Below are 55,830 nucleotides of genomic sequence, written 5' to 3' on the forward strand. Positions count from 1 at the left end.
GTCGGGCGCGGCGGTGTCGACGACGAAGGAAACCATGGTTCCGTTGTCGGCCATCGCGAAGTTCGGGCCGGGCAACACGCCGCTGTCGGTGAATCACCAGAGCCAGTTCGTCGCCTCGACGATCTCGTTCAACCTGCCGCCGGGCAAGTCTCTGTCCGACGCCACCGCCGCGATCTACGAGACGATGGCCGAGATCGGCGTGCCGCAGACCATCCACGGCAGTTTTCAGGGCACGGCGCAGGCGTTCCAGCAATCGCTCAACGATCAGCCGCTGTTGATTCTCGCGGCGCTGGCGGCTGTTTATATCGTGCTCGGCATCCTGTACGAGAGCTATATCCATCCGATCACGATTCTCTCGACGCTGCCGTCCGCCGGCATCGGCGCGCTGCTCGCGCTGCTGCTGTTCAAGACGGAGTTCAGCATCATCGCGCTGATTGCGGTGATTTTGCTCATCGGCATCGTGAAGAAGAACGCGATCATGATGGTCGACTTCGCGATCGAGGCGACGCGTCATGGCGCGCAGACGCCGCAGGATGCGATTCGCGAAGCTTGCCTGTTGCGCTTTCGGCCGATCATGATGACCACTGCGGCCGCCTTGCTCGGCGCGCTGCCGCTCGCGTTCGGCACCGGCGAAGGGTCGGAGATGCGGGCGCCGCTGGGGATTGCCATCGTTGGCGGACTGATCGTGAGTCAGATGCTGACGCTTTATACGACGCCGGTTGTTTATCTGTATATGGACCGGTTCCGCATTCGTGCGGAAGCGCGGCGGGCGCGGAGACAGGGCCGCGCGCGCCCCGCGAATGCCGCCGAATAAGCGCGGAAAAATGCTGCGGGCGCAAATGCGTCGCGCAGCACGCTGCGCGGAAATAGCCTACTTTGTCGTGTAACGATCCACGGCGAAGGAGCATCGGCCATGACAACGCTGAAGGTTCTGCTGATCGGCGCACACGGCCGCACGGGTCGATTGATCGCGCAGCGGCTGCACGACGAAGCCATGCCCTTCCGCGCGATGCTGCGCAAATCCGCCCACAAGAGCGAATTCACCGCGATGGGCGCAGAAATCGTGCTCGGCGATCTGACCAACGATTTCTGCCACGCCTTCGACGACATCACGCACGTAATCTACGCCGCCGGATCGGCGCAAACGGAGGGCATCCACGAGCAACGCGCGATCGACCGCGACGCCCTCATGCGTACCGCCGACTACGCAAAGCGCCGGCGCGTGCAGCAACTCGTCGTAATCAGCGCCCTCTCGGCGTTCTATCCGGCGCGCAGCGGATTCGCCCTGCGCCACTATTCACGAATGAAGCGCGAAGCCGACGACTACATCGCGCATCGCGGCGTGCCGTATGCGATTCTCCGGCCCGGACCGTTATCGGACGAAGCGGCGCGCGGCGCAATCGCGCTGGCCGATGAACTCACGGAACACAAGCCCGAGGTCTCACGCGCGGACGTCGCGCGCATCGCGGTGCAATGCGTGACGCTCGGCATCGGCAACCGGATGATCGCGTTCGTCGGCGGCGACGAATCCATCGACAGCGTGCTCGATTCGCTCAGGCTCGAACCCGTGCATACCGCCCGTCACGTCGCGCCGACCAGCCTATAGCCGACACCTGTTTCCGTCACGATATGCTCGGGCTGCGCGGGATCGCGCTCGAGCTTCTGGCGCAGATGCGCCATATAGATGCGCAAGTAATGCGGGCTTTCCACATGCGACGGCCCCCACACGTCGAGCAGCAATTGCCGATGCGTGAGCACACGGCCCGCGTGCCGCACGAGCGTCGACAGCAACCGATATTCGATCGGCGTCAGATGCACGTTCTCGCCGTGTTTCGTGACACGGCGCAACGCGAGATCGACGGTGACATCGCCGAATGTCACGACCGGCGTCTCGGACGCCTGCGCCTGATTGCGCCGCCGCAGATGCGCGCGAATCCGCGCCATCAGTTCGGAGACGCCGAACGGCTTCGTGAGGTAATCGTCGGCGCCTGCATCGAGCGCGGCCACTTTCTCTTCTTCCTGCGTGCGCGCCGACAGCACGATGATCGGCAACTCGGTCCAGCCGCGCAGCTCGCGGATCACGTCGATGCCGTCGGTATCGGGCAGGCCGAGATCGACGATCACGAGATCGGGCTTGCGCGTCGCGGCTTCGACGAGCCCTTGCTGGCCCGTTTCCGCTTCGTGGACCGTCATGCCCTGCGCTTCGAGCGACACGCGCACGAAACGTCGAATCTGCTTCTCGTCCTCGATCAGGACGACGGTGAAGGACGGCTCGTTCATGGTTTTAGTGGTCGTTATGGTGACGAACCGCCCTCAGGCGTTGCATCAGGGCAGGAAAATCGTCGAGCCGGTCGTCTTGCGCGCTTCGAGCTCTTCATGCGCGCGCGCCGCATCGGAAAGCGAATAGCGCTGGCGCACGTTCGTCTTCACCTTGCCCGACGACACGACGTCGAACAGCTCCGCCGCCATCGCATCGAGATCGCCGCGTTTGGCGATGTAGCTGAAGAGCGTCGGCCGCGTGAAGTAGAGCGATCCGCGTCCGGCGAGTTCGGACGAATCGAGCGGCGGCAGCGGCCCCGACGAATTGCCGAAGCTCACGAACAAGCCGAGCGGCGCGAGGCAATCGAGCGACGCGATATAGGTGTCCTTGCCGATCGAATCGTAGACCACGGGCACGCCCGCGCCGTTGGTGATTTCGCGCACGCGCTGGGTGAAGTTCTCGCGCGTGTAGACGATCGGATGATCGCAGCCGTGCGCCTTTGCCAGCTCGGCTTTCTCGTCCGAGCCGACGGTGCCGATCACCGTTGCGCCGAGCGCCTTGGCCCACTGGCACGCGAGCAGGCCGACGCCGCCCGCCGCCGCGTGGATCAAGACCGTATCGCCCGCTTTCACGCGATAGGTCCGGCGCAGCAGATACTGCGCGGTCAGGCCCTGCAGCATGATCGATGCGGCGTCCTCATAGCCGATCGAATCGGGCAACCCGACGACGTATTCCGCCGACATCACCCGCTCCTGCGCATACGCGCCCGGCGGACGCGACGCGTACGCGACGCGATCGCCCGGCTTGAACTGCGTGACGCCCTCGCCCACCGCCGTCACCTCGCCCGCCGCTTCCATGCCGAGGCCGAAGGGCAGCGGCATCGGATAGAGGCCGGTGCGGAAGTACACGTCGATGAAATTGAGCCCCACCGCATGATGCTTCACGCGAATTTCGCCCTTGCCCGGCGCGCCCACGTCCACGTCGACCCACTTCATGACTTCGGGGCCGCCTGCCTTGTCGAATCGGATTGCCTTGGTCATCGCTTCATTGTCTCCATCGGTTCGTCAGGCTCGCGCGAAACGCAGGCGCAAGTCGTCGAGAATCATGCGCGCGGTCGCGATGTTGGTCGCGCACGGCACGTTGTGTACGTCGCAGGCGCGCACGAGCGCGTTGATGTCGGGTTCGTGCGGCTGCGGGGTCATCGGGTCGCGCAGAAAAATCACGATGTCGACGCGCCCTTCCGCCAGTTCCGCGCCGATCTGCAAATCGCCGCCGTGCGGGCCGGAAAGCTTGCGCTCGACCTCCAGTCCGTGCGCCGCCGCGATGCGCCCGCCGGTCGTGCCCGTCGCGACGAGGCTGCATTGCGCGAGCGTATCGACGAACTCGCCCGCGAGCCTGACGATGTCGTCCTTCTTCATGTCGTGCGCGATCAGCGCGACGCGTGTGGTCATGTCGGTGTCCTTGGTCCTTGCCTTGATCAGTAAGTACCGGGGTAAGCGCCGCCGTCGATCAGCAGGTTCTGACCGGTGATATAGCCCGCATGCACGCTGCACAGGAACGCACAGGCCTTCCCGAACTCCTCCGACGTGCCGAAACGTCCGGCGGGCAGACTCTGCGCACGGCGCGCGCGCATGTCCTCGACCGAGATGTTCTGCGCCTTCGCCTGCGCTTCCATGGTCACGGCGATGCGGTCGGTGTCGAAGGTGCCCGGCAGCAGATTGTTGATCGTGACGCCGGTGGACGCGACCTTGCGCGCGACGCCCGCGACAAATCCCGTCAGCCCGGACCGCGCGCCGTTGGACAGGCCGAGCACATCGATCGGCGCCTTCACCGACGAACTCGTGATGTTCACCACGCGCCCGAAGCCGCGCTCGATCATGCCGTCGATGGTCGCCTTGATCAGCTCGATCGGCGTCAGCATGTTGCCTTCCAGCGCCTTGATCCACATGTCGTGCGTGAAGGTGCGGAAGTCGCCCGGCGGCGGCCCGCCCGCGTTGTTGACCAGAATGTCCGGCGCCGGGCACGCGGCGAGCGCGGCGGCGTGGCCCTCGGGCGTCGTGATGTCGCCCGCGACGGTCGTCACGGTCACGCCATATTGCGCGCGAATGTGCGCGGCCGTCGCTTCGAGCGTTTCCGCCGTGCGCGCAGTGATGACCAGATTCACGCCTTCTGCGGCGAGCGCTTCGGCGCAGCCGCGTCCGAGACCCTTGCTCGCCGCGCACACGAGCGCCGTGCGCCCCGCGATTCCCATATCCATCGTCATCCTCCCTCGTCGTTTGTCACAGATCGTGATGTCTTCGCAATTCTAGAAGAATCGGGGCGGCAACGTCGGCGGCCGCTCGGGACGACGCGCGCGATTCTTCTTAGGCGCGGGCGGGCTTTTGGGTAAACTGTCGCCACTGTCCGCTCCCCGAGCGTCAGAAGCAGAACATCACACGAGCAGGACGCGCCGCGCGCGCGAAACCCATGAAACAAGACAGCCGCTTTCCCAATCTCTTCATCACCGATCACCCGCTGATCCAGCACAAGCTCACCCACATGCGCGACAAGGACACGTCCACGCGCACGTTCCGCGAGCTGCTGCGGGAAATCACGCTGCTGATGGGCTACGAAATCACGCGCAATCTGCCGCTCACGACCAAACGCGTGGAAACGCCGCTCGTCGAGATCGACGCGCCCGTGATCGCCGGCAAGAAGCTCGCGATCGTGCCGGTGCTGCGCGCGGGCATCGGCATGTCGGACGGCTTGCTGGATCTGGTGCCGTCGGCGCGGGTCGGGCATATCGGCGTGTATCGGGCGGAGGATCATCGCCCGGTCGAGTATCTCGTGCGCCTGCCGCCCGACCTCGAAGAGCGCGTCTTCATCCTGTGCGATCCGATGGTCGCCACGGGCTATTCGGCGGTGCACGCCGTCGACGTGATGAAGCGCCGCAAGGTGCACGCCGACAACATCGTGTTCGTCGCGCTGGTCGCCGCGCCGGAAGGCGTGAAGGTGTTCCAGGACGCGCATCCGGACGTGAAGCTCTACGTCGCGTCGCTCGATTCGCATCTGAACGACCATGCGTATATCGTTCCGGGCCTCGGCGACGCGGGCGACCGCCTGTTCGGCACGAAAAACTGAGCGTTCGCTGAATTCCCGCCATCGACTCCGACCGCCGCGCTGATGCGCGGCGGTTTGCATTTGGGCGTCGCTTGGTACGATTTCGTCCGGATTCGATGGAAATGCGCCCGATTGGCACCGATTTTCCCGCGCCCGAGCGCGCGCAGCGGTACTGAGCGCGCGCGTCGCCATGCTAAAATTTGAGTCTGTTCCTATTCGCGTTGCGCCGGATCGAACGATCCGCGAGCGAAGCCGGCGGCCATTCTGGACGCGTGCCGGACAGACACATTCAGCAGCACAGCAAGCACGACAGAACACTAGGCGCACGGCACGAAGCCCGCGCGCGATGGAGAAAGGTAATGGCGGGTCATTCGAAATGGGCCAACATCAAGCATAAGAAGGCCGCGGCCGACGCGAAGAAGGGCAAGGTCTGGACGCGCCTCATCAAGGAAATCCAGGTCGCGGCGCGCATGGGCGGCGGCGAGGTCGATTCGAACCCGCGCCTGCGTCTGGCCGTCGACAAGGCGTACGACGCCAACATGCCGAAGGACAACGTCAACCGCGCGATCCAGCGCGGCGTGGGCGGCGTCGATGGCGCGAACTACGAAGAAATCCGCTACGAAGGCTACGGCATCGGCGGCGCGGCGGTCATCGTCGACACAATGACGGACAACCGCACCCGCACCGTCGCGGAAGTGCGCCACGCATTCTCGAAGTTCGGCGGCAACATGGGCACGGACGGCTCGGTGTCGTTCATGTTCGATCACGTCGGCCAGTTCCTGTTCGCGCCCGGCACGCCGGAAGACAAGCTGATGGACGCGGCGCTCGAAGCCGGCGCGGACGACGTCGTGACGAACGAGGACGGCAGCATCGAGGTGATCTGCCAGCCGTTCGATTTTCAGAAGGTGAAGGACGCGCTCGAAGCCGCGGGCTTCAAGGCGGAACTCGCCGAAGTGACGATGAAACCGCAGACCGAAGTCGAGTTCACCGGCGACGACGCAGTCAAAATGCAAAAACTGCTCGACGCGCTCGAAAATCTCGACGACGTGCAGGAAGTCCATACCAACGCCGCGATCAACGAAGACTGAGCTTCGTATCGCAATCAGGCACCGGGGGCGCGGTGAAAAAAGTAACCGCCCCGCCCTCGTGTGGAACGTCTTTCGCTTCGGCTCGTGTGCCGGAGCAGCGCCGCACCATCGATGCGGCGTGGCATCGCCCGAGGAAGGCGCGTGACGCAGCCGATGTCAGCGCGAGCCGCCTTCCCGACGCCATGACCGCCGTCATGCGTTCGGCGCGATGTGCCCATCGCTTTTTCTCAAGCCGCTTTTTGTCAGGATTTCGGGGATTCAAATGAAGTTACTCGTCGTCGGTTCCGGCGGCCGCGAACATGCGCTGGCCTGGAAGCTCGCGCAATCGCCGCGCGTGCAGATCGTCTATGTGGCGCCTGGCAACGGCGGCACCGCGCAGGACGAGCGTCTGCGCAACGTCGACATCACGGACGCGGCGGAACTCGCCGATTTCGTCGAGAAGGAGCATGTCGCGTTCACGCTCGTCGGGCCGGAACAGCCGCTTGCCGCGGGCATCGTCAATCTGTTCCGCTCGCGCGGCCTGAAAATCTTCGGGCCGAGCAAGGAAGCCGCGCAACTCGAAAGCTCGAAGGACTTCGCCAAGGCGTTCATGAAGCGCCACAGCATCCCGACCGCCGAGTACGAAACCTTCTCCGACACCGCCGCCGCGCACGCGTACATCGACGCGAAAGGCGCGCCGATCGTCATCAAGGCGGACGGACTGGCGGCCGGCAAGGGCGTGGTCGTCGCGATGACGCTGGAAGAAGCGCACGCCGCCGTCGATTCCATGCTCGCCGACAACAAGCTCGGCGATGCGGGTGCGCGCGTCGTGATCGAGGAATTCCTCGCGGGCGAGGAAGCCAGTTTCATCGTGATGGTGGACGGCAAGCACGTGCTGCCGCTCGCTTCCAGCCAGGACCACAAGCGCCTGCTCGACGGCGACCGCGGCCCGAACACCGGCGGCATGGGCGCGTATTCGCCCGCGCCGATCGTCACGCCGCAACTGCACGCGCGCGTGATGCGCGAGATCATCCTGCCGACGGTGCGCGGCATGGAAAACGAAGGCATCCGCTTCACCGGCTTCCTGTACGCCGGCCTGATGATCGACGCGAACGGCAATCCGAAGACGCTCGAATTCAACTGCCGCATGGGCGACCCCGAGACGCAGCCGATCATGGCGCGCCTGAAGGGCGACTTCTCGAAAGTCGTGGAAATGGCGATCGACGGCAAGCTCGACAGCATCGAACTCGACTGGGACCGGCGCACGGCGCTCGGCGTCGTGCTCGCCGCGCACAACTATCCGGAGACGCCGCGCAAGGGCGACCGGATCAGCGGCATTCCGGCGGAAACCGAGAATTCGGTCACTTTCCACGCAGGCACGACGCTTACCGACGGAAAACTGTCGACTTCGGGCGGGCGCGTGCTGTGCGTCGTCGGTCTGGCGGATTCCGTGCGCGGCGCGCAATCCGTGGTCTACGATACAGTCAACCAGATTTCGTTCGACGGCATGCAGTATCGCCGGGACATCGGCTATCGGGCGGTGAATCGCAAGCAATCCGTGGACAAGCACGGCTGAAGCTGCATCAGAGTCGCATGAGCACACGCGCTGCCGGACCTCGTGTCCGGCAGCGCGCTTTTGAGAGTTTCGAGACGGAGGGTTTACCCCCGCCCATTTCTGGCCGCCCACGGGGCGCACGCAGCAATCGATGAGTGAACCGAACCGCAGCGCGGAACAACGCAAAGAACACGACGCAGCCCACGATATCGGGGCCGTCCGCGACTATCTGACGGGCCTGCAGACGCGCATCGCCGATGCGCTCGGCGCCTTCGACGGCGCCGCCTTCGCCACCGACGCCTGGACCCGCGAGCCCGGCGCGCATCTGCGCGGCGGCGGCGTGACGCGCATCCTGGAAGGCGGCGGTTTTTTCGAGCGCGGCGGCATCGGCTTTTCGGACGTGCAGGGCGACGCGCTGCCGCCTTCCGCGAGCGCGGCGCGCCCGCAGCTCGCCGGACGCGGCTTCGAGGCGCTGGGCGTATCGCTCGTGATGCATCCGCGCAATCCGCACTGCCCGACCGTGCACATGAACGTGCGCATGCTCACCGCGACGAAAGAAGGCGAAGCGCCGGTCTTCTGGTTCGGCGGCGGCATGGATCTCACGCCGATCTACGGCTACGAGGACGATGCGCGGCATTTCCATCGGGTCTGCCGCGACGCGCTCGATCCGTTCGGTGCGGAGCTGTATCCACGCTTCAAGACGTGGTGCGACGAGTATTTCTATCTGAAGCACCGCAACGAGCAGCGGGGCATCGGCGGCATTTTCTTCGACGATTTCTCCGAGCCCGGCTTCGAGCGCTCGTTCGCGATGATGCGCAGTGTCGGCGATGCGTTCCTGAAAGCGTATCTGCCCGTGATCGAACGCCGCCGCGACATGCCGTATTCGGAGCACGAGCGCGAGTTTCAGGCGTACCGGCGCGGGCGCTACGTCGAATTCAATCTCGTGTTCGACCGCGGCACGCATTTCGGCCTGCAAAGCGGCGGACGCACCGAGTCGATTCTGATGTCGATGCCGCCCGTCGCGAACTGGCGCTACGACTGGACGCCCGAGCCCGGCACGCCGGAAGCGCGCCTGTATGAAGATTTCCTGGTGCGGCGCGAATGGCTGTGAACCAGGCCGCACCTTGCGGGAAGCGCGTCGGAATATTCGGCGGCACCTTCGATCCGATCCACAACGGGCATCTCGCGCTGGCGCGGCGTTTCGTCGACCTGCTGCGACTGACCGATCTCGTGCTGCTGCCCGCCGGTCAGCCGTGGCAGAAGGCGGGCGTATCTGCGCCGGAGCATCGGCTGGCGATGACGCGCGCGGCGGCGGCATCGCTCGAACTCGACGGCGTCCGGATCACCGTCGCCACCGATGAAATCGACCGCAAGGGCGACACCTATACCGTCGATACGCTCGCCCGCTGGCGCGAGCGCGAAGGCGCGGACGCATCGATTTCGCTGCTGATGGGAGCGGATCAGCTCGTCAAGCTCCACTCGTGGCATCAATGGATGCGGCTCTTCGACTACGCGCACATCTGCGTGGAAACGCGCCCGGGCTTCGATGTCTCGACGCTGCCCGCGCCGGTCGCCGCCGAAGTCGGAAAGCGCGCCGCATCGCCCGAAACACTGCAAGCGAGCGCGCACGGGCACGTGCTCATCGACGCGACGCTTCTCATCGACGTATCCGCCACGGCGATCCGCGAGGAAGCGCGCACGATGAAAGACGAGTCCAATGCCCGCGCTCAGGTCCCACCCGCAGTTTGGGACTATATTGTTCAACATCACTTGTACCAGACACGGTAACTATGGAACTTCAGAAGCTTCAACGCGCGATCATCGACGGTCTCGAAGACGTCAAGGCGCAAGACATCAAGGTCTTCAACACAACTCACCTGACGTCGCTGTTCGACCGCGTCGTCGTGGCGAGCGGCACGTCGAACCGGCAGACCAAGGCGCTCGCCAACAGCGTGCGCGAGAAGGTCAAGGAAGCGGGTGGCGACATCATCTCGACGGAAGGCGAAGAGATCGGCGAATGGGTGCTGGTCGATTGCGGCGACGCGGTCGTGCACATCCTGCAACCGGCGCTGCGCCAGTACTACAACCTCGAAGAAGTCTGGGGCGACAAGCCCGTGCGCGTGAAGCTGCAGAAGTCGAACATGTTCGGCGGCGCGAGCGTTACGGCTGACGAAGACGAGGACGAGGAAGACGCCGCGCCCGCAGTCAAACGTGTCGCGCGCAAGACCACGCGCAAGCACTGAAGCCGCTTCGTTCGATGAAGCTGGTCATCCTCGCCGTCGGACACAAGATGCCCGACTGGATCACGAATGGCTTCGACGAATACGCGAAGCGCATGCCGCCCGAACTGCGCATCGAGCTGAAAGAGATCAAGCCCGAGCAGCGCTCGTCGGGACGCAACGCCGAGAGCGTGATGGCGGCTGAGAAGCAGCGCATCGAGGCCGCCTTGCCGAAGAACGCGCGCGTCGTCGCACTCGACGAACGCGGCCGCGACTGGACCACGATGCAACTCGCGAACGCCCTGCCCGGCTGGCAGCAGGATGGGCGCGACGTCGCGTTCGTGATCGGCGGCGCGGACGGACTCGATCCGGCCGTGAAGTCGCGCGCCGAACTGATGCTGCGCATATCGAGCCTCACGTTGCCGCACGGCATGGTGCGCGTGCTGCTCGCCGAACAGCTTTACCGCGCGTGGAGCATCACGCAGAATCATCCCTATCATCGCGCGTGAGGCTTTTTCGATGCTGGATCGAATGCCATGCGCGCATTCGACTCCGACTTCAAGATGCCGACTCATCGTTTCGTTTATCTCGCCTCGCAAAGCCCGCGCCGACAAGAGCTGCTCCGTCAGCTCGGCGTGCAGTACGAACTCCTCCTTCCCCGTCCCGATGAAGACGCCGAAGCGCTCGAAGCCGAGTTGCCAGGCGAAGCCGCCGATGCGTATGTCCTGCGCGTGTGCGCGTTGAAGGCGCACGCGGCGCGCGCGCGGCTCGTCGCGGGCGCTCATGCGAGCGCGCCGATACTCGTCGCCGATACGACCGTGACCATCGACGGACTGATTCTCGGCAAGCCGCAGCACGAAGAAGACGCCATCGCGATGCTCGAACGTCTCGCCGGACGCGAGCACGAAGTGCTGACGGCGCTTGCGGTCGTCGACGCCGAAGGCGCGCTGCTCGAACCCGCGCTCTCGCGCTCGACGGTGCGCTTCGCATCGGCCGATCGTGCTGCGTTGCAGCGCTACGCGGCCTCGGGCGAGCCGCTCGGCAAGGCGGGCGCGTACGGCATACAGGGCCGCGCGGCCGAGTTTATCGAGCGAATCGACGGGTCCTATTCGGGTATCATGGGTTTGCCCCTTTGCGAAACCGCAGCCCTCTTGCGCGTGGCGCGCGTCGAATTCTAAACAGGCCATGAACGAAGAAATCCTGATCAACGTCACACCGCAGGAAAGCCGCGTCGCACTGGTTCAGCAAGGCGCCGTTCAGGAACTTCACGTCGAGCGCACGCTGTCGCGCGGGCGCGTCGGCAATGTGTATCTCGGCAAGGTCGTCCGCGTGCTGCCGGGCATGCAGTCCGCCTTCATCGACATCGGTCTCGAACGCGCCGCGTTTCTTCATGTCGCCGATATCTGGCATCCGCGCATCGCGGGCGAGCCGCATTCGTCGGCGCCGCATGTGCCGATCGAGAAGATCGTGTTCGAAGGTCAATCGCTGATGGTGCAGGTCGTGAAGGACCCGATCGGCACCAAGGGCGCGCGGCTCTCGACGCAGGTAAGCATCGCGGGACGCACGCTGGTTTATCTGCCGCAGGAGCCGCATATCGGCATCTCACAGAAGATCGAGAGCGAAGCCGAGCGCGAGGCCGTGCGCGCGCGTCTGACCGCCGTGTTGCCCGCCGACGAGAAAGGCGGCTATATCGTGCGCACCATCGCCGAGGATTCGACGAGCGAGGAACTCGCGGCGGATGTCGCGTATCTGCGCAAGACGTGGGCGACGATCGTCACGCAGGCGCAGCGCGTGCCGCCCACCACGCTGCTCTATCAGGACCTGAACCTCGCGCAACGCGTGCTGCGCGATTTCGTCAACGACGAAACCACGCGCATACAGGTGGATTCGCGCGAGACGTATCAGATGCTCGCGGACTTCGCGGCGGAGTTCACGCCGGCGGTGGCTTCACGCCTGCATCATTACACCGGCGAGCGGCCGCTCTTCGATCTCTACAACATCGAGGCGGAGATTCAGCGGGCGCTGTCGCGGCGCGTCGATCTCAAGTCGGGCGGTTATCTGATGATCGACCAGACCGAAGCGATGACGACCATCGACGTCAATACGGGCGGTTATGTCGGCGCGCGCAATTTCGACGACACCATCTTCAAGACGAACCTCGAAGCGGCCCATACGATCGCGCGGCAACTGCGCCTGAGGAACCTGGGCGGGATCATCATCATCGATTTCATCGACATGGAGAATGTCGAGCATCGCGATCAGGTGCTGGGGGAACTGAAGAAGGCGTTGTCGAAGGATCGCACGCGCGTGACGGTCAATGGGTTCTCGCAGCTCGGGTTGGTCGAGATGACGAGAAAGCGCACGCGCGAATCGCTTGCGCACGTGCTGTGCGAGGCGTGCCCGACGTGTCAGGGCAAGGGGCAGGTGAAAACACCGCGCACGGTGTGTTATGACGTGCTGCGCGAAATCATGCGCGAGTCGCGGCAGTTCAATCCGCGTGAGTTTCGTGTGGTGGCTTCGCAGGAGGTAATCGATCTCTTTCTGGAGGAAGAGTCACAGCATCTGGCGATGCTGATGGACTTCATCGGGAAGCCGGTTTCGTTGCAGGTGGAGAGTAATTTGAGTCAGGAGCAGTATGACATCGTGTTGATGTGAGGATCGTGGGGGCGGTTTCTCTCGGTTTTCGCCGGATCCCGGCGAAGTCCGAACCATCCATCAGGAAAGCATTCCTTAGCGAACGTGCCTGAATCGAAATAGCGTTGATGTGAACGAGCACAGCGCCCCTCGAAGAACAGCTATCTCACAGTCAATCGGAAGCACGCGGCTGAACGATCACGCCGCCTGCTGCTGATACTGAATCCGATGCAAATGCGCGTACAGGCCGCCCTTGCGCAACAACTCCGCGTGGCTGCCCTGCTCCGCGATCTTCCCCGTCTCCATCACGAGAATGCGGTCCGCGCGTTCGATGGTCGACAGACGATGCGCGATGACGAGCGTCGTGCGCCCTTTCATCAGCGTTTCGAGCGCCGCCTGCACGTGACGCTCCGATTCCGAATCGAGCGCCGACGTTGCTTCGTCGAGAATCAGGATCGGCGCGTCCTTGTAGATCGCGCGTGCGATCGCTAGACGCTGACGCTGGCCGCCCGACAGCCGCATGCCATTGCCGCCGATCAGCGTATCGATGCCTTCCGGCAACGTCGCCACCATATCCGACAGATTCGCCGCCGCGAGCGCCGACATCACGCGCTCGCGGTCCGGCGTCTGCCCGTATGCGACGTTCGCCGCGATCGTGTCGTTGAAGAGCACGACGTCCTGGCTGACCATCGCCAGTTGGCCGCGCAGGTCGTGCAGGTTGTAGTCGGTGAGCGGCACGCCGTCGACGAGCACCTGACCGTCGCGCGGATCGAAGAAGCGCGGCAGCAGATTCACGAGCGTGGTCTTGCCGCTGCCCGACGGCCCCGCGAGCGCGACCATCTCGCCCGGCGCGACCTTGAACGAGACGCGATCGAGTGTTGGCCGGTCGATCGAGCCGTAACTGAAGGTGACATCGCGGAATTCGACCTCACCACGCGCGCGCGGCAGACGCCGCCCGCCGCCTTCGGGCTCCGCGGGCTCGTCGATCAGGCCGAAGATCAGCTCCGCCGCCGTCATGCCGCGCTGCAAGGGCTGGTTGATGTCGATCAGATGCTTGAGCGGCGAGATCACGAGCAGCATCGACGTGACGAACGCGACGAAGCCGCCGACCGTCGTCTGATCGTTCGCCGACTGCACGACCGCGATCGTGATCACGATGGCGAGCGCGATCGACGCGAGAAACTGCGTGAGCGGCTGCGCGAGGCCGCCCGACACCTGCATGCGCATCGCGTAGCCGCGCAGGCGATGGCTCATCTCGGTGAAGCGGCCGGTCTCGTACGGTTCGCCGTTGTGCACCTTCACGACCTTGTAGCCGCCAACCGTCTCCTCGACGATATACGACAGCTCGTTGGTCAGGGTCTGATGCTCGCGGTTCAGGCGCCGCAGCCGCCGGTTGATCTTGCTGACGAGCCAGCCGATGGCGGGAAGAATCACCGCGACGATCAGCGTGAGACGCCAGTTGAGGATGAACAGATAGCCGAGCAGAAACACGACCGTGAGCGAGTCGCGCACGAGCGTGACGATGACACTCTGCAGCACGCTCAGGATCTGATTCACCTCGAAGACGATCGCGTTGATGATCGTGCTCGCGGTTTCGCGCTGGAAGAAGCCCGCGCTCGTGTGGATCATGCGATGGAACATCTCGAGCCGCAGTTGCAGCAGGATCTTGTTCGTCACGTAGGAAAGAAAATAGCCCGATGCGTACTGCGCCGAGCCGCGCACGAGCGCGAGCCCGATGACCGCCGCCGGCACGAGCCACTTCGCGTGATCGCTGCTCTTCGAGCCGAAGCCGTGGTCGAGCAGCGGTTTCAGGAGCATCGGAATGCCCGCCTCGGTCGCGGCGACGATGCCCATCGTCAGCAGGCCGAGCAGCACCATGCCCATGAGCGGCCGGATATACGGCCATAGCCGCCTCATGACGGCCATCGGCGAGCTGCTTTCCACGCCGCCGATCGGTTTGCGCAAACTTGCTTGCTTGTTCAAGAGCATATCTCCACTTCGCCCGGCGCCTGACTGACGTGTCGCGCGGCGTTTGTTGCTGTTGTCATCAGCCGGAACGGCCGTTGCGACGATCAGCCGATCGATGCGCGGCCTTTCTTGCCTTGCGGCGGCCGCGCGTCGTGTGTGATGACCGCGAGCAACACGGCCCAGAGGAGCGCGATGAGCGCGGTGCTCATCACCACCGTGAACACGTCGATGCTCAAACCGAAGATGATAACCGACCCCGACACCGCGATCCCGCAATAAGCGGCCGTAGACACATCGCGGTGGGACGATTTCCGATGGCGCACGAAATACACGAGCGGTCCGAAGTAAACCAGCGCGAGACAGACGACGCCCACCGCGCCGAGTTCAGAGATCGTCGAAAAGAACTCGCTGTGCGCGCGCTGATTGACGATGTAAGCCGGCGCCTCGCCCTGGTTCGCCATATCCCTGAGCGACGCCTCCAGATGCCCCTTACCGACGCCCGTCAGCGGATGCGCCTCGAACAGGTGGATCGACGCGCGCCAGAGCTGCAGCCGCGCACCGATGGAACTGTAGGCGGCCGAGCCTTCCGACAGGTGCACGATGTCCGAGCGCGTCGCCATCACGCGCTCGCGGCCGAGCGGCGATGCGAGCAGGGCCGATATGGCCAGCACCGCGACGATCGACGCCGCAAGCCAGTGGCGGCGCTGCCTGATCCAGCCGAAATTCAGCGAGCAGAGCGCGAGAAAGAGCGGAATCGCGAGCCATCCGCCGCGCGTGCCCGACAGATACGATGCATACACGCCGCCCGCGAGGCCCAGCAGCTTGAGCGCGATGCCGAGGCGCTTCAGGAGCGCGTTGGGATAATCGTCCCAGCGAATCGTCATCACGGAGAGAAAACCGAGCAGGAGCGCGGTGTTGCCGTACGGGATCGGATTCGTGTAGTCGTTGCCGAGGCGATTGAGATCGTTGATCGTCGTGTGGAGGTTGGTGTCCACGGCCCAGGCGCCCGCGCCGATCGCACCGAGCGCGCAGCCCCAGCCGAGCGCCTTCAAGTTGCGGATCGGAACGTTCACGAGCAGCAGAAAAATCGGCAGGCTCAGCGCGAGACGCGACAGGCCGTCGAATTCGCGCGGCAGGTAATAGCCGTCGATGGCCTGCTGCAACGGCAAATACACCATGAAGCACAGCATGCCCACGGTGTACCAGGGATAGGCGGTGACGAGCAGACTGACCTTGAGCCGGAACGGCTTGCTGAATCCGGCGAACAGCGCGACGGCGAGCAACACGAAAAAGCAGTAACCGGTTCCGCCCCGTACGACGAGCGTGGTCGCAGGCGCCAGCAAGACCATGCTGGCGATCAAATAACGCAATAATTTTTCCAAATCGATGAACCTGACATGGGTTAGACCGGCCGGTCCGGTCGCGCGCCCCGAAAACCCGCGATATTATAGCTGTTGCCGCCTGGCACGCTCTTCGCTCACGGAACGCTCGACCCGCGGCCGGGAAGGCGCGCCGGGCAATCCACGCGTTGTGAATCCGAGATGCCAGCGACACATCAAACAGGGCCGGACGCACCGCTCGCCAGCCTGATGCTCATCACATTCAACCAGCACGACACCGTCGCCGACGCCATACGTGGCGCGCTGGCGCAGACCTGGCCGTCGCTCGAAATCCTGATTTCGGACGATGCCTCCGCCGACGACACCTTTGCCGTCGCCGAACGCTGCGTGCGCGATTACCACGGTCCGCACACCGTGCGGCTCTATCGCAACGAGAAGAATCTCGGCATCAGCGCGCACCTGAGCGCGCTCGCGGCGCGCGCGTCGGGCGAGATGCTGTTCATCGCGGCGGGCGACGATATCTCCACGCCGCAGCGCGTCGAGCGCGTGATGCGCGACTGGATCGCGAGCGGCAGGCGCTACGACCTCGTCGCATCCGACCTGCAGGACATCGATTCCGAAGGCCAGGCGCATGGCGTGTTGCGCGTAACCGACCTCGACGACTACCACAGCTTCGAGGCCTGGTCCGCCAACCGGCCGCACGTGGTCGGCGCGGCGCACGCCTGGGCGCGGCGTCTGTTCGAGGAATTCGGGCCGATCGCGCCCGGCATCTACGGCGAAGATCAGATCATGACGTTTCGCGCGATCATGAGCCGGGGCGCTCACACGCTGCACGAACCGCTCGTGCAGTACCGGCGCGGCGGCCTGTCGAGAAAGCGGAAATGGCGCACGCCGAAGGATTTCGTCGCGCGCATCAAGCTCGCGAACATCAACGGCACGGGCGAAACGCGCCAGCTCGTGAGCGATGCCGGGAAAGTCGGCGTCGGCGGGCAGATGCGCGCCCTGCTCGCACGCAAGGCCGCGCGCGAAACCTACGTGAGCGAGGTGTTCGGCGAGGCTCCGCTGGGGCGCAAGATCGCGCTCCTCTTCACATCGAAGGACGTGGACTTCGGCTTTCGCGTCAAGATGTTCGTCTATGCGACGTGTCCGTGGCTGCTCTCGCCATTCTTCTTCGTGAAGTGGCATCTGCGCGGATGAGCGCGCCGCGCGTCCGATCCCGCCGATAGAACAACAACGCATCAGCGCCGCTCGAAAGGCTCCATGAACGCTCCGACCCTTGGCATCGCCCTCATCACCCACAACGCGGCCGCGCGGCTCGCGCAATGCCTGCAGGCCGTGTCCTTCGCCGACGAAATCGTCGTCGTCGACGGCGGCAGCACCGACGCGACCGTGGGCATCGCCGAGACGCATCGCGCGCGCGTGATCGAGGCGCGCGACTGGCCGGGCTTCGGCCCGCAGAAAAACCGCGCACTCGATGCGCTCTCGACCGACTGGGTGCTTTCCATCGATGCCGACGAGATCGTGTCGCCGGAACTGGCGGCTGCGATCCGCGCCGCGATCACCGATCCGCAGGCGGACGTGTACGCGATCGACCGTCTGTCGAGTTTCTGCGGCGTGTGGGTGAAGCACAGCGGCTGGTATCCGGACTGGATTCCGCGCCTGTTCCGCCGCGGCACGGCGCGCTTCTCACCTGATCTGGTGCACGAGCGGCTGGTGCTGTCGACCGGCAAACCCGTCGCGCGCCTGTCCGGCAAGCTGATGCACTACTCCTACGAGGATTTCGAAGCGGTGTTGCGCAAACTGGATGCGTATTCGACGGCGGGCGCGCAGCAACGGTACGCGGCCGGCAAGCGCGGCAGCTTCGGCATCGCGCTCACGCGCGGCGCCTGGGCATTCGTGCGGACCTATGTGCTGCGGCGCGGGTTCCTCGACGGCAAGGCCGGCTTCATGATCGCCGTGTTCAACGCGCAGACGGTCTATTACCGCTTCCTGAAGCTCGCGCATCTGAACGACGTGCGCTGAGCGTCTCAGCGTTTCTGATTGATGTCGCTCGCCAGATCGAGCAACGCGCGAACGTGCGAATCGACGCTCGTGTCATAGCGCACGGCATCGCCCGACACGCGCGGCGCGCCACGCCGCGTCTCGATGGCGTCGAGCACCGTGCGGCGCAGATCGTCGGCGTCGCCCGATCTGAAGACGTGCTTCGCGTGATCGGCGATCGCATCGCAGCAGCCGATGCAGGCCGGAAAGATCACCGGCGTGCCGCACATCACCGACTCGATGCCGACCAGCCCGAACGGCTCGTAGCTCGACGCGAGAATCGTGAAATCCGCCGCGCGATACGCGTCTTCGATGTTCTTCGCATAGCCGACATAGCGCACGTTCGCCGCGGGCTTGTCCGGCGCGCGCCCCGCCACCGCGACGACCACGTTCATCCCGGCGAGCGCCTTCTCGATCAGCGGCAAGCCCTTGCGCACATGACTGCTCGACGGAAACAGCAGCACGGTTTCATCGGGTTTGAAGCCGAACTGCTCACGCAGACGCGCGCGTGCAGCGGCATCGACCGGCGAGAAGCGCGCGCCGTCGACGGGCGGATACAGCACGCGGATTTTCCGGACGTCGACGCCGTACAACGCGCGCAGTTCGTCGCTCATCATGTCCGAGTGCGCGACGATCACCTTCGCGCCAGCGTACTGCCGACGCTCCAGCGCGATCTGGCGCGTGTCCGAGCGCTTCTCGCGCCGCCCGGTTGCGCGCAGAAAGCCGATGTGCGTGCCGCCGCAAATGGCGATTTCCGAACCTTCCACGCGATTGCAGCCGATCAGCACATCGACCTTCGCCTTCTTACGCGCGCGCTTGAGCGCCCACGAGAAATACGCGTCGCGCAGCTTGCCCGGCAGAAACGATACCTTGATGCGATGCGGCTCGATCAACCTGCTTTCGGGCAATGACAGATCGATCTTGCGCGCGAAGAACGCGGGCTTTTGCTTGCCGTCGAAGCCCGCGGCGGCGAGGCCGCGCACGAGGTCCATCGCGTAGCGCTCGAGGCCGCCCGAATGCTTCAACGCATTCGCCGAGATGCCGATGCGCATCAGTAGACGATTTCGATCGCACTGCCCGCGAATTCGCCGCGCAGCGCCGTGATGAGGTCGTCGGTGGGCTTGACGCGCCACGCGTCGCCGAGGCGCACTTCGCCTTCGGCGTGCTCGCTGCGATAGACGATGCTCACATTCAGGCCATTCGGAATCGGCGCGGATTGACGCGAGCGGCCGTTCTCGCGCGCCGGAGCCGGCGGCGGCGCTTCCTGCGCGCCCGCCGCATGCGCTTCGAGCACACGGCGCAGACGCACAGAGTCAGCATTGCCGTTCATCTCGACCTTCACGGACTGCGCGTAGCGGCTGCGCGCGCGTTCGAGGTCCATCGCCGTATCGACGGTGAAGCGGATGCCGCCGGTGAACGCGTCGTTGCGCGCCTGCCCCTGCACGACGAGCAACTCGTCTTCCTTGAAGAGCGCCTTGTTCGCTTCGAACTGTTCGTTGAACACGGTGACTTCGCACTGGCCGCTGCCGTCGTCGAGATTGACGATCAGCATCTTGCCGCGCTGGGTCATCTGCGTGCGCATCGCCGAAATCACGCCGGCAACGAGCTTGTCGCGTCCTTCCTTCAGTTCGCCGATCTTCTGGCGCACGAAGCGGCGCACTTCGCCCTTGTAGGCGTCGAACAGATGCCCGGACAGATAGAAGCCGAGCGCGGTCTTCTCTTCCTGCAGACGCTTCTTGTCCGACCACTCGGCTTCGTCGACGTATTCGTGTTTGGCGAGCGGCGCGTCGCCCATGTCGAAGAGGCCGGCCTGCATCGCGTTGGCGGCGGCCTGATCGGCGGCTTCCATCGCGAGCGGCACCGAGGCCAGCAATTGCGCGCGATTCGCATGCAGCGTGTCGAACGCGCCCGAGCGAATCAGCGCCTCCACCGTGCGGCGATTCACGACACGACGGTCGATGCGTTCGCAGAAGTCGAACAGATCGACGAACGGACCGTCCTCGCGTGCGCGCAGGATTTCCTCGATCGCGTTCTGGCCGCTGCCTTTCACCGCGCCGAGGCCATAGCGAATGATCTTTGAGCGCGTGCCGTCGGCTTGCGCGACCGGCTCGAAACGATACGCCGACTGGTTGATGTCCGGCGGCAGCACCTTCATGCCGTTGCCGATGCAGTCCTCGAACAGGATCTTCACCTTGTCGGTGTCGTCCATGGCGAGCGACATGTTGGCCGCCATGAATTCCGCCGGATGATGCGCCTTCAGCCACGCCGTGTGATACGCGAGCAACGCATACGCCGCCGCGTGCGACTTGTTGAAGCCGTAGCCCGCGAACTTCTCCATCAGGTCGAAGGTCTCGTCCGCCTTCGCGCGCGTGAGGCCGTTCCTGGCCGCGCCTTCCGCGAAGATCTCGCGATGCTCGGCCATTTCCTCGGGCTTCTTCTTGCCCATCGCGCGGCGCAGCAAGTCCGCGCCGCCGAGCGAGTAGCCGCCGATGATCTGCGCCATCTGCATCACCTGCTCCTGATAGACCATGATGCCGTAGGTCTCTTTCAGGACGGGCTCGACGCGCGGGTCCGGATACTCGACGATCTCGCGTCCGTGCTTGCGCGCGCAGAAACTCGGGATCAGATCCATCGGGCCCGGACGATACAGCGCCACCAGCGCGATGATGTCTTCGAAGCGGTCCGGCTGCGCGTCCTTCAGCATGCCCTGCATGCCGCGGCTTTCAAGCTGGAACACGGCGACGGTGTTGGCTTTCTTCAGAATCGAGAACGAGGCCGGATCGTCGAGCGGCACCTGCGCGAGATTCCAGTCCTGCTTCGACGGATCGAGGCGGCGGATATAGCGCTCGGCCCAGTCGAGAATCGTGAGCGTGGTCAGCCCCAGAAAGTCGAACTTCACGAGGCCGACGGCTTCGACATCGTCCTTGTCGTACTGGCTGACGACGCCGCCGTCTTCGCCTTGCGAATAGAGCGGGCAGAAATCCGTGAGCTTGCCCGGCGCGATCAGCACGCCGCCCGCGTGCATGCCGACGTTACGCGTCAGCCCTTCCACGCGTTGCGCGAGTTCGAGCAGCTGATGCACTTCGTCTTCGGCATCGAAGCGCTCCTGCAGCGTCGGCTCTTCCTTCATCGCGTCCGCGATGGTCACGTGCTTGCCCGGCTTGAACGGAATCAGCTTCGCGACGCCGTCCGTGAACATGTAGCCGAGATCGAGCACGCGGCCGATGTCGCGCACCGCGGCCTTCGCGGCCATCGTGCCGAAGGTCGCGATCTGCGAGACCGCGTCCGCGCCGTACTTGCCCTTCACATACTGGATGACGCGATCGCGCCCTTCCTGACAGAAGTCGATGTCGAAGTCGGGCATCGACACGCGTTCCGGATTCAGGAAGCGTTCGAACAGGAGGTTGTAGCGCAGCGGGTCGAGGTCCGTGATGCCGAGCGCGTAAGCGACGAGCGAGCCCGCGCCCGAACCGCGGCCCGGACCGACCGGCACGCCGTTGTTCTTCGCCCACATGATGAAGTCGGCGACGATCAGGAAGTAGCCCGGAAAGCCCATCTTGATGATGGTGCCGCACTCGAAGTCGAGACGCGTGTAGTACGTTTCGCGCTGCGCTGCGCGTTCGGTCTCATCGGGATAGAGCTGCTGCAGGCGAACTTCGAGCCCTTCCTTCGATAACTGGATGAGATAGTCGTCGAGCGACATGCCATCGGGCGTGGGGAAAAGCGGCAGCTTCGGCTTGCCGAGTTCGAGCGTCAGATTGCAGCGCTTCGCAATTTCCACGGTGTTCGCGAGCGCCGACGGAATGTCCGCGAAGAGCGCGCACATCTCGTCCTGCGTGCGGAAATACTGATCCGTCGTGAAGCGCTTCTGACGGCGCGGATTCGCGAGGATATCGCCTTCGGAAATGCACACGCGCGCTTCGTGCGCGGTGTAGTCGTCCGCCGTCATGAACTGCAGCGGATGCGTGGCGACGACGGGCAGCTTCAGTTTCGCCGCGAGCGCCACGGCTTCCTGAATGTAGCCCTGCTCGCCCGGCTGACCCGCGCGCTGCAACTCGATATAGAACGCGTTCGGAAAGAGCCTGGCCCAGCGTTCGGCATTGCGTTGCGCACTGGCCGCGTTGCCCGCCGCCAGCGCCATGCCGATATCGCCCGTCTGCGCGCCCGAAAGCGCGAGCAGGCCTTCGGCCAGACCGCCTTCGAGCCATTCGACCAACACCTCGGCGCGGCCGCGATACTGGTTCGTCAGCCACGCCCGGCTCAGCAGTTCGCACAGGTTGAGATAACCCTGTTTGTCGCGCACGAGCAGGAGCAGGCGCGAAGGCTTGTCGCGATCGTCGGGATTGGTGATCCAGACATCGCAGCCGGCGATGGGTTTCACGCCCTTGCCGCGCGCTTCCTTGTAGAAGCGCACGAGACCGAATGCGTTGCCGAGATCGGTCAGCGCGAGTGCGCCTTGCCCGTCTTTTGCGGCAGCCTTGACGACGTCGTCCAGTCGCACGATGCCGTCGGCGATCGAGAATTCGGAGTGGACGCGGAGATGAACGAAGCGGGGATCTGACATGGCGGTATTGTACATGCGGGCTACCCGCGAAAACGCCGGCGGCGCTCGCGCTGGCCGAACGGATAAGGCCCCCGCGCGCTGCCGAAATTGCGCCCGCGCAAGGGCTGGCGACGCGCCGCCGCGAATCGGGCGAGGATGCGTGCCGTTTGCGGGATAATACGTGTTTTGTGCCGGATGTTTATCCGCACTTTTTACCCGTTACAGCGTCAAGCGCATCGTCCGATCATGAGCATTCTGAACCTCTCCGCCTACAAATTCGTCACCATCGAAGACGGCCCCGCGTGGCGGCCGCTCGTCACCGAACGCTGCAACGCGCTCGGGCTGAAGGGCACGATTCTGCTGGCGCCGGAGGGCATCAATCTTTTCATCGCTGGGCCGGTTGTCGAAGTCCGCGAATTCATCGACTACCTTCGTTCGGACGCGCTCTTCGGCGGCCGCTTCGCCGATCTGCAATTCAAGGAAAGCCTCTCCGCGAAGCAGCCGTTTCGCCGCATGCTGGTGAAACTGAAGCGCGAAATCATCACGATGAAAAAGCCCGCGATCAGGCCGGAACTCGGCCGTGCGCCGTCCGTCGATGCCCCCACGCTCAAGGCCTGGCTCGACCGCGGCCACGACGACGAAGGCCGTCCGGTCGTGATGCTCGACACGCGCAATGCGTTCGAAGTCGATGTCGGCACGTTCGAGAACGCGCTCGATTACCGCATCACGAAATTCAGCGAGTTTCCGCAGGTGATCGAGCAGAATCGCGCGGACATGGAAGGCAAGACCGTCGTGTCGTTCTGCACGGGCGGGATTCGCTGTGAAAAAGCCGCGATTCACATGAAGGAAGTGGGCATCGAGCACGTTTATCAGCTCGAAGGCGGCATTCTGAAGTATTTCGAGGCAGTGGGCGGCGCGCACTACAACGGCGAGTGCTTCGTGTTCGATTACCGCACGTCGCTCGATCCGAACCTGCAGCCGACCGCGACCGCCCAATGCTTCGGCTGCCGCGCGGTGGTCAGCATGGAAGATCAGCAGTCGCCGTTCTACAAGCCGGGCGAGACGTGTCCGGCGTGCCATCCGAACGCCATCGGTCAGGCGGCGTAACCGTATTCGATGACCTATCGCGGCCGCTTCGCGCCCTCGCCCACCGGACCGCTGCACGCAGGCTCGCTCGTCAGCGCGCTCGCGAGTTTTCTCGATGCGCGCGCGCACGGCGGAAGCTGGATCGTGCGGATCGAAGACGTCGATACGCCGCGCACCGTGCCCGGCGCCGCCGATGACATCCTCGCGACGCTCGCGCACTTCGGCATGCATTCCGACGAACCGCCGGTCTGGCAAAGCGAGCGCGGCGCGGCCTACGCGGCGGCGTTCGAGCGTCTCCAGCAAACGGGCCTGATCTATCCGTGCGGCTGCACGCGGCGGGAAATCGCCGATTCGCTCATCCACACGCATGCGCGTCATGCGACGCTCGCGTATCCAGGCACGTGCCGCGATGGCCTGCACGGCAAGCCCGCGCGCGCATGGCGTCTGCGCGTACCGGATGGAGACGCGGCGCGGATCGGTTTCGTCGATCGCTGGCAGGGACCGCAGACGCAGGATCTCGCGACCGAAGTCGGCGATTTCGCGCTGAAGCGTGCGGACGGACTGTGGGCTTATCAACTCGCGGTGGTCGTCGATGACGCCGACGCCGCGATCACGCATGTCGTGCGCGGCGCCGATCTGCTCGATTCGACCGCGCGGCAGATCTATCTCCAGCAGTGTCTCGGCGTGCCAACGCCGGCTTATCTGCACGTGCCCGTCGTGAACAATGCCAGCGGCGAGAAATTGAGCAAGCAGACGGGCGCCGCGCCGCTCGACCGCAACGCGCCGCTCGATGCACTCGTCGAGGCGGCGCGGCATCTCGACATCGACGTAGCGGCGCATTCGATCGATGCGTTCTACAGCGCCACGACAGCCGAATGGGCGAAGCGTTTCGGGCGCTGAATCCGCTTTTCGGGACACAAAAAAAGGCAGCCACACGGGCTGCCTTTCTCACATCGGCACGTTGCAGATCAGGACGATTTGCGCGGCATGCCCAAGCCGCCGAGCAAGGCGGCGAGCGGCTGCTTCGGCCCGCTCTTGCGTTCCGGTTCGACCGTTTCCTCGTGACGCTTCATCGCCGACGGCGACGGCTCGTAAGGCTTCAGGAAAAACTCGTCGACGGGCTGCTGACGGCCGCGCGGACGATCGTGCGGGCCCGTCGCACGGCGCCGCGAACCCACTTCCTCGCGCGGCGCATGGCGATGCTCGCCGCGCTCCGGACGGCCGAAGCGCTCGTCGCGGCGCGGCGGCGCCGCGCCGTCGCGGTGCACGCGGGTCGCGACGACGACGAGCTGCTCGACTTCGAGCGGACGCTTGATGAGCTTTTCGATATCGGCAAGCTGCTTGCGCTCGTTCGCGCTGCACAGCGACAGCGCGTCGCCGGATGCGCCCGCGCGTCCCGTGCGGCCGATGCGGTGCACGTAATCTTCCGCGTTGAACGGCAGATCGAAGTTGATGACCGCCGGCAATTCGGCGATATCGAGACCGCGCGCGGCCACGTCCGTCGCGACGAGCGCCTCGACCTCGCCGCGCTTGAACGCGTCGAGCGCCTGCATGCGTTCGCTCTGCGAGCGGTCGCCGTGAATCGCCGTCGCGATGATGCCATCGCGCTCCAGCACGCGCGCGAGCCGGCTCGCGCCGATCTTGCTGTTGCAGAACACGATCACCTGCTTCAGTTGGCGCTCGCGAATCAGTTGCGCGACCGCGCCGGACTTGTCGCTCTCGTGCACCTCGAAAACGATCTGGCGCACGTTGGTGGCGGTCGAATTGCTGCGCGCGACTTCGATCGTCTGCGGATCGCGCAAGTAGGTGGCCGCGAGCTTCTTGATTTCGGGCGAAAAAGTAGCCGAGAACAGCAGCGTCTGGCGCTCCTTCGGCAGCAGATTCAGGATGCGCTGCAAGTCGGGCAGAAAGCCCATGTCCAGCATGCGGTCGGCTTCGTCGAGCACGAGCATCTGCACCTGGCCGAGATTGACCGTCTTCTGCTGGACGTGATCGAGCAGGCGCCCGGGCGTCGCGATCAGGATTTCGACGCCACGGCGCAGCGCGTCGGACTGCGGATTCATGTCGACGCCGCCGAACACGACCGTGCTGCGCAGCGGCGTGTGCTTCGAGTAGGTCTGCACGTTGGCGGCGACCTGATCGGCGAGCTCGCGCGTCGGCGTCAGCATCAGCGCGCGCACCGGATGGCGCGCCGGCGACGCGCTCGTGTTCGCCGAGGGCAGCAGGCGCTGGATGATCGGCAGCGAGAAGCTCGCGGTCTTGCCGGTGCCGGTCTGCGCGGCGCCCATGACATCGCGGCCCGCGAGGACGACCGGAATCGCCTGCGCCTGGATCGGCGTGGGCGTGGTGTAGCCGGACTCGCTCACCGCTTTCAGGATGTCGGCGGACAATCCGAACTGGTCGAACGTCGGCGCGGCGGCCTGTGCGGTGGACGTGTTCATGGCGACGGAATCAGACATGGTGACTATATGTGCTTTCGCTAAAGTGCCGCGCTGCGGCGCGCGCGTGATAAATCGGGCGGCGGTCGGGTGGTTCGGTCGATCGTCGCGATCGCTTGCTTGCGCGGATGGGTTTCGTTGGCGCACGCGGCGCATCGGTCAGGCGCAACATGCGCGTGGACCCGGCGGCCGGTTCGTCGAGCCTCGGTCGCCCGCTCACTGGCCCGCTCATTTGACTCGCTTCGGTTTGCGAGCCCGCGCGCCGACGGAACACGGTTTCGATGACGCCTTCATGGCACGCATCGCTCGTTCTGGTCGAGCAGCGGCTCGCGCGAGGTCATCACTGCCGGAAAGCCGCACATTGTAGCACCGCACGCCCGGACGCCCCCGCGGCGCGAAAGCGCGCCCGGACCGGATGCCAGCACGCGGCGCGCCTACTTCTTGCGCGCCTCGCAATCCGCGAGCAGCGGCGGCGAATCTTTCGCGGCCATTTCGTCGTAGAGATTGGCCTGCGGGCCCTTGGTCCACCACGTGTACTGATCGGCGACGTATCTGGCGCCCGATCCCGCGACCACGTTTACGAAGAGCAGCTTGCGCCCGTCGACGGTCAGCGCCGCGAAACTTTGATGGTTGCGCGTGTTCGTGTACTGAACGGACACGCTCTTGCCGTCCTTGCAGTCGTAGCGTGTGGTCTGCGTCGACGCGGTCTGGATCTGCGGCACGGTGAGGGGCATCGCGAGCGCGGCCTGTGCGCTGAGCGACGCGAGCGTAACGGCGAGAATTCGTTTCATGATCCTGTTCGCGTTTCGTTGGATGTCGGCGCGAGCGTCGCCGTTCACGGATCGATCACGGCGGCGCACGCATCCGTCGGCGCAGCCGCGACGTGGCCGACGACCGGCACGATCTTCAGCCCCGCCGACGCGATCCGGCACGGCGCCGCCGCGAGGCCGCAGCCCGACAGGCAGAAGGATGCCGCGACGAGCACGGCCAGCGCTTTCCATTTCACGTTCTCACTCCCGCCGGCGCCCGCGCGCCGGTCACCCGGCCGTCACCGGCCTGACTTTCGACGCCGCCAGCTTCGCACGCTCGCGAGCTTCGTCGGTGTCGGCGCCCGTCGCGAGTGCGACGCCCATGCGGCGCTTCGCGAAACTCTCCGGTTTGCCGAACAGCCGCAGATCCGCGCCCGGCACGGCGAGCGCGTCCGCCACGCCCTCGAACGCGATGCCCACCTCGTCCAGACCGCCATAGATCACGGCGGACGCGCCCGGCTCGCGCAACGCGGTATCGACGGGCAAGCCGAGGATCGCGCGCGCGTGCAGCTCGAATTCGGAGAAGCGCTGCGTCGCGAGCGTGACGAGACCGGTGTCGTGCGGACGCGGGCTCACTTCAGAGAACCACACGTCGTCGCCGCGCACGAACAGTTCGACGCCGAAAAGACCGCGGCCGCCGAGCGCGGTCGTCACCTTCGCGGCGACGTCGCGCGCTTTCGCGAGCGCGGCCGGGCTCATCGCCTGCGGCTGCCACGATTCGACGTAATCGCCCGCGACCTGAACGTGCCCGATCGGATCGCAGAAATACGTCTGTGTCTCGCCGCTCGCGGGGTCCGCCGCGCGCACGGTCAGTTGCGTGATTTCGTATTCGAAGTCGATGAAACCCTCGACGATCACGCGCCCGTGATTCACGCGCCCGCCCGCCATCGCGTAGTTCCACGCGGGTTCGACATTGGCGTCGCTTTTCAGCACCGATTGTCCCTTGCCCGACGACGACATCACCGGCTTCACGACACACGGAAAACCAATCCTTGCGATCGCCGCCTTCATCTCGTCGAGCGATTGCGCGAACGCGTACGGCGATGTCGGCAGGCCGAGTTCCTCGGCGGCGAGACGCCGGATGCCTTCGCGATTCATCGTGAGTTGCGTGGCGCGGGCGGTCGGAATCACGGTTGCAAGCCCTGCCGCTTCGATCCCGGCGAGCGCGTCGGTGGCGATCGCTTCGATCTCCGGTACGATCAGATGCGGCTGTTCTTTTTCGACGAGGGCGCGCAGCGCGGCGGCGTCGGTCATGTCGATCACGTGCGCGCGATGCGCCACCTGATGCCCCGGCGCGTTCGCATAGCGATCCACGGCGATCACCTCGACGCCCAGTCGCTGCAGCGCGATGATCACTTCCTTGCCGAGTTCGCCCGCGCCGAGCAGCATCACGCGCGTGGCGTTGGGGGATAGCGGCGTGCCGATGCGGGTCACGCCGGCGCGGAGTGGATCGGTCTGCATGTGTGCTCCAGAATCGAAACGGGAAAGCGGCTGAATTGGGCGCGATGTTAACACGCAGCGCGGCCCGCAACACTTTGCCATCCGGTCTATTGACAGCGTGTTCACAGACGGTATTGACACACGAATGCGCTTCGGAATTCCCGGCGCGATCATGAGCGAAATCCGCTTCCCGGCCACGAAGCCGCTCATTTTGTTGCATACGGGTGCTAGACAAACCGTAGGACGCGTGCGATACCCTTACGGTTTCGCCAGCTTCAGGATCATCGATGCCCACGCACTTCCTTCGCGCGTCTGCTTCTTCTTCGCGCTCATCGTCGCTGGTTTCGCGCGCGTGCGCGCTGCTCGTCGCGGCGAGCGTCGTCGCCGGTTGCGCGATGCCGAGGCACCCCGACGCCAGCGCGCCGCCCGCCGATCCCTATAATCCCGCCGCCACGCAATTGCTCGACGACACGCAATGGACCCTCACGAGCTGGACCGACGCAAGCGGCCAGCCGCGCGCCGTGCCCCAGGCCGGCGAAAACGGCGCGAAGCCGCTCACGCTCGATTTCTCGACCGCGAACGGCCGTCGCCAGGCAAGCGGCTTCTCGGGCTGCAACCGCTTCAGCGGCGTCTATGAACTGAAGGACGGCAAGCTCAGCTTCGGCCCGCTCGCCGGTACGCGCATGGCGTGCGTATCCGGCGCGGGCGCCGCGCTGGAACGCCCGTATCTCGATGCACTCGCGCATATCGCGAAAAGCGGCGTGCAGATGCTGCCGCCGCAAGCGCTGCAACTGACGCTCGACGACGGTCAGGTGCTCACCTTCGCGCCGCGCCCGAAGTGATCGCAACGGCCGCGCCAAAAGCTTCGTCGAAAACAGGTGTTGCGTAGTTGCGGCAGGTGCGTCGCGTGCGCACGCCACCCGTTAAACTGCTCGATCGAACCGTCCGGCCCGCGGCCGAAATCGGCGCGTCCGGGCAGCAGTCTCATTCGTTTCACACAACATTGATTCATTCTCAAGCATGCACATGGTAGTTCTCGGCTGGTTCGGTGCATCCGTCGTCTGGTTTCTTCCGCTCTTCTGGCGTGTCGTCAAGTTGGCGCTGCCGGGCGGCAGCGGGGTGCGCGGCCCCGGCACGATCCGCCTCTGGCTCGGCTTTGTCGCCGTGCTGCTCGCAAGCTGCACGCTGGAAGGCATGCTCGCGAGCTCGTTCGAAACGCAGGCGAACATCAATCGCGGCGGACGCGCCCTCGCCTCCGCGCTGAGCGGCATTGCGCATCCGGGCGGCGCGGGCGCGATCGCGGCCGTCGTGCTTGCGATCTTCCTGCCGTGGCTCGTCGAATTCAGCTGGCGTTCGGTGCTCGCGTGGGCCGACGAAGCATTCGGCTTCGGCCTGCCACAAGGCTGGCTCGCGCCGCGCGAGCGCGACAGCGAGCCTCGGCAGAGCGCCGCCGGCCGCGACAAGTCCGTGGGCTGGTTCGAGCGTCGCGCCCGCGCGAAAGCATCGCGCGAATCGCAGGAACGTGGTCTTCGCGCCGAGCGTTTCGATACGCCGCTGCCCCGCACGTCGCCCGAGGAGCCGACGCTCGGCCTTCCGACTGGCCCGCGCAGCAGCCGCTATCAGCGGCCGACCGCGTGGCGGCCGCCTGCGCAAGCCAAAAGCGCCGCCAGCCGCACCGTGGCGGCCGCTGCGAGCGCCGTCGCCACCGCCGAGGCTTACGCGAAACGCCCCGCCTTCGAGGCTGCCGGCGTCCCGCGTCCGGCGACGCAGACGGAGCCGGTCGCGCCCACGGGCTGGTCGAATCTGTCCGCAGCATCGGCGAATCGCGACGCGCGCGCGCCGTTTGCGCCGCGTCAGGCGTCCTCGTTTGAGCCTTCGGGCTCGGGCTTGCGCGCGTCCGTCGCCGCCGACAAACCGCGCGTGCCGACGTCGCCGCCCGGCGCGCCGCGCATGGATCGCCCGCGCGGTCCGGTGACGTCGATGCCCGCGCAACGGCTGTCGGGCGTGGCGAGCGCGTCGACATCGGTCGCCGTGGGTGCGAACGCCGCCCGCAGACCGCCGCTGCCGCAGGCGCCGCAGGGCTTCAGACGCGCGCCGGTGCGCCCGGCCGTGAACCCCGCCACGCGCGAGTTCGCGCCCGCGCCGCTCGACACGCCCGCCTTCTCGCGCGCGGCCGCGCCGCCCGGACCGCCCTCGCCGCCGCCCGCTGCCGAAGCGATTCAGGCAACGCTTCGGTCCATCGAGGAGAAGGCCGCGATGTGGACATCGCTCGCCGGCGCCAGCCTCGCGCGCGGACATGTGGCGATGGCGCGCGCCGGGCAATCCGCCGTTGTTGAGTCGAACGCGGAAACTTCGAAGCCGGTGACCGCCGTTGAACCCGCGCCGGAGCATGAAGTGCTCGTGCAGCCGGAGACGCCGCCGGTCGAGGTCACGGAAATCGAGGAACGCATCGAGACGCCGCTGATCGATGCTCACGCGATCGCGCCGACGCTCGTCGAGCCGCCGCCCCTCTTCGATGTGCGCCTGCCGGAGCCGTCGATATCCGGTTTCGCGATGGCAGCGACGCTGTCCACGGCCGTGCCGGATGAGCCGGCTGCGTCGCCGGCACGCGAAGCGATCATCGAAGAAATTGCGCCGCAAGAGCCCGCGCCGGCGGAGCCGATAGCGGAAGCAAGCGCTGCGCAAGAGCCGGAGCGCGCGGAGCCCGCGCACTTCGACATGCCCTTCGCGCAAGCATCAGCGCCGGAAACCGACTTGCGCGACATGGTGCAGACGCCGCCGTGGCTGGACGCCCTCGATTCGAACAGCGACGAACACGAGCCCCCTGCCCCGCCGCTTCTGCACATCGTCGACGAAGCGCCGTCGCCAAGGCCAGAGGTCGAGGAAGGAGACGAATTCGCGTCGCCATCGAATATCGTGCGCTTTCCGGTCATGGTCAGCGCGCCTCAGCCGGCCACGACACCGCCCTCCCCGCCCGAACCGCGCGCTCCGGTGCGCGGCTCCGCGCCGACCGAATTCGAGTTCCACGCGCCGCATGCATCGGCGGTCGAATTGCCGACGCTCGATCTGCTCGAACCCGCGTCCGGCGAGATCGAGCCGGTCTCCGAAGAACGCCTGATGGAAACCGGCCAGCTCATCGAGCAGCGTCTGCAGGAATTCAAGGTGCCGGTGACGGTGGTCGGCGCGTCGGCTGGTCCGGTCATCACGCGCTTCGAGGTCGAGCCTGCGCTCGGCGTGCGCGGCAGCCAGATCGTCGGACTGATGAAGGATCTGTCGCGCGGTCTGGGCCTCACGTCGATCCGCGTCGTCGAGACGATTCCCGGCAAGACCTGCATGGGCCTCGAACTGCCGAACGCGAAGCGCCAGATGATCCGCCTCTCCGAAATCCTCGAGGCCGACGTCTATCGCAACTCGAAGTCGAATCTGACCATCGCGATGGGCAAGGACATCGTCGGCAATCCGGTCGTGACGGATCTGGCGAAGGCGCCGCACATGCTCGTCGCGGGCACGACGGGCTCGGGCAAGTCCGTTGCGATCAACGCGATGATCCTCTCGCTGCTCTACAAGGCGAAGCCCGAGGACGTGCGCCTCATCATGATCGACCCGAAGATGCTGGAGCTGTCCGTCTACGAAGGCATTCCGCATCTGCTCGCGCCGGTCGTGACCGACATGAAGCTCGCATCGAACGCGCTCAACTGGTGCGTCGGCGAAATGGAAAAGCGTTACCGCTTGATGTCGGCGGTCGGCGTGCGCAATCTGCAGGGCTTCAACCAGAAGATCCGCAACACCGAGGCCGCGGGCAAGAAGCTCACAAACCCGTTCTCGCTCACGCCCGATGCGCCCGAGCCGCTCTCGACGCTGCCGCTCATCGTCGTCGTCATCGACGAACTGGCCGACCTCATGATGGTCGCGGGCAAGCAGATCGAGCAGCTGATCGCGCGGCTCGCGCAGAAGGCGCGCGCGGCCGGCATCCACCTGATTCTCGCGACGCAGCGACCGTCGGTGGACGTGATCACCGGTCTCATCAAGGCGAACATTCCGACGCGGGTGGCGTTTCAGGTGTCGTCGAAGATCGATTCGCGCACGATTCTCGACCAGATGGGCGCGGAATCGCTGCTCGGCGCGGGCGACATGCTGTTCCTGCCGCCGGGCACGGGCTACCCGCAGCGCGTGCACGGCGCGTTCGTCGCGGACGACGAAGTGCATCGCGTGGTCGAGCATCTGAAACAGTTCGGCGAACCGGAGTACGAGGAAGGCATTCTGTCCGGGCCGACAGGCGAAGGCGGCGGCACCCAGGACCTGTTCGGCGACTCGCCCGACGCCGAAGCCGATCCGCTCTACGACGAAGCCGTGGCGTTCGTCGTGCGCACGCGGCGCGCGTCGATTTCGTCGGTGCAGCGGCAATTGCGCATCGGCTATAACCGCGCGGCGCGCCTCGTCGAGCAGATGGAAAGCGCGGGCCTCGTCTCGTCGATGAGCAACAACGGCAACCGCGAAGTGCTCGCGCCGCCGGGCCCGGCGGAGTGACGGCTACCAGAGCCGCAGGCGGCGCAGCAGAAAGATCGTGATGGCGGCGCATCCCGCCATCACGCCGACCACGACCCAGAACGAAACCGGATCGTGCGTGCCCGGCAAGCCCGCCACGTTCATGCCGAAGATGCCCGTCACGAGCGTGGCGGGCAACAGCAACGCGGACATGATCGCGAGCCACAGCAGCTTGCGGTTGATGTCCTCCGAGAGCGCCGCCGCGATTTCATCCTGCAGCAGCTTCGCGCGTTCGTAGAGCCCTTCCAGTCCGCCGCCGAGTCCGTTCAACACCTGAATCGCCTGCACGAGCGCTTCCATCGAGCGCGGTTCGGCCCACTCCAGCCTGCGCAGCACGAGCTGCGTCAGCGCGTTGCGCTCGGGATCGATGAACCGTTTCACCTCCACGATGCGCCGCCTCACGTCGCCCAGCAGCGCGCGGCACTTCGAATGCCCGCCCTCCAGCACGCTTTCCTCGACGTCGTCGAGACAGTCGCCGATTTCATCGATGCGGTCCGCGAAGGTATCGTTCAGCGCGCGAATGAGGCCCGCGAAGAGATCGACGGTATCGCGGAAGATCGCGCCTTCGAGCACGGCATGACGCAGCCGGTCGGTCGATTGCAGCGGCCGCGCGCGCACCGTGATCATGCGATGCCGGTCGACGTAAAAGCGCAGCGCACCGGTCGCGCGGTTCGCTTCGCGCGCGCCGGGCGCGGCGGCATCCGGCGTCTTCGCGACGAGTTCCAGATCCGCGACGACGCCATAGACGAAGTTCGACCCGATATGCACGCGCGGGCGCTTGTCCTCGCCGTTCAGAAACTCGCGCGCGACATCCGGCATCGACGTGACGCCTTCGAGCCAGCCTTCGACGGTGTCGTCGTTCGCGGACAGATGCAGCCACGTCGGGCCATCGCCCGCGACGGACTCGCGCGCTTCGTCCCACGAAAGCCGCAGCGCCTCGCCGCCCACGAAGCTGAATGCGCTGATGAATCCCGGCGGCGCGTTCTCGTTGCGCTTGAGCGGGCGTTCGGGCGCGCCGAATGTGCGAGTCGTGTTCAATCTTGCGTTCCCTGCCATTACCTTTCGATTTCCTCAGTACACCTTTCAGTCGGATGCGGCAGCAACGGCGCATCGGACTTGCATCGTACTAGAACTCGCAACCGTCGCCGTCACGGACGCGCGCCCGTAACGCCCGTAACGCACGGAGCGGATCGGCAGCGCGAGCGGCGCGCACAGCGTAGTTCGCGCTGGGGAACGTCGTCGATCGTACCGGTCAGCGCGTCACGACGGCGACACGAACTTGAAGTCGACCGGCGAGCCGATCGAGAGCCGTTTCGGGTCCGACGCGAGTTCGCCCGTCTGCGGATCGCGACGGAAGAAATACGCGCTGTCGCTTTCCTGATTGCCGACGATCAGCCAGCGCCCGGTCGGATCGATCGCGAATTCGCGCGGCGTCTTGCCGAGCGTCGGATAACGCTTCACGAGTTTCAGATGACCGTTGGTCGGATCGACCGAGAACGCGACGATCTCGTTCGCGTCGCCGCGATTCGTTGCGTACAGAAAGCGGCCGTCCGGCGACAGATGAATCGCGCCGCCGCCGATCTTGCCGCGAAAGCCCGGCGCGATCATCGATGCGGTCTGGACTTGCGTGAGATTGCCATCGCGATAATCGAACACGAGCACCGACGCGTTCAGTTCGGTGGTCAGGTACGCGTGCTTGCCGTTGGCGTCGAAGACCAGATGGCGCGGCCCGGAACCCGCCTTGACCGGCGTGTAGCGCGCTTCGGTCGGGCCGAGCAGGCCGCGGCTCGAGGCCAACGGATCGGGCGTGTAACGGTAGGCGAACACCTTGTCGACACCGAGGTCCTGCGCGAAGAGATATTTTCCATCGGGCGAGAACACGGTCGAGTGGACGTGCGAGTTGTCCTGCCGCCCCTTCACCGGACCGCCGCCCTCGTGATGCACCGTCAGCACCGACGGGCTCACGCGGCCGTCCGTCGCGAGCGGAAAGACCGCGAAACTGCCGCCCGGATTGGACGCGACCGAGTAATTGGCCGTGAGCAGATATTTGCCGTCGGGCGAGAGCGCCAGATAGCACGGGTCGTTGCCGTCCGACGAGACGCGGTTGAGGAAGCTCAACTGCCCGCTCGCGCGATCGAAGCGAAAGGCGCTCACGCCGCCGCGCTGCGTCGCCGGGCCGTTGTCGCCGGGCAATTCGTTCACGGCGTACACGTAATTTCTGTCACGGCTCACGACGAGATACGACGGATTTACCGTCTGCGCCGATGCGATGCGCGACAGTTCGCCCGTGCCCGTGTCGAAGCGATAAACGTAGATGCCTTCGCTCTTGCCGCCGCCCGTGTAAGTGCCGATGAGCAGATCGTAGACCTCGCCGCTCGCCGCACCCGCCGTGGCCGCGCCGCTCGCAGCGCCCGGCGCGGCAGGCGTCGCCGCCGGCGCGGAAGCCGATTGCGCGAAGGCCTGCGCGGCCGCCAGCGACAGCATCAGCGCCAGGCCTTTCGCCCACGCGATGGACCGGGCATGCAGCGGGCGCGCGTCTTGCAACACGGACACGAGCGTATTCGCGCCGCGGGGGTGGCTCGGGTGCATGAAACCTCCTCATCGATTCTTTGCTGCTTGTTATCGGGGCAAGGGTGACGCGGAGGCGACGCGCGAACGCGCCGGCATCGCATCGCCCGCGACGTGCGGGAGCAAGTTCCGCTCCAAACACGTGGACCGCGTTTGCCAGGACCAGGTTCGCAGCCAAGATACACCACGCACGACAGGCCAACCGACACGATTCGAATCAACAACAGGAGTTTGCCGCGATGACTATCCACCTAAGCCTTGGCCCGCTGGTCTCCCTGATCGCCGGGATCCTCATTCTCATCATGCCGCGGCTGCTGAATTTCATCGTCGCGATCTATCTGATCGTGATCGGGCTGATCGGTTTGTTCGGCATGGGCTCGATGCATTTCTGACGCGCGCGTGCGAGCGCACGCACGCACGGGTTGACCCGCGCAGGTGCGCAAAGTGTCACGAAAGAAGTACACGCCGACGTGCCGCGCCGAGGTGTTTCGGCGTGGAGTCAGCCGTTAGCGAGCTGATCGAGACGCAGACGTCCCTGTAACGACAACGCGCCGACCGACACGCCGGCGACGCCGAAGCTGTAGCGGTTGAAACAGCCGCGTTCGGTGAGAAAGGCAGCGGCGGCGTCCATCGCATTGCGCGACAGACCGAGGCGCTTGTGGTCGAGCGCGAGAAGCGCTTCGGCGTCCGAGACGCGGCTTGCGGCGGAAAGAATGGCGATGCAGTCAGCTTTCGACGGATAGAGCATGGGGTTCTGTTCCTCGAAAACACTACGTAAGGGACCGGCAGGACGGCGCGCAACGCAACTGCTGCATGCCCGCGCGCGCGGAACGACCGGGATCATGCATGAAAGACATTTGAAAGGATGCAAAGGTTCCGCGCCTGAAACAACACAGTACCGGCGCCCGCAGCTTTCACAAAGCTTCATTCTAAACATCAGTCGAATGAATTTTCAACAGTGCAACCGGCGCTTCGCTCGTGCTTTTCCGCCATCGCCGCGCGACCTGCCGCCGCACCGATGCGTCGCGCGTCGTGAGCACACCCGGCCCGCTTTTCTGCTTGCATCGAACGATTGCGGCAGAATGCGGCCAGACAGCATGCGCGGCGTCCACGTAGTTTGTCGATGACGCCGCGCTTCGCCCGGGGCGCGCTGCGCTTCGGCTCTTTTGCAACTCGCGGCGCGCTTCGTTTGGTCCCGCGCCGCCAGCAGGAAGATGTTCGCTCATGCCAGCACTGATTGAAGACTATGCGATGGTCGGCGACGGCCACACCGCAGCCCTCATTTCCCGCGACGGTTCCGTCGACTGGCTCTGTTGGCCGCGTTTCGACTCCGGCGCCTGTTTCGCCGCGCTGCTCGGCACGCCCGAGCACGGACGATGGCTCGTCGCCCCCGAGATGCCCGACGGCGAGACGCCCGTCATCCGGCGTCGCTACCGCGAGGACACGCTGGTCCTCGAAACCGATTTCGAAACGCCGCAAGGCGCCGTCACCGTCGTCGACTTCATGCCGCTGCGAAATGGGCATTCGGAGCTCGTGCGCATCGTGATCGGACGGCGCGGGACAGTGCGCATGAAGATGGAACTGGTGCTGCGGTTCGATTACGGCTCCGCCGTGCCCTGGGTCAGCCGCCTGCCCGACGACAGCGGCATCCGCGCGATCGCCGGACCAGACCTCGCGATACTGCGCACGCCCGTCGATCTCGTCGGCGAGAACATGCACACGACCGCGTGCTTCGACGTCAGCGCGGGCGAGCGCGTGCCGTTCTCGCTGTGCTATTCGCAGTCGCATCTGCGGCTGCCGCATGCGTCGGATCCGCATACCCAGCTCGCGCGCACCGAGAACCACTGGCGCGAATGGTCCGGGCAAAGCGAGCTCAACGGCCGCTGGGCGAGCGCGATCCGCCGCTCGCTCATCACACTGAAGGCGCTCGCGTATGAGCCGACGGGCGGTATCGTCGCCGCGCCGACCACGTCGCTGCCGGAACAGCTCGGCGGCACGCGCAACTGGGACTATCGATACTGCTGGCTGCGCGACGCGACCATCACCCTGCTCGCGATGATGCGCGGCGGCTACTACGACGAAGCCCGCGCGTGGCGCGCGTGGCTGGGCCGCGTGATGGCCGGCTCGCCGTCGCAGATTCAGATCATGTATGGCATCGCGGGCGAGCGCCGCCTGCCCGAATGGGAGATTCCGTGGCTGCCGGGGTACGAGGGCGCGGCGCCGGTGCGCATCGGCAACGGCGCGGTCGATCAGTTGCAACTCGACGTCTACGGCGAAGTGATGAACGCGCTGCATCTTGCACGCGTCGGCGGCCTGCAGAGCGACGAAACGGCGTGGTCGATCCAGTGCGCCATGCTGCAACACCTCGATACGATCTGGGAGCAGCCCGACGAAGGCATCTGGGAAGTGCGCGGCGGACGTCAGCACTTCACCTTTTCGAAGGTCATGGCGTGGGTCGCGTACGACCGCGCGATCAAGTCGGCGGAGAAGTTCGAGCTGCCAGGGCCGATCGACCACTGGCGCGAGATGCGCGCGCGCATCCGCGCCGAGGTGCTGAAAAAGAGCTGGAACCCGAAACTGAACTCCTTTACGCAGGCGTACGGCAGCGATGCGCTCGACGCGAGCCTGCTTTTGATCCCGTTGTTAGGATTTTTGCCGCCAAACGATCCGCGAGTGACCGGAACCGTACATGCGATCGAGACCACCTTGACGCACGATGGCCTGGTGAAGCGCTATCACACCGCCGAAGTGGCGGACGGTTTGCCGCCTGGAGAAGGCACGTTTCTGGCTTGTAGCTTCTGGCTCGTGGACAACCTGGCGTTGCAGGGGCGAATCGACGAAGCGCACGAGATGTTCGAGCGCCTCGTGGGTCTCGCGAACGACGTCGGGCTGCTGGCCGAGGAGTACGACACGGTGGCGAAGCGCATGGTCGGAAATTTTCCGCAGGCATTCACCCACGTGGCGCTGGTGCACACCGGGATGAACCTGATCCGGCACGAAGAGGAGATGGCGAAGGCGACCGGCCAGCCGTCCGGCTCGGAAAACCACGACGAGTCACACAGTCAAGCAGAATTTGACGCAACTGCGGGAAAGTCATAAAGGTTTGTTTTGTTTGGCAAAAATGGGGATTTAACGGTAATATTGGTGCAATGCACAAAACGTAATATATGGCCAAGTGTTGTTTCCAGGCCGGCAATTTCGACCGCTTGGTTGAATTGAACGTTTAATGCGCGGAAAATCTTGCGTCGGCTCAAGCTTCGTTGCAGGCAGTCGATAACGCGCAGGTGGCAGCACGCAAAGGCATTGAAGCAGTGCAGTAAGGACAGTGCCCCGGCAGCACGGCGACAGCCCGTCGCGCTGCGGGGGATCATCGAATGCCGTTGAAGCTCATCGCCGGATGCTTTTTTGCCGGGATCAACGGGCGTACCGGTTCCACCGGAGTTACTGGGGCGACCATGCTCTATCAAATTCACGAATTTCAGCGTGCCATGCTGTCTCCCCTCACAGCATGGGCCGAGGCCGCATCGAAGTCGTTCGTCAACCCGGCCAGCCCCCTCGCCTACATTCCCGGCTCGAGCCGCTTCGCCGCGGGTTACGAACTGCTCTACCGGCTCGGCAAGGATTACGAGAAGCCGCAGTTCGACCTTCATCAGATCGTCAAGGACGGCCACAACATTCCGATCGTCGAGCAGACGGTGGTCGAGAAGCCGTTCTGCCGCCTGTTGCGCTTCAAGCGCTTCGCCGATGACAGCGCGACCGTCACCAAGCTGAAGAACGAGCCGATCGTGCTCGTGTGCGCGCCGCTCTCGGGCCATCATTCCACGCTGCTGCGCGACACAGTGAAAACGCTGTTGCAGGACCACAAGGTGTACATCACCGACTGGATCGACGCGCGCATGGTGCCGATCGAGAACGGCCCGTTCCATCTGGACGATTACGTCGAGTACATTCAGGAGTTCATCCGCCATATCGGCGCGAAGGATCTGCACGTGATCTCGGTGTGTCAGCCGACCGTGCCGGTGCTCGCCGCCATTTCGCTGATGGCGAGCCGAGGCGAAGACACGCCGCGCACGATGACCATGATGGGCGGCCCGATCGACGCGCGTCGCAGCCCCACGTCGGTCAACTCGCTCGCGAACGAGCACTCGTACGGGTGGTTCGAGAACAACGTCATCTACACGGTGCCGGCGAACTATCCCGGCGTGGGACGCAAGGTCTATCCGGGCTTCCTGCAGCACGCGGGCTTCGTCGCGATGAATCCGGAGCGCCATCTCACGGCCCATTGGGACTTCTATCAAAATCTGCTGCGCGGCGACGATGACGACGCCGAGCAGCATCGCCGTTTCTACGACGAATACAACGCCGTGCTCGACATGGCCGCCGAGTATTATCTGGAGACGATCCGCGTCGTGTTCCAGGAGTTCCGGCTTGCGGAAGGCACCTGGGAAGTCAACGACGAACTCGTGCGTCCGCAGGACATCACGCATACGGCGCTGTTCACGATCGAAGGCGAACTCGACGACATCTCCGGCAGTGGTCAGACGCGCGCCGCGCACGATCTGTGCACCGGCATCCCGGCGAAGCACAAGCGCCATTTCACGGCGGAGAAAGCCGGCCACTACGGCATTTTCTCGGGACGTCGCTGGCGCACGATGGTGTATCCGCAATTGCGCGAGTTCATCCTCGAACACGACAAGACGCCGAAGACCGAAGCCGTGCCGGCGTAAACACGCACGCATCAAATAAAAACGTCGCGCCTTGCAAAAGGCGCGACGTTTTTTTCTTCCGACGGCGCGTGCGCGTCGGCGCGAATCAGCGACGCGTCAGATACGCCAGCAACAGTTCGGTATTCATCCGCACGATCTGATCGCGCTGGCCCTGCTCGCTGAAATCGAGCCCGAATGTCGCTTCCAGCGTGAAGCGGTTCGAGACGATGTAATAGCCGAGCCCCGACAGGATGATGTAGAACTTGAGCGGATCGACGTCGGTGCGAAACAATCCGGCCTTCTGGCCACGATCGAGAATGGCCGTGAGCGTGGTGACAATTGGTGAGATGAGTTCGCGTATGCGATTCGATCCTTTGATATATCTCGCTTCGTGAAGATTTTCGTTATTGATGAGACGCAAGAGTTCCGGGTGATCGCGGTAATAATCCCAGACGAAATGCGCGAGACGTGTCATTGCCTCGATGGGCGCGATGCCGTCGAGTTCGAGCGTGCGCTCGGCGTCGACGAGCGCGGCCAGCGCATGTTCGAGCACGGCGGTGAATAACTGCTCCTTGCTACCGAAGTAGTAATAGAGCATACGTTCATTGGTTTCCGCCCGGCGCGCGATCTGATCGACGCGGGCGCCGAACAGACCTCCGGCAGCGAATTCTTCTGCGGCGGCAAGCAAAATACGGCGCCGGGTGCCTTCAGGATCTCTTTTGATTTTCGGCTGATTCATGGTGGCATGACTCGCGAGCCGCGTTGCCGGATTAGCGTCACGCGGCCCGCATAGGGGTACATGACGTGAACGGGCGCTGCCCAGGGTTAATGGGAGACACCGTCCTGCGGTCAAACGGAAAAGCGCTTCGATTATGCGCACATCGAAGAACATTGGCAATTAGGATTGAAAGACATTCGTCACGATAGCGGGTGACTTCGGCGATAATGTCGATCAAAGCCGAGCGCGCGACCGGAAAGCGGCACGCGCGCCGAACCGGCAGCGTGCCGTCGTCGTGGACGCCGAAGCGTTCTGGCGTCCGTCATCCTCCGGCTACGCCCCTGCGCCCACGCTGCGCCCGTCCCCAAGGCATCATCGCAATCCCTCCGTGACCGCAACTGTTTCCAAGACGCTCGCAGAGCGCATCGAAGACCTGCTGCCGCAGACGCAATGCACGAAGTGCGGCTATCCCGCCTGCCGGCCGTACGCCGAAGCCATCGCCGCGGGCGAGGCGAACTACAACCAGTGTCCGCCGGGCGGCGCCGAAGGCATCGCCCGGCTCGCCGCGCTGCTCGGCAAGCCCGATATTCCTCTCGATACGACGCATGGCGTCGAGCGCGCGCGGCCCGTCGCGGTGATCGACGAGAACGTGTGCATCGGCTGCACGCTGTGCATGCAGGCGTGTCCGGTCGATGCCATCGCTGGCGCGGCCAAGCAGATGCATACGGTCATCGCCGAGCTGTGCACGGGCTGCGATCTGTGCGTGCCGCCTTGCCCGGTCGATTGCATCGCGATGGTGCCGGTGACCGGCGAGCACACCGGCTGGAACGCATGGAGCCAGGAAGAAGCCGATCTGGCGCGGGCACGTCACGACCGCCACCTGGCGCGCATCGAGCGGGAACGCGCGCAAGCCGAGGCACGCGCGAGCGCGCGTCAGGCGGCGCGCGCGGCGCAGGCGGATCAGGCGGATCAAGCCGCGCAGGAAGCTCCCCCCGCAGCACCCGCCGCGAGCGACGACCCCGAAGCCAAAAAGCGCGCGATCATTCAGGCCGCGCTCGAACGCGCCCGCAAGAAGAAGGAAGAGATGGCGCAACTCGGCGCGGGCCCGAAAAACACGGCTCAGGTCAGCCCCGCCGTGCAGGCGCAGATCGACGCCGCCGAGGAACGCCGCCGCCGTCTCGGACTGACGGACGGCGAAAACGCCCCTCATCCCGACAAGGGCGACAAACCCGCGTAAGAACGAGCCTCGCACCATGAACGCCACGAAGCGCCGCGCCATCTACGAGACCTTGCAGAGCCTGAATCCGCATCCGACGACCGAACTCGAATACACGACGCCGTTCGAACTGCTGATCGCCGTGATGCTGTCCGCGCAGGCGACGGACGTTTCGGTCAACAAGGCGATGCGCAAGATGTTTCCCGTCGCCAATACGCCAGCGGCGGTGCTGGCGCTGGGCGAGGACGGCGTGTCGGAGTACATCCGCACGATAGGGCTCTATCGCACGAAAGCGAAGAACGTGATCGCGACGTGCCGCATTCTCATCGACCAGCACGGCGGCGAGGTGCCGGCGGAGCGCGAGGCGCTGGAGGCATTGCCGGGCGTCGGCCGCAAGACCGCGAACGTCATCCTGAACACGGCGTTCGGACAGCCGACCATCGCCGTCGATACGCACATCTTCCGCGTGGCGAATCGCACGGGTCTCGCGCCCGGCAAGGACGTGCGCGCCGTCGAGACCGCGCTCGAAAAATTCACGCCGAAGGAATTCCTGCTCGACGCGCATCACTGGCTTATCCTGCATGGCCGCTACGTCTGCAAGGCGCGCGTGCCCGAGTGCTGGCATTGTGCGATCGAGCCGCTCTGCGAATACCGGCCTAAGACGCCTGCACCGGTCGAATGAGCGGTTTGGGCGGACCGGGCGCGCCGCGGTCTACAATAGCGGGTTCAGAAACCCGCAATCGAATCAATACCTTATGTTCAATCCCAGTCGCGACGAAGTTCGCCAGTTTTTCACCGAAACGTGGCGCAAGGAGCGCGCCGGCGAAATTCTGACGCCGCTCGAAAGCATGGCCGCCGACTGGATCGGCGAGCATCCCGAGTATCACGACGCGCTCGTGAATCCGGATTCGCGTGAAGCCGATTACTCGCCCGATCGCGGCCAGACCAATCCGTTTCTGCATCTGTCGATGCATCTGGCGATCAGCGAGCAACTGTCGATCGATCAGCCGCCGGGCATCCGGCGCGCGCACGACCGGCTCGTCGCGCGCCTGGGTTCGCCGCACGACGCGCAGCACGCCATCATGGATTGCCTCGGTCAGGTGATCTGGGAAGCGCAGCGCTCGGGCACGCCGCCGGATACCGACGCCTATCTCGCGCTGATCGAGCGCCGCGCCTCGCGCGACTGAGCCTCCGCAAAACAAAAACACCCCGCTGCGAAGCGGGGTGTTTCTTATTCTGCGACGTCCAATGCGGCGCGCTTACTTCTTCAGTACGAGACTGCCGTCGAGCGACTGGATATACGCCGCGAGATCCTTCAGATCGCTCTGCGACAGGCTCTGCACCTGCGCCGCCATGATGGCGTTATTGCGGCCGAAATTCGGGTTGTTGCCGCCGATCTGATACTGGCGCAGCGCCCAGTAGATATAGGTCGCATGCTGACCCGCGAGCCTCGGATACTCGCCGCTGACCGGCTTGTTGAGGTTGGGGCCGTGGCAGGCTGCGCAGTTGTGGCTGTCCGACAGCGCCTTCCCGTTGCTCACGTCGGCCGCGTGCGCGCCGCCGACCGTCATGCCGATGAGCGCCGCTGCCGCGCACGCTGCCTTGAAGCTGCTGTGAAGTGCCTTTGAGGGCTTCATGAATTCTCCTTCCCGTTGTCGCTTGGTCGCGTCACGCGCGGATCACTTGTCGGGATTGTTCTTCGATTGGGGAGTCTGCGCGGCGTAGTACGCGGCGATATCGGCGATATCCTGATCCGACAGCGTCGTCGCGATGGCGCGCATCGTGTCGAAATGACGGTCGCCCTTCTTGTAGGCATGCAGCGCATTGGCGATGTACTGCGCGTTCTGGCCACCCAGCATCGGCACTTCGTAGACTTCGGGGTACGCGGTGCGATAGCCGGGGATGCCGTGGCAGCCGATGCACATCGCGACCTTGCCCTCTGCGGCCTTCGCGTTGCCGACGACGTCGGCCGACGCCTGGGTCGCGAAGCCGGCAAGACCCGACAGCGCTGCAATCACGGCACATTTGCCGACGAAATTGTTCATAGCTCTTCTAACCTGGCTTGAGGGGGAATCCGGCGCTCCAGAGGCCGTGGCCCGCGCCGAGCGCAATACAACCTTCTCGGGACTGTTTGCTGCTACGGGGTTTGTCGCCACGCAGGCCAAAAAAATCGCGCTAATTGTACCGCGCGACCTATCCCCCGTCCACACGCGGACCGCGCGGAAGCTTTGCTGGCAAGGGGAATCGGCTGAAAAGCAGTCGTTCGACCTGCGACAATTCGTCCCTGTACAAGCGATGAGCCCGCCTGCGCGCTCGCTGCAAACGCGCTCGGACGCGCTGCCGCCAACGGCGGTGAAGCGGCTCAAACGATACCCGGCGCGCCTCAATGTCGAAAGGTCTTCTGACTTATACTGGGATTTTTTTCCCGACCGGATCTTCGTCATGCGTTTCGAAGGCTCATCGCAATACGTCGCAACCGACGATCTCAAGCTCGCGGTGAACGCCGCAATGACGCTGCAACGGCCGCTGCTCATCAAGGGCGAACCCGGCACCGGCAAGACCATGCTCGCGGAAGAAGTCGCGCTCGCGCTCGGCATGCCGCTCCTGCAATGGCACATCAAGTCGACGACCAAGGCGCAGCAGGGTCTTTACGAATACGACGCGGTCTCGCGCCTGCGCGATTCGCAGCTCGGCGACGAACGCGTGAAGGACATCCGCAATTACATCGTCAAGGGCGTGCTGTGGCAGGCGTTCGATTCGGACCAGCAGAGCGTGCTGCTCATCGACGAGATCGACAAGGCGGACATCGAATTTCCGAACGATCTGTTGCGTGAGCTCGACCGCATGGAGTTCTACGTGTACGAGACGCGCGAGCTCGTGAAGGCGAAGCACCGGCCGCTCGTCATCATCACGTCGAACAACGAGAAGGAACTGCCCGACGCGTTCCTGCGCCGCTGCTTCTTCCACTACATCCGGTTCCCGGACGCCGAGACGATGAAAGCCATCGTCGAGGTGCATTTCCCCAATATCAAACAGGATCTGCTCGCAGCGGCGATGCAGAGCTTCTTCGAATTACGCGGCGTGTCGGGACTCAAGAAGAAGCCGTCGACGTCCGAACTGCTCGACTGGCTGAAGCTTCTCCTGGCCGAAGACATCCCGCCCGAAGCCCTGCGCTCGTCGGATCAGAAACAGATCGTGCCGCCTTTGCACGGCGCGCTTTTGAAGAACGAACAGGACGTCGCGCTGTTCGAGCGTCTGCTTTTCATGAACCGTAACCATCGCTAGAAAGAAGAAATGAGCCGCTGGATCGAACCCGTCACGCTGGAAGGCGAACACGTCAGGCTCGTGCCGCTGACGCTCGAGCACGAAGCCGCCCTGAGCGCCGCCGCGAGCGACGGCGAATTGTGGAAGCTCTGGTACACCTTCGTGCCCTCGCCCGACAAGACGCGCGCCTATATCGACACCGCGCTCGACATGCGCGACCGCCTGGGCGCGCATCCGTTCGCCGTGATCGATGCGAAGACCGGCGATGTCGTCGGTTCGACGCGTTACTTCGCAGTGGATGAAGCGAACCGGCGGCTGGAGATCGGCCATACGTGGTATGCCCGACGCGTGCAGAAGACCGCGCTCAATACCGAAGCCAAGTTGCTGCTGCTCACGCACGCGTTCGAAAGGCTGAACGCGATCGCCGTCGAGTTCCGCACGCATTTCATGAACCACGCGTCGCGCACGGCGATCGCGCGGCTCGGCGCGAAACAGGACGGCATTCTGCGCAATCACCAGATCGGCCGCGATGGCGTGTTGCGCGACACCGTCGTGTTCTCGATCATCCAGTCGGAGTGGCCGGCGGTGCGCGCCAACCTCAACTACCGGCTCGACCGCTGATCCCGATGGAGAGCGCGCCATGCTGATCGACTTCTTCTACTCGCTGCGCGACGCGAAGCTGCCCGTCTCGGTGAAGGAATATCTGACCTTGCTCGAAGGGCTGAAGGCGCAGGTGATCTCGCCGTCGCTCGACGAGTTCTACTTCCTCGCCCGCATGACGCTCGTGAAGGACGAGAAGTACTTCGACAAGTTCGATCGCGCGTTCGGCGCGTATTTCCACGGCCTGACGCAACTGCCCGACGAAGCATTCGACATTCCGCTCGACTGGCTCAAGAAGCGCCTCGACCGCGAATTCACCGCGGAAGAAAAGAAGCGAATCGAGGCGCTCGGCGGCCTCGACAAGCTGATGGAGCGCCTCAAAGAGCTGATGGACGAGCAGAAGGAACGTCACGAAGGCGGCAACAAGTGGATCGGCACGGGCGGCACGTCGCCGTTCGGGCACGGCGGATATAACCCGGAAGGCATTCGCATCGGCGGGGAATCGTCGGGCAATCGCACCGCCGTGAAGGTGTGGGACGAGCGCGCGTACAAGGACTACGACGATCAGGTCGAAATCGGCACGCGCAACATCAAGGTCGCGCTGCGGCGTCTGCGGCGCTTCGCGCGCGAAGGCGCGGCCGAAGAACTCGATCTGCCCGACACGATCCGCAGCACCGCCGCCAATGCGGGCTGGCTCGATATCAAGATGGTGCCCGAGCGCCACAACAACGTGAAGGTGCTGATGCTGCTCGACGTCGGCGGTTCGATGGACGATCACATCAAGCGCGTCGAAGAGCTCTTCTCGGCGGCGAAGGCGGAGTTCAAGCATCTCGAGTTCTATTACTTCCACAACTGCGTGTACGACTATCTGTGGAAGCACAATCGGCGGCGTCACGCCGAGCGCACGCCGACTTTCGACGTGCTGCACAAGTTCACGGCGGACTACAAGCTGATCTTCGTCGGCGACGCGACCATGAGCCCCTACGAAGTGTTGCAGCCGGGCGGTTCCGTCGAATACAACAACGCCGAGGCGGGCGCGGTGTGGCTGCGCCGTCTCGCCGATCAGTTTCCGCATCACGCGTGGCTCAATCCCGAGCCCGAGCGCCTATGGGAATACCGGCAGTCGATTGCCGCGATCCGCAATGTCCTCGGCAATCGCATGTACCCGCTCACGATGGCCGGCCTCGAAACCGCGATGCGCGCGCTGTCGAAATAAACCAAAAGAACCGCATGAAAGCTTCTTCTCCGGCGAGCGTCGCGCTGCGCCCGTTCTCCGACTCGTCGTTATCGACCATCGTCGCCGGCTTCGTCGCGATGATGACCGGCTACACCAGCTCGCTCGTGCTGATGTTCCAGGCAGGCCAGGCCGCGCATCTCACCGACGCGCAAATCTCATCGTGGATCTGGGCGCTCTCGATGGGCATGGCCGTCTGCACGATCGGGCTGTCGCTGCGCTATCGCGCACCGATCGTCATCGCGTGGTCGACGCCCGGCGCGGCGCTGCTCGTGTCGTCGCTGCCGAACGTCGCGTATGCCGATGCGATCGGCGCGTTCATCGTCTGCGCGGTGCTGCTGACCGCGGTCGGCCTCACCGGCTGGTTCGACACGCTGATGAAGCGCGTCCCGTCGGGCATCGCCGCGGCGTTGCTCGCGGGCATTCTGTTCGAGATCGGCATTGAGATTTTCCGCGCCGCCGAACATCGGACGGCGCTCGTCATCGTGATGTTTTTCACGTATCTCGCCGGCAAACGCTTCCTGCCGCGTTACGCGATTCCGGCGACGCTCGTCGTGGGCGTCGCGGTCGCGGGCGGGCTCGGGCTGCTCGACTTCTCGCGCTTTCACGTCGCACTCGCGCATCCGGTTTTCACGATGCCCGCGTTCTCGCTGGCCGCGGCGATCAGCATCGGCATTCCGCTGTTCGTGGTCGCGATGGCCTCGCAGAACGTGCCGGGCATCGCGGTCCTGCGCGCCGACGGCTACACGACGCCCTCCGCCCCGCTCATCTCGACGACCGGCATCGCGTCGCTCGTGCTCGCGCCGTTCGGCTCGCACGGCGTCAATCTCGCGGCCATCACCGCCGCGATCTGCACCGGCCGCGAGGCGCACGAGAATCGCGACAAACGCTACACGGCAGCCGTCTGGTGCGGCGTCTTCTATCTGATCGCGGGCACCTTCGGCGCGACCATCGCCGCCCTGTTCGCGGCGTTTCCGAAGGAACTGGTCGTCTCGGTGGCGGCGCTCGCGCTGTTCGGCTCGATCATGAGCGGCCTCGCCAACGCGATGCAGGACGCGCGCCAGCGCGAACCCGCGCTCGTGACGTTCATGGTGACGGCATCGGGCCTCACGCTGCTCTCCATCGGCTCCGCGTTCTGGGGATTGATCGCGGGCGTCGCGACCCATGTCGTGCTCAACGCCAGGCGCGCCTGACGCAGCCTACAATGACGGAATCGGCCCCGATTTCCGGCCGATTTTTCCGCAACAGAAACTGGCATTCCCGTCATGGCCCTGATCGACAAACTGCTGGCGCGCTCCGCGCCGCCCGGCGCCTCCCAGAAACGCAAGACGATCGTGCGCGTGCTGCTCGACGACGCTGGACATGTCCAGGACGTCGTCCTGAAGATGAGCTGCGGCGAACCGGCAAAAGACGCGCACGCGCTCGACGAAGTCCGCAAGATGCGCTTTGCGCGCGGACAGCTCGGCTCGGGCACGGTGCGGCGCTGGCACGAGCTCGCCTACGCGGTGGATTGAACGCGCAGTCCCGCGTCCGGTCGAACTCCGGCGCGCACGGTATCAGCGCGTTCGCCGCGCTCGGGACTAGAATGGGAGAATGATATTCAGGGGCGCGCCGCGCGAACGAAGTCGTCGCGCGGCGTCGCATTCATGGGCAATCCGCGGGTTGGTTACCGCAATTTGACAAGGCGCAACGCGTCTGAGACTCGACATGACATCCGCTCTCGACCAGCTCAAGCAATACACGACCGTCGTCGCCGACACGGGCGACTTCCAGCAATTCATCCAGTTCAAGCCGCAGGACGCGACCACGAATCCGTCGCTGATCCTGAAGGCCGTCCAGAAGGACGACTACAAGCCGCTGCTCGAAAATACCGTCAAGGAGCACGCGAAGAAGCCGATGCCGCAGATCATCGACAATCTGCTCGTGGCGTTCGGCACCGAGATTCTGAAGATCGTTCCGGGCCGCGTGTCGACCGAAGTGGATGCGCGCCTTTCGTTCGACACCAAGGCTTCGATCGACAAGGGCCGCGAAATCATCAAGCTGTATGAGAACGCGGGCGTCGACCGCAAGCGCGTGCTCATCAAGCTGGCATCGACGTGGGAAGGCATCCGCGCGGCCGAAGTGCTGCAGAAGGAAGGCATCCACTGCAACATGACGCTGCTCTTCTCGCTCGCGCAGGCCGTGGCCGCCGCCGAAGCGGGCGCGCAACTGATCTCGCCGTTCGTCGGCCGCATCTACGACTGGTACAAGAAGTCCGCCGGCGCGGAATGGGACGAAGTGAAAAACGGCGGCGCGAACGATCCGGGCGTGCAGTCGGTGCGGCGCATCTACTCGTACTACAAGAAGTTCGGCTACAAGACCGAAGTGATGGGCGCGAGCTTTCGCACGGTGAGCCAGATCACCGAGCTTGCGGGCTGCGACCTGCTGACGATCAGCCCCGATCTCCTGAAGAAACTTGCCGATAGCAACGACAAGGTCGAGCGCAAGCTCTCTCCGGACGCGGGCAAGAACGAGAACGTAGAGAAGATCGCCGTCGACGAGCCGACCTTCCGTTTCCAGGTCAACGACGACGCCATGGCGACCGAAAAGCTCGCGGAAGGCATCCGCGCATTCGCCGCCGATGCAATCAAGCTCGAGAAACTCATCGCCGCGCTGCAGTAACGCATGCCTGAGACAGAACCGCGAATCGAGCCGAAATACTGGTTCGATTTGCGGTTTTTTCTATTTCACGGCTTCTTGACCTAATTTGACTCTTTCCGAGTCAACGCGGTATCTCATTGCAATAGACTTTCGAGCTTTGGCGGCATGTCCGCTTCACATGCACGGAGTCGTTCGGTCATGCAACTGGATACCTATATCTTCTACAACGGCGACTGCGCCGCCGCGCTCGAACTCTATCAGGCCGCGTTCGGCGCGCAGATCGCCGCGCTGATCCGCTTCCGCGACGCGCCGGACGGCGGCAACGCCCCGCCCGACTGGCAGGACAAGGTCATGCACGCAGTGTTCCAGGTAGGCCCGAACGCCATCATGGTGTCGGACGGCCGCTATGGTCAGCCGCGCAAGGACTACTCGGGCTTCACACTGTCGATCGCCGCGGGCGACGCCGCTGCCGGCGAGCGCATCTTCACGATGCTGGCCGAAGGCGGCAACGTGCTCACGCCGTGGCAATCCACGTTCTGGACGCAAGGTTTCGGCATGCTGACGGACCGCTTCGGCGTGCCCTGGCTCATCAACGTCGTGCATGAAGGCGAAGCGCAGGCCGCCTGAGCGTTACCGCATCAATCACCGAGCGGCCGCGCGCCTTCGATATTCCACCGCCGCTCGATTTCCGACAGACGCAGCCGCAAGCAATCGACCTGCTCCACGAACCGCATCGCAAGCCAGTGCATGCCCTGCGTCGTGGCGCTCCCCTCTTCCGCTCCGCACCCCTGCGGCGGCGCCGATGCCTCCATCGCGCGATGAAGCAGACCCACACGCCCGAAGCGCAACGCGCGCGCCATTTTCAGAAGTTGCTGGCGCACCGCGTACTCGCCTGGCGAGCACGCGATCGCGAAGCGGCTGGCGCTTGCCTGCGCGGTTTCGGGCATCGACATCACCAGCATTTCCAGCGCCGCGAGTATCGAGCGATGCAGCCGCTGGATCTCTTCGAGCCGCGCGACCGGCACGTCGGTTTCCTTCGCGACCGATTCCATCAGCCCGCGCGCCTGCACGAGCCGCTGGCTCATCGCGTAGAAACGGCGCGCAGTGTCCTCCGCGAGCATCGGCGTGCCGTCGAGCAAGGCGCCATAGAGCTTCGCGCACTCGCGCAGATTGTCCGCGAGCCGGTAGCGCCATGAATACGTCGCGTATTGCGGCAGCACGAACGAGAAGGCCAGCGCGATCACGACGCCGATCAGCACGTTGGCCGTGCGCCACAACCCGGTGGTGAGCGGCAGATCGCCGTGACCGGAAACGATGACCATCGTGATCGCCGTGAGCAGCGCGACATAGCCCGCCTTGCCGATCGCGTAATACGCGCAGCCGCCCGCGATCAGGCACATCAGGACGAAGAACAGCATCGCCGAGCCGGTGAGCATCTGCGCGAGGATGAGCACGAGTCCGAACGCCGCGCCGAGCATCGTGCCGATGGCGCGTTCGGCCGCCTTCTTGCGGATATTGCCGTAATGCTGCAAGCCGCCGATCACGACCAGCACCGACACCGACGCCCACACGCCGTGCGGCATGTCGATGCCCGTCGTGACGGCGATCGACATCGCCATCGCGAGCGCGACGCGCACGCCGTGAATCAGGTTGGCGTGGCGGTAGCGGAAGTACGGCGACGTTACGCCGTGCAGGAAGCGCGCGAGCGGGCCGCGCCTGAGTGACGTCGATCTCGTGGAAAGCATGGTTCGCTCACGTCGATGAAGCCTGTCGGGAAAATCAAACGCCCGTAACGGCCAACGGCTGTTACGGGCGTTTTACCAGCTTTTCGCGCGCCGCGCCGGGCGCGCGCGCGAACGGCCTGAATCAGCCTTCGACAATATCCAGATAGTCTTCCGGACGCGTGCGGTCCTCCGAGCGCTTGAGGCCCAGCACCTTCACGAGCAGGCTCACGACGATCGAGACGATCAGGTTGACGATCAGCGCCCACACGGCCGCGTAGCCCGGCACGACGTAGCCGAACAGATGCAGCGGATAGATCGAGCCCTTCAGTTGCAGCGACACGGCCATCCACGTGCCGACGCCGATACCCACCGCCCAGCCGATCAGCAAGCCCCGATGATCGAGCACGCGCGTATAGAGACCGAGCACGAGCGCGGGCAGCGTCTGGATGATCCAGATGCCGCCGAGCAACTGAAGCTGGATCGCGTAGGTCAGCGGCAGCGCGAGAATGAACACGACCGCGCCCACCTTCACGATCAGCGACACGAGCTTGGCGACGTTGGTTTCCTGCTCCGGCGTCATCGACGTGTTGACGAACTCGCGATGCACGTTGCGCGTGTAGAGGTTCGCCGCCGCGATCGACATGATCGCCGCCGGCACCAGCGCGCCGATGCCGATGGCCGCGAACGCCACGCCCACGAACCACGACGGGAAGTAGTGCAGGAACAGCGCCGGCACCGCGAAGTTCGCGCCATAGGCCTTGAAGTACGACGCGAATTCCGGCATGTCCTTCACGCCGGAAGCGAGCGCCATGTAGCCGAGCAGCGCGAGCAGGCCGAGCACGAGCGAGTACGCCGGCAGCAACGACATGTTGCGGCGGATCGTGTTGCCCGAGTTCGACGAGAGAATCGCCGTGACCGAGTGCGGATACAGGAACAGCGCGAGCGCGGAGCCGACCGCGAGCGTCGCGTACGCGCTGTAGCCGTTCAGGCTCGCGGCGTCAGGCGCCTTCAGCAGCAGCTTTTCGGGCGGCACGACGCTGAAGATATGGCCGAAGCCGCCGAGCTGCGCCGGAATCACGATCATCGCGGCGATGATGGTGATGTAGATCAGCACGTCCTTCACCACGGCGATCATCGCGGGCGCGCGCAGCCCCGACGTGTACGTGTACGCGGCGAGAATCGCGAACGCGATGATGAGCGGCAGATCGCCGACGAAGCCTTGCGTCGAGAAGCCGAGCGCGCCGATCACCACTTCGATGCCGACGAGCTGCAGCGCGATGTACGGCATCGTCGCGACGATGCCCGTCACCGCGACGGCGAGCGCAAGCATGCGGCTGTTGTAGCGCGCGTGCACGAAGTCGGCGGCGGTCACATAGCCGTGACGCTTCGCGATGCTCCACAGCTTCGGAAACACGACGAACGCGAACGGATAGATGAGGATGGTGTACGGCAGCGCGAAGAAGCCCGTCGCGCCCGCGCCGAACACGAGCGCCGGCACCGCGACGAACGTGTAGGCGGTGTAAAGATCGCCGCCGAGCAGGAACCACGTGACGATGGTGCCGAAGCGGCGTCCGCCGAGACCCCATTCGTCGAGCTGGGCGAGATCGCCCTTGCGCCAGTGCGCGGCGATGAAGCCGAGAATCGTGACCCCGACGAAGAAGAGAACGAAAACGATGGTTGCAGTGGTGTTCATCATCGCGCACCTCCGTTCTTTCGTCCCGAAGGCAGCGCCTTCGTCTTGACATAGACGACGGCGGTGATGACCGCGCTGATCAGCACCCAGAGAAGCTGATACCAGTAGAAGTACGGAAAGCCCCACAGAACGGGCTCGATCTTGTTGTAAAACGGCACCCATACCACACCGATCCAGGGAAGGATCAGAAGCCAAAGCCAATGCTTGTTGCGCGGTTGTCCGGTGCCGGTCGCAGCTTCGTGAGCCATGACGGTCTCCTCTTGTTTTGATTCGTTGGATTATCGCGAGTCCGGCGGGATGCCGGTCGTCGGGTAGACGTGTCGCTGAAAGCGCCCCGAAATAACAGAGGGAGTATATGGACCGTTAAAAGCGGGTCAAGCAGGGGGAATCCCGACTATTCCGCTGATTTGAAAGGAAATTGTAATAGGCCAAAACCCTTGTTTTGGCCTGGGTTTTCGTCGCGTCGATCAGATCGAGAACGCGCCGCTGGTCGCGATGCCCGCGCTTTCGGCGAGACCCTTCACCCATTTGCGCGCGGGCAGGCCGAGTTGCGCCTCGATCAGCTTCGCGCGCGCGTCGAGCGCGGCGAACGGCACGTCGAGCGCGGGACCGGCGAACGCGATCGCGACGCGATTGCCGTCGTGCACTTCGGGCAGCGCGATCACGCGATGATCGAACGCTTCGTTCAAATGACGCATATTGCGCACGAAGCTCGGATGATCGCCGAACAGGTTGATCGTGACGACGCCGGCTTGCGGCGTGAGACACGCCCGGCATGCGCGATAGAACGACACGCTGTCGAGCACGGGGCCGCGCGCGGTGGCGTCGTAGAGATCGATCTGCAACGCGCCGATGGTGCCGTGATTCGCGCGATCGTTGACGAACTCCCACGCATCGCGTTCGGTGACGGTGAGGCGCGCGTCGTCGTAAGCCAGCTCGAACATCGCGCGCGCGGCGATCACGACCGCCGGATTCAGCTCGACGGCTTCCACCTTCGCGCGCTTCAGAAAGCGATGGCAGAACTTGGTGAGCGCGGCCGCGCCGAGCCCGAGCTGCACGATACGTTCGGGCGTTTCGACGAAGAGCAGCCACGCCATCATCTGCTGCGCGTATTCGAGTTCGATGTGATCGGGCTTTTTCAGCCGCATCGCGCCCTGCACCCATTCGGTGCCGAAGTGCAGATAGCGCACGCCGCCCTCTTCCGAGAACGTCACGGGCGCGAAGCGCGGCTTGCGGGGCGCGTCGATGCGCGGCGCGTTGGCGAGATCGTCGCGATCGTCATCGCTGCGCTGGCGCTTCGATTTGCTGTTGTCCTTCTTGCGGCTGAACGCGCGAGCTTCCGCCGACGCGCGCTTGATGAGATTCGTCATTGTGTGGTGAGGATGTCGCGCCAGATGCGCAGTTTTTGATCGAACGAGAGGATAGCATTGGCCGCGCTCGACGACGGCAGCACGAGCGTCGCGTAACCGGCCGCGCTCAGGACAGGCGCGAACTTGCCCGAGGTCTTGCCGTTGAAGCACACCTTGCGCAGCTTCGGAAAGCGCGTGTGGAACGCGGCGAAGTCGTTGGGCGATGCGTTGCGGATCGCCGCGTCGAGACTGCCTTCGCGCTCGCATGCGGCGAGCACGTCCCACAAGCCGATACCGAGCGCCACGAGACGCGCGAGGCGATCTTCATAGGCCAGCGCGTGCAAATCCTCGCCGATCGCCGCGCCGACGAGCCGCCAGAACTGATTGCGCGGATGCGCGTAGTACTGCGTCGCCGCGAGTGACGCGACGCCCGGAAAACTGCCGAGGATGAGCGTGTGCGTCGCTGCATCGCCGACCGGCGCGAAACCCGCGAGTTTCATTTCGCCTCGCCACGCGCGACGCGCTTCGCATGCGAGCTCAGATGTTCATACGAGCGCGCATGTTCACGCCGATGCGGACCGTGCGTGGCGGCGAGCCTGATCCATAGCGCATCGAGCATGCATTCGGTGACCATCAGCGGTGCGCCGTGCCGTTTGAACACCGAGCGGCGCGCGACGAGCGCGTGCGGTTGCGAATTCGTTTGCATGGATGCCAGCCGATGCAGCGGATGCCGGGCGGTCAGCCTGCGGCTCGCGAGCGCCGAACGCGACACGCTGCTGTCGCTATAGAGCAGTTCGGCGAGCGGCCGCGTGCGCAGACGGCGCATCGATTGCCACACGCCGGTGCTGTGCGCGAGCGGCACGATGCTATGCGCGACGACGAACGGCACGCCCTCCACCTTGAGCGCGACTTCGCGCAGCCATACGGGCGTGCGCGGCGTGAGGTCGAGCGCGCGCGCTTCGTCGCGCCAGGGTATGTCGACGGCTTCGCGCGTGACATCGACCGTCACTGCGCCGAGCGTGCGCAGATGCGCGGTCAGCGAGCCACCGCGCGTGAGCCAGTCTTTTTGTGCGTC

General features: G+C 64.8%; 54 protein-coding genes and 1 pseudogene (2 of these 55 running past the window's edge). 30 read left to right on the plus strand and 25 right to left on the minus strand.

Annotated features, from left to right (window positions below; translation table 11 throughout):
- Together AWB80_RS17420 and AWB80_RS17425 are read left to right on the plus strand one after the other, a co-directional pair.
- A protein-coding gene (locus AWB80_RS17420; protein ID WP_061175914.1) for an efflux RND transporter permease subunit crosses the window boundary here: on the plus strand, positions 1-814 show its 3' portion. 2,507 nt of this gene lie to the left of the window's left edge; 814 of the gene's 3,321 nt are visible here — the last part of the coding sequence; its start codon lies off the left edge, out of view; the stop codon is at positions 812-814.
- Between the two features lie 99 nt (positions 815-913).
- On the plus strand, positions 914-1,606 hold the full coding sequence (locus AWB80_RS17425; RefSeq protein ID WP_061175915.1) for an SDR family oxidoreductase: 693 nt from the start codon (positions 914-916) through the stop codon (positions 1,604-1,606).
- Here the strand turns inward: AWB80_RS17425 and kdpE are convergent.
- From kdpE to AWB80_RS17445, 4 genes are read right to left on the minus strand one after another with little or no spacing between them, the layout of a single operon-like run.
- Entirely contained in the window at positions 1,582-2,280 is a 699-nt protein-coding gene (gene kdpE / locus AWB80_RS17430) for a two-component system response regulator KdpE (RefSeq protein ID WP_061175916.1), read from the minus strand. The two genes, AWB80_RS17425 and kdpE, sit on opposite strands and share 25 nt — an antisense overlap.
- Positions 2,281-2,325: 45 nt before the next feature.
- Positions 2,326-3,300, minus strand: coding sequence for a quinone oxidoreductase family protein (locus tag AWB80_RS17435; RefSeq protein ID WP_061175917.1), 975 nt, complete (start codon positions 3,298-3,300; stop codon positions 2,326-2,328).
- Between the two features lie 24 nt (positions 3,301-3,324).
- The gene (locus AWB80_RS17440; protein ID WP_061175918.1) at positions 3,325-3,711 is read right to left on the minus strand and encodes a methylglyoxal synthase; all 387 of its coding nucleotides are present in this window, start codon (positions 3,709-3,711) and stop codon (positions 3,325-3,327) included.
- Between the two features lie 26 nt (positions 3,712-3,737).
- Positions 3,738-4,517, minus strand: a complete 780-nt coding sequence (locus AWB80_RS17445; RefSeq protein WP_061176037.1) for an SDR family oxidoreductase — start codon at positions 4,515-4,517, stop codon at positions 3,738-3,740.
- Positions 4,518-4,726: 209 nt separating this feature from the next.
- Here AWB80_RS17445 and upp point away from each other — a divergent pair, with 209 nt between their 5' ends.
- From upp to rng, 9 genes are all read left to right on the plus strand, one after another.
- Entirely contained in the window at positions 4,727-5,380 is a 654-nt protein-coding gene (gene upp / locus AWB80_RS17450; protein ID WP_061175919.1) for a uracil phosphoribosyltransferase, read from the plus strand.
- Positions 5,381-5,718: 338 nt separating this feature from the next.
- The gene (locus AWB80_RS17455) at positions 5,719-6,447 is read left to right on the plus strand and encodes a YebC/PmpR family DNA-binding transcriptional regulator (RefSeq protein WP_061175920.1); all 729 of its coding nucleotides are present in this window, start codon (positions 5,719-5,721) and stop codon (positions 6,445-6,447) included.
- 262 nt (positions 6,448-6,709) lie between these two features.
- Positions 6,710-8,002 carry a phosphoribosylamine--glycine ligase gene (purD, locus tag AWB80_RS17460; protein ID WP_061175921.1) on the plus strand — a complete coding sequence of 431 codons (1,293 nt, stop codon included), beginning with the start codon at positions 6,710-6,712 and terminating at the stop codon, positions 8,000-8,002.
- 130 nt (positions 8,003-8,132) lie between these two features.
- The gene (hemF, locus tag AWB80_RS17465; RefSeq protein WP_061175922.1) at positions 8,133-9,092 is read left to right on the plus strand and encodes an oxygen-dependent coproporphyrinogen oxidase; all 960 of its coding nucleotides are present in this window, start codon (positions 8,133-8,135) and stop codon (positions 9,090-9,092) included.
- On the plus strand, positions 9,083-9,769 hold the full coding sequence (locus tag AWB80_RS17470) for a nicotinate-nucleotide adenylyltransferase (protein ID WP_061175923.1): 687 nt from the start codon (positions 9,083-9,085) through the stop codon (positions 9,767-9,769). The genes hemF and AWB80_RS17470 overlap by 10 nt, the downstream gene beginning before the upstream one ends.
- Before the next feature lie 2 nt (positions 9,770-9,771).
- Positions 9,772-10,224 (plus strand): ribosome silencing factor, encoded by a 453-nt coding sequence (gene rsfS / locus AWB80_RS17475; protein ID WP_061175924.1) that lies wholly within the window; start codon positions 9,772-9,774, stop codon positions 10,222-10,224.
- 14 nt (positions 10,225-10,238) lie between these two features.
- Positions 10,239-10,709: a 23S rRNA (pseudouridine(1915)-N(3))-methyltransferase RlmH gene (gene rlmH, locus AWB80_RS17480; RefSeq protein WP_061175925.1), complete on the plus strand. Its 471-nt coding sequence runs from the start codon at positions 10,239-10,241 to the stop codon at positions 10,707-10,709.
- Between the two features lie 54 nt (positions 10,710-10,763).
- On the plus strand, positions 10,764-11,378 hold the full coding sequence (locus AWB80_RS17485) for a Maf family protein (protein ID WP_061176038.1): 615 nt from the start codon (positions 10,764-10,766) through the stop codon (positions 11,376-11,378).
- A 7-nt stretch (positions 11,379-11,385) separates the two neighbouring features.
- Positions 11,386-12,855, plus strand: a complete 1,470-nt coding sequence (gene rng, locus AWB80_RS17490) for a ribonuclease G (protein ID WP_061175926.1) — start codon at positions 11,386-11,388, stop codon at positions 12,853-12,855.
- Positions 12,856-13,032: 177 nt separating this feature from the next.
- Here rng and msbA read toward each other — a convergent pair whose 3' ends face one another.
- Together msbA and AWB80_RS17500 are read right to left on the minus strand one after the other, a co-directional pair.
- Positions 13,033-14,823, minus strand: a complete 1,791-nt coding sequence (gene msbA, locus AWB80_RS17495; protein ID WP_425266858.1) for a lipid A export permease/ATP-binding protein MsbA — start codon at positions 14,821-14,823, stop codon at positions 13,033-13,035.
- 83 nt (positions 14,824-14,906) lie between these two features.
- Positions 14,907-16,172 (minus strand): O-antigen ligase family protein, encoded by a 1,266-nt coding sequence (locus tag AWB80_RS17500; protein ID WP_244206556.1) that lies wholly within the window; start codon positions 16,170-16,172, stop codon positions 14,907-14,909.
- Positions 16,173-16,343: 171 nt separating this feature from the next.
- Between AWB80_RS17500 and AWB80_RS17505 the strand changes: the two genes are divergently transcribed.
- Positions 16,344-17,339, plus strand: coding sequence for a glycosyltransferase family 2 protein (locus AWB80_RS17505; RefSeq protein ID WP_061175928.1), 996 nt, complete (start codon positions 16,344-16,346; stop codon positions 17,337-17,339).
- Positions 17,340-17,402: 63 nt separating this feature from the next.
- Positions 17,403-18,164 (plus strand): glycosyltransferase family 2 protein, encoded by a 762-nt coding sequence (locus AWB80_RS17510; RefSeq protein WP_061175929.1) that lies wholly within the window; start codon positions 17,403-17,405, stop codon positions 18,162-18,164.
- A gap of 5 nt (positions 18,165-18,169) precedes the next feature.
- Here AWB80_RS17510 and AWB80_RS17515 read toward each other — a convergent pair whose 3' ends face one another.
- Together AWB80_RS17515 and dnaE are read right to left on the minus strand one after the other, a co-directional pair.
- Complete coding sequence (locus tag AWB80_RS17515; protein ID WP_087131370.1) at positions 18,170-19,234, minus strand: glycosyltransferase family 4 protein; 1,065 nt, start codon at positions 19,232-19,234, stop codon at positions 18,170-18,172.
- The gene (gene dnaE / locus AWB80_RS17520) at positions 19,234-22,761 is read right to left on the minus strand and encodes a DNA polymerase III subunit alpha (protein ID WP_061175930.1); all 3,528 of its coding nucleotides are present in this window, start codon (positions 22,759-22,761) and stop codon (positions 19,234-19,236) included. The genes AWB80_RS17515 and dnaE overlap by 1 nt, the downstream gene beginning before the upstream one ends.
- A gap of 210 nt (positions 22,762-22,971) precedes the next feature.
- Here dnaE and AWB80_RS17525 point away from each other — a divergent pair, with 210 nt between their 5' ends.
- Complete coding sequence (locus AWB80_RS17525; protein ID WP_061175931.1) at positions 22,972-23,832, plus strand: sulfurtransferase; 861 nt, start codon at positions 22,972-22,974, stop codon at positions 23,830-23,832.
- A 9-nt stretch (positions 23,833-23,841) separates the two neighbouring features.
- Positions 23,842-24,711 (plus strand): tRNA glutamyl-Q(34) synthetase GluQRS, encoded by an 870-nt coding sequence (gene gluQRS / locus AWB80_RS17530; protein ID WP_061175932.1) that lies wholly within the window; start codon positions 23,842-23,844, stop codon positions 24,709-24,711.
- 68 nt (positions 24,712-24,779) lie between these two features.
- Here the strand turns inward: gluQRS and AWB80_RS17535 are convergent, their stop codons facing one another.
- The 4 genes from AWB80_RS17535 to purT all read right to left on the minus strand — a co-directional run bounded on the left by AWB80_RS17535 (position 24,780) and on the right by purT (position 28,519).
- The gene (locus AWB80_RS17535) at positions 24,780-26,270 is read right to left on the minus strand and encodes a DEAD/DEAH box helicase (protein WP_087131371.1); all 1,491 of its coding nucleotides are present in this window, start codon (positions 26,268-26,270) and stop codon (positions 24,780-24,782) included.
- A gap of 413 nt (positions 26,271-26,683) precedes the next feature.
- Complete coding sequence (locus AWB80_RS17540; protein ID WP_061176042.1) at positions 26,684-27,040, minus strand: MliC family protein; 357 nt, start codon at positions 27,038-27,040, stop codon at positions 26,684-26,686.
- Between the two features lie 44 nt (positions 27,041-27,084).
- Positions 27,085-27,255, minus strand: coding sequence for a DUF6726 family protein (locus tag AWB80_RS44410; protein WP_167390463.1), 171 nt, complete (start codon positions 27,253-27,255; stop codon positions 27,085-27,087).
- 31 nt (positions 27,256-27,286) lie between these two features.
- A complete protein-coding gene (gene purT, locus AWB80_RS17545; protein ID WP_061175933.1) occupies positions 27,287-28,519 on the minus strand; it encodes a formate-dependent phosphoribosylglycinamide formyltransferase in 1,233 nt (410 codons plus the stop codon).
- A 266-nt stretch (positions 28,520-28,785) separates the two neighbouring features.
- Here purT and AWB80_RS17550 point away from each other — a divergent pair, with 266 nt between their 5' ends.
- Positions 28,786-29,340 carry an META domain-containing protein gene (locus tag AWB80_RS17550; protein ID WP_061175934.1) on the plus strand — a complete coding sequence of 185 codons (555 nt, stop codon included), beginning with the start codon at positions 28,786-28,788 and terminating at the stop codon, positions 29,338-29,340.
- Between the two features lie 2,209 nt (positions 29,341-31,549).
- Positions 31,550-33,025 (plus strand): annotated as a pseudogene (locus tag AWB80_RS45570) (DNA translocase FtsK); the annotation flags it as partial.
- A gap of 3 nt (positions 33,026-33,028) precedes the next feature.
- Here AWB80_RS45570 and AWB80_RS17565 read toward each other — a convergent pair.
- Both AWB80_RS17565 and AWB80_RS17570 read right to left on the minus strand, forming a co-directional pair.
- Positions 33,029-34,081, minus strand: a complete 1,053-nt coding sequence (locus AWB80_RS17565; RefSeq protein WP_244206560.1) for a transporter — start codon at positions 34,079-34,081, stop codon at positions 33,029-33,031.
- A gap of 222 nt (positions 34,082-34,303) precedes the next feature.
- Positions 34,304-35,632 carry a lactonase family protein gene (locus tag AWB80_RS17570; RefSeq protein WP_061175938.1) on the minus strand — a complete coding sequence of 443 codons (1,329 nt, stop codon included), beginning with the start codon at positions 35,630-35,632 and terminating at the stop codon, positions 34,304-34,306.
- 218 nt (positions 35,633-35,850) lie between these two features.
- On the opposite strand from AWB80_RS17570, the gene AWB80_RS17575 reads away from it, so the two are divergent.
- Positions 35,851-36,003 (plus strand): DUF3096 domain-containing protein, encoded by a 153-nt coding sequence (locus AWB80_RS17575; RefSeq protein WP_087048847.1) that lies wholly within the window; start codon positions 35,851-35,853, stop codon positions 36,001-36,003.
- A gap of 107 nt (positions 36,004-36,110) precedes the next feature.
- Here AWB80_RS17575 and AWB80_RS17580 read toward each other — a convergent pair whose 3' ends face one another.
- The gene (locus AWB80_RS17580) at positions 36,111-36,359 is read right to left on the minus strand and encodes a hypothetical protein (RefSeq protein WP_061175939.1); all 249 of its coding nucleotides are present in this window, start codon (positions 36,357-36,359) and stop codon (positions 36,111-36,113) included.
- 476 nt (positions 36,360-36,835) lie between these two features.
- Between AWB80_RS17580 and AWB80_RS17590 the strand changes: the two genes are divergently transcribed.
- The gene (locus AWB80_RS17590) at positions 36,836-38,710 is read left to right on the plus strand and encodes a glycoside hydrolase family 15 protein (protein WP_061175941.1); all 1,875 of its coding nucleotides are present in this window, start codon (positions 36,836-36,838) and stop codon (positions 38,708-38,710) included.
- On the opposite strand, the gene AWB80_RS43310 is transcribed toward AWB80_RS17590, so the two are convergent.
- Entirely contained in the window at positions 38,674-39,084 is a 411-nt protein-coding gene (locus AWB80_RS43310) for a hypothetical protein (protein ID WP_143328067.1), read from the minus strand. The genes AWB80_RS17590 and AWB80_RS43310 overlap by 37 nt on opposite strands.
- Here AWB80_RS43310 and AWB80_RS17595 point away from each other — a divergent pair.
- Positions 39,067-40,338, plus strand: coding sequence for a polyhydroxyalkanoate depolymerase (locus tag AWB80_RS17595; RefSeq protein ID WP_061175942.1), 1,272 nt, complete (start codon positions 39,067-39,069; stop codon positions 40,336-40,338). The genes AWB80_RS43310 and AWB80_RS17595 overlap by 18 nt on opposite strands.
- 85 nt (positions 40,339-40,423) lie before the next feature.
- On the opposite strand, the gene AWB80_RS17600 is transcribed toward AWB80_RS17595, so the two are convergent.
- Positions 40,424-41,056, minus strand: coding sequence for a TetR/AcrR family transcriptional regulator (locus AWB80_RS17600; RefSeq protein ID WP_061175943.1), 633 nt, complete (start codon positions 41,054-41,056; stop codon positions 40,424-40,426).
- A 367-nt stretch (positions 41,057-41,423) separates the two neighbouring features.
- Here AWB80_RS17600 and rsxB point away from each other — a divergent pair, with 367 nt between their 5' ends.
- The 3 genes from rsxB to AWB80_RS17615 all read left to right on the plus strand — a co-directional run bounded on the left by rsxB (position 41,424) and on the right by AWB80_RS17615 (position 43,438).
- Positions 41,424-42,272, plus strand: a complete 849-nt coding sequence (gene rsxB, locus AWB80_RS17605; RefSeq protein ID WP_061175944.1) for an electron transport complex subunit RsxB — start codon at positions 41,424-41,426, stop codon at positions 42,270-42,272.
- Positions 42,273-42,288: 16 nt separating this feature from the next.
- Positions 42,289-42,933 (plus strand): endonuclease III, encoded by a 645-nt coding sequence (gene nth / locus AWB80_RS17610; protein ID WP_061175945.1) that lies wholly within the window; start codon positions 42,289-42,291, stop codon positions 42,931-42,933.
- Positions 42,934-43,006: 73 nt separating this feature from the next.
- The gene (locus AWB80_RS17615; RefSeq protein WP_061175946.1) at positions 43,007-43,438 is read left to right on the plus strand and encodes a DUF1841 family protein; all 432 of its coding nucleotides are present in this window, start codon (positions 43,007-43,009) and stop codon (positions 43,436-43,438) included.
- Between the two features lie 72 nt (positions 43,439-43,510).
- Here AWB80_RS17615 and AWB80_RS17620 read toward each other — a convergent pair whose 3' ends face one another.
- Together AWB80_RS17620 and AWB80_RS17625 are read right to left on the minus strand one after the other, a co-directional pair.
- Positions 43,511-43,888 (minus strand): c-type cytochrome, encoded by a 378-nt coding sequence (locus tag AWB80_RS17620; protein ID WP_061175947.1) that lies wholly within the window; start codon positions 43,886-43,888, stop codon positions 43,511-43,513.
- A 42-nt stretch (positions 43,889-43,930) separates the two neighbouring features.
- Positions 43,931-44,296 (minus strand): c-type cytochrome, encoded by a 366-nt coding sequence (locus tag AWB80_RS17625; protein ID WP_061121774.1) that lies wholly within the window; start codon positions 44,294-44,296, stop codon positions 43,931-43,933.
- Between the two features lie 397 nt (positions 44,297-44,693).
- Between AWB80_RS17625 and AWB80_RS17630 the strand changes: the two genes are divergently transcribed.
- From AWB80_RS17630 to AWB80_RS17660, 7 genes are all read left to right on the plus strand, one after another.
- Positions 44,694-45,536 carry an AAA family ATPase gene (locus AWB80_RS17630; RefSeq protein ID WP_061176043.1) on the plus strand — a complete coding sequence of 281 codons (843 nt, stop codon included), beginning with the start codon at positions 44,694-44,696 and terminating at the stop codon, positions 45,534-45,536.
- Positions 45,537-45,545: 9 nt separating this feature from the next.
- Positions 45,546-46,136, plus strand: a complete 591-nt coding sequence (locus tag AWB80_RS17635) for a GNAT family N-acetyltransferase (protein ID WP_061175948.1) — start codon at positions 45,546-45,548, stop codon at positions 46,134-46,136.
- A gap of 19 nt (positions 46,137-46,155) precedes the next feature.
- On the plus strand, positions 46,156-47,331 hold the full coding sequence (locus tag AWB80_RS17640; RefSeq protein WP_061175949.1) for a vWA domain-containing protein: 1,176 nt from the start codon (positions 46,156-46,158) through the stop codon (positions 47,329-47,331).
- A gap of 14 nt (positions 47,332-47,345) precedes the next feature.
- Positions 47,346-48,542, plus strand: coding sequence for a benzoate/H(+) symporter BenE family transporter (locus tag AWB80_RS17645; protein ID WP_061175950.1), 1,197 nt, complete (start codon positions 47,346-47,348; stop codon positions 48,540-48,542).
- A 72-nt stretch (positions 48,543-48,614) separates the two neighbouring features.
- Positions 48,615-48,863, plus strand: coding sequence for an energy transducer TonB (locus tag AWB80_RS17650; protein WP_061175951.1), 249 nt, complete (start codon positions 48,615-48,617; stop codon positions 48,861-48,863).
- A gap of 193 nt (positions 48,864-49,056) precedes the next feature.
- Positions 49,057-50,010 (plus strand): transaldolase, encoded by a 954-nt coding sequence (gene tal / locus AWB80_RS17655; protein ID WP_061175952.1) that lies wholly within the window; start codon positions 49,057-49,059, stop codon positions 50,008-50,010.
- Between the two features lie 177 nt (positions 50,011-50,187).
- Positions 50,188-50,616 carry a VOC family protein gene (locus tag AWB80_RS17660; RefSeq protein WP_061175953.1) on the plus strand — a complete coding sequence of 143 codons (429 nt, stop codon included), beginning with the start codon at positions 50,188-50,190 and terminating at the stop codon, positions 50,614-50,616.
- A gap of 11 nt (positions 50,617-50,627) precedes the next feature.
- Here AWB80_RS17660 and AWB80_RS17665 read toward each other — a convergent pair whose 3' ends face one another.
- The 6 genes from AWB80_RS17665 to AWB80_RS17690 form a co-directional block, all read right to left on the minus strand.
- Complete coding sequence (locus AWB80_RS17665) at positions 50,628-51,734, minus strand: FUSC family protein (protein ID WP_061175954.1); 1,107 nt, start codon at positions 51,732-51,734, stop codon at positions 50,628-50,630.
- Positions 51,735-51,855: 121 nt separating this feature from the next.
- The gene (gene mctP / locus AWB80_RS17670; RefSeq protein ID WP_061176044.1) at positions 51,856-53,406 is read right to left on the minus strand and encodes a monocarboxylate uptake permease MctP; all 1,551 of its coding nucleotides are present in this window, start codon (positions 53,404-53,406) and stop codon (positions 51,856-51,858) included.
- Positions 53,406-53,654, minus strand: coding sequence for a DUF3311 domain-containing protein (locus tag AWB80_RS17675; RefSeq protein WP_061175955.1), 249 nt, complete (start codon positions 53,652-53,654; stop codon positions 53,406-53,408). The genes mctP and AWB80_RS17675 overlap by 1 nt, the downstream gene beginning before the upstream one ends.
- A gap of 219 nt (positions 53,655-53,873) precedes the next feature.
- Positions 53,874-54,776, minus strand: a complete 903-nt coding sequence (locus tag AWB80_RS17680) for a class I SAM-dependent methyltransferase (RefSeq protein ID WP_061175956.1) — start codon at positions 54,774-54,776, stop codon at positions 53,874-53,876.
- Complete coding sequence (locus AWB80_RS17685; RefSeq protein WP_061175957.1) at positions 54,773-55,255, minus strand: DNA-deoxyinosine glycosylase; 483 nt, start codon at positions 55,253-55,255, stop codon at positions 54,773-54,775. The genes AWB80_RS17680 and AWB80_RS17685 overlap by 4 nt, the downstream gene beginning before the upstream one ends.
- Positions 55,252-55,830, minus strand: the 3' portion of a protein-coding gene (locus AWB80_RS17690) for a chorismate--pyruvate lyase family protein (protein WP_061175958.1). The gene runs 63 nt beyond the window's last position; 579 of the gene's 642 nt are visible here — the last part of the coding sequence; its start codon lies off the right edge, out of view — the gene reads right to left on this strand; it ends in the stop codon at positions 55,252-55,254. Before AWB80_RS17690 ends, AWB80_RS17685 begins: the two co-directional genes overlap by 4 nt.

Source organism: Caballeronia pedi (assembly GCF_001544915.2).
In the GTDB taxonomy this organism is placed as follows: domain Bacteria; phylum Pseudomonadota; class Gammaproteobacteria; order Burkholderiales; family Burkholderiaceae; genus Caballeronia; species Caballeronia pedi.

Bases quoted from the DNA above. Each gene is read 5' to 3' on its own strand.
- AWB80_RS17470 (WP_061175923.1), top strand. From the start codon at position 9,083: ATGGCTGTGAACCAGGCCGCACCTTGCGGGAAGCGCGTCGGAATATTC.
- AWB80_RS17540 (WP_061176042.1), bottom strand. From the start codon at position 27,040: ATGAAACGAATTCTCGCCGTTACGCTCGCGTCGCTCAGCGCACAGGCC.
- AWB80_RS17510 (WP_061175929.1), top strand. From the start codon at position 17,403: ATGAACGCTCCGACCCTTGGCATCGCCCTCATCACCCACAACGCGGCC.
- AWB80_RS17600 (WP_061175943.1), bottom strand. From the start codon at position 41,056: ATGAATCAGCCGAAAATCAAAAGAGATCCTGAAGGCACCCGGCGCCGT.
- kdpE (WP_061175916.1), bottom strand. From the start codon at position 2,280: ATGAACGAGCCGTCCTTCACCGTCGTCCTGATCGAGGACGAGAAGCAG.
- purT (WP_061175933.1), bottom strand. From the start codon at position 28,519: ATGCAGACCGATCCACTCCGCGCCGGCGTGACCCGCATCGGCACGCCG.
- AWB80_RS17575 (WP_087048847.1), top strand. From the start codon at position 35,851: ATGACTATCCACCTAAGCCTTGGCCCGCTGGTCTCCCTGATCGCCGGG.
- AWB80_RS17680 (WP_061175956.1), bottom strand. From the start codon at position 54,776: ATGACGAATCTCATCAAGCGCGCGTCGGCGGAAGCTCGCGCGTTCAGC.
- AWB80_RS17445 (WP_061176037.1), bottom strand. From the start codon at position 4,517: ATGGATATGGGAATCGCGGGGCGCACGGCGCTCGTGTGCGCGGCGAGC.
- AWB80_RS17625 (WP_061121774.1), bottom strand. From the start codon at position 44,296: ATGAACAATTTCGTCGGCAAATGTGCCGTGATTGCAGCGCTGTCGGGT.
- hemF (WP_061175922.1), top strand. From the start codon at position 8,133: ATGAGTGAACCGAACCGCAGCGCGGAACAACGCAAAGAACACGACGCA.
- rlmH (WP_061175925.1), top strand. From the start codon at position 10,239: ATGAAGCTGGTCATCCTCGCCGTCGGACACAAGATGCCCGACTGGATC.
- AWB80_RS17650 (WP_061175951.1), top strand. From the start codon at position 48,615: ATGGCCCTGATCGACAAACTGCTGGCGCGCTCCGCGCCGCCCGGCGCC.
- AWB80_RS17620 (WP_061175947.1), bottom strand. From the start codon at position 43,888: ATGAAGCCCTCAAAGGCACTTCACAGCAGCTTCAAGGCAGCGTGCGCG.
- msbA (WP_425266858.1), bottom strand. From the start codon at position 14,823: ATGCTCTTGAACAAGCAAGCAAGTTTGCGCAAACCGATCGGCGGCGTG.
- rsfS (WP_061175924.1), top strand. From the start codon at position 9,772: ATGGAACTTCAGAAGCTTCAACGCGCGATCATCGACGGTCTCGAAGAC.
- AWB80_RS17640 (WP_061175949.1), top strand. From the start codon at position 46,156: ATGCTGATCGACTTCTTCTACTCGCTGCGCGACGCGAAGCTGCCCGTC.
- rng (WP_061175926.1), top strand. From the start codon at position 11,386: ATGAACGAAGAAATCCTGATCAACGTCACACCGCAGGAAAGCCGCGTC.
- AWB80_RS17535 (WP_087131371.1), bottom strand. From the start codon at position 26,270: ATGTCTGATTCCGTCGCCATGAACACGTCCACCGCACAGGCCGCCGCG.
- purD (WP_061175921.1), top strand. From the start codon at position 6,710: ATGAAGTTACTCGTCGTCGGTTCCGGCGGCCGCGAACATGCGCTGGCC.
- AWB80_RS17515 (WP_087131370.1), bottom strand. From the start codon at position 19,234: ATGCGCATCGGCATCTCGGCGAATGCGTTGAAGCATTCGGGCGGCCTC.
- upp (WP_061175919.1), top strand. From the start codon at position 4,727: ATGAAACAAGACAGCCGCTTTCCCAATCTCTTCATCACCGATCACCCG.
- nth (WP_061175945.1), top strand. From the start codon at position 42,289: ATGAACGCCACGAAGCGCCGCGCCATCTACGAGACCTTGCAGAGCCTG.
- AWB80_RS17455 (WP_061175920.1), top strand. From the start codon at position 5,719: ATGGCGGGTCATTCGAAATGGGCCAACATCAAGCATAAGAAGGCCGCG.
- gluQRS (WP_061175932.1), top strand. From the start codon at position 23,842: ATGACCTATCGCGGCCGCTTCGCGCCCTCGCCCACCGGACCGCTGCAC.
- mctP (WP_061176044.1), bottom strand. From the start codon at position 53,406: ATGAACACCACTGCAACCATCGTTTTCGTTCTCTTCTTCGTCGGGGTC.
- AWB80_RS17645 (WP_061175950.1), top strand. From the start codon at position 47,346: ATGAAAGCTTCTTCTCCGGCGAGCGTCGCGCTGCGCCCGTTCTCCGAC.
- AWB80_RS17685 (WP_061175957.1), bottom strand. From the start codon at position 55,255: ATGAAACTCGCGGGTTTCGCGCCGGTCGGCGATGCAGCGACGCACACG.
- AWB80_RS17580 (WP_061175939.1), bottom strand. From the start codon at position 36,359: ATGCTCTATCCGTCGAAAGCTGACTGCATCGCCATTCTTTCCGCCGCA.
- AWB80_RS17660 (WP_061175953.1), top strand. From the start codon at position 50,188: ATGCAACTGGATACCTATATCTTCTACAACGGCGACTGCGCCGCCGCG.
- AWB80_RS17525 (WP_061175931.1), top strand. From the start codon at position 22,972: ATGAGCATTCTGAACCTCTCCGCCTACAAATTCGTCACCATCGAAGAC.
- AWB80_RS17505 (WP_061175928.1), top strand. From the start codon at position 16,344: ATGCCAGCGACACATCAAACAGGGCCGGACGCACCGCTCGCCAGCCTG.
- AWB80_RS17440 (WP_061175918.1), bottom strand. From the start codon at position 3,711: ATGACCACACGCGTCGCGCTGATCGCGCACGACATGAAGAAGGACGAC.
- AWB80_RS17590 (WP_061175941.1), top strand. From the start codon at position 36,836: ATGCCAGCACTGATTGAAGACTATGCGATGGTCGGCGACGGCCACACC.
- AWB80_RS17425 (WP_061175915.1), top strand. From the start codon at position 914: ATGACAACGCTGAAGGTTCTGCTGATCGGCGCACACGGCCGCACGGGT.
- AWB80_RS17630 (WP_061176043.1), top strand. From the start codon at position 44,694: ATGCGTTTCGAAGGCTCATCGCAATACGTCGCAACCGACGATCTCAAG.
- AWB80_RS17595 (WP_061175942.1), top strand. From the start codon at position 39,067: ATGCTCTATCAAATTCACGAATTTCAGCGTGCCATGCTGTCTCCCCTC.
- dnaE (WP_061175930.1), bottom strand. From the start codon at position 22,761: ATGTACAATACCGCCATGTCAGATCCCCGCTTCGTTCATCTCCGCGTC.
- AWB80_RS17675 (WP_061175955.1), bottom strand. From the start codon at position 53,654: ATGGCTCACGAAGCTGCGACCGGCACCGGACAACCGCGCAACAAGCAT.
- AWB80_RS17435 (WP_061175917.1), bottom strand. From the start codon at position 3,300: ATGACCAAGGCAATCCGATTCGACAAGGCAGGCGGCCCCGAAGTCATG.
- AWB80_RS17665 (WP_061175954.1), bottom strand. From the start codon at position 51,734: ATGCTTTCCACGAGATCGACGTCACTCAGGCGCGGCCCGCTCGCGCGC.
- AWB80_RS17550 (WP_061175934.1), top strand. From the start codon at position 28,786: ATGCCCACGCACTTCCTTCGCGCGTCTGCTTCTTCTTCGCGCTCATCG.
- tal (WP_061175952.1), top strand. From the start codon at position 49,057: ATGACATCCGCTCTCGACCAGCTCAAGCAATACACGACCGTCGTCGCC.
- AWB80_RS17570 (WP_061175938.1), bottom strand. From the start codon at position 35,632: ATGCACCCGAGCCACCCCCGCGGCGCGAATACGCTCGTGTCCGTGTTG.
- AWB80_RS17615 (WP_061175946.1), top strand. From the start codon at position 43,007: ATGTTCAATCCCAGTCGCGACGAAGTTCGCCAGTTTTTCACCGAAACG.
- AWB80_RS17635 (WP_061175948.1), top strand. From the start codon at position 45,546: ATGAGCCGCTGGATCGAACCCGTCACGCTGGAAGGCGAACACGTCAGG.
- AWB80_RS17485 (WP_061176038.1), top strand. From the start codon at position 10,764: ATGCCGACTCATCGTTTCGTTTATCTCGCCTCGCAAAGCCCGCGCCGA.